The sequence below is a fragment of the Zhengella sp. genome, from assembly GCF_041397485.1.
Classification (GTDB): domain Bacteria; phylum Pseudomonadota; class Alphaproteobacteria; order Rhizobiales; family Rhizobiaceae; genus Zhengella.
The window spans coordinates 615,255-672,925 of the sequence record NZ_JAWKWO010000002.1 but is presented as its reverse complement, the minus strand read 5'-3'; the positions used below and the strand labels follow the sequence as shown (position 1 = coordinate 672,925).

Below are 57,671 nucleotides of genomic sequence, written 5' to 3'. Positions count from 1 at the left end.
CATAGGCGATATCGACCTGCGTGCCGCCCACGGTGATGCCGTTCAGGGTGGCATTCTGGCTCAGGTCGACCGTCTGGCCGCCAATGACCACCTGCTCGGCCGCGCCGTCCGCCGTGCCGGAGGCGACGATGGTGAGTTTCGTGATGTCGGATTCGCCGAGATCGGAGACCGCCGTATCGCTGTCGGCGATGGACACCGGGCCGCCATCCTCGGTGAAGGTGGAGGACGCGCCGGCGGCACGGCCGTTGACGCGGAAGCTCAACTGTTCATTGGCCGATTCATTGTCCGGGGCCTTGGTGCTGGCATAGTCCACCGAGACATTGTCGCCTTCGACGGTGACAGACCATGTGGCTGGATTGACACTGACCGCGAAAATCAACGTGTCACCGGAATGGATCGCATCGCCGTCGGCAAAATTGGAAATCTGGCCATCGGGATCAGACAGGACGGCTGAACCGCCGCCGGTCCAGGTCAGCGTGTAGGTGCCTTCGCTGGTCTCCACGCCAGCCCTGCCGGCCACGACGACGGAATCGACCAGGCTGTTGGCTTGCGCGGTCGCCTGGAAGTCGAAGCTGTAGGTATCGTTTCCGACAGCGCCGTCATTGCTGGCCTGAACGTAGATGCCGCCCGTCTCGGCCACGGCCAGGAAGCCGGGCGCATAGCCGGTCGAACCGGTCAGGGTGACCGAATAGTCCGCGCCCCAGGTGGCGCTGTCGCCCATGGTGCCGGTGGCGGTGGTGCCGTCATTGCCGGTTACCGCGATGCCAACGGGCATCCCCGTGGCGGGTGTGCTGTCATCGGCGTCGAGATCGATGACCGGCGCGTCGTTGACCGCGGCCATGGCGACGCGGAAGCGCGCCTCGTTCGACACGAGGCCATCGGCATCGGTTGCCCTGAACGTGATGTTGCGCACCGTTCCCAGCGGATTATCGCTGGTGTTTTCATAGGTGACCGTGCGTAGCAGAGCCGTCAGGTCGGCGTCCGGGATCGGCGTGGTGGCGCCGGCCGTGTTGGTGATGGTGAAGATGCTGGAGGTTGCATTGAAGGCAATGTCCACCTGGCTGCCGCCGATATCGACAGCATTGACCGTGGTGGTCGTGCCAAGGTCGAAGACATGGCCGCCGATGGAGACCTGTTCCTCCGCGCCATTCAACCGGTTGCTGACGGTGATCTGCAATTGCGTCAGGTCGTTGTCGCCCTGCGAGGAGACGATGGCATCGGCCTGGGGGCCCAGCAAGGGGGCGGCGCCCTCGGTGAAGGTTCCCGATGTGCCCGTGCCATGGCCGATGACGCGGAAGAGGATGTCCTCGCCGGTGGTTTCGGCGCCGCCGTCGGACGCGTAAGAGACCGTGACATTGTCGCCCGGCACCTCGACGGCCCAGCTCGCGGTATCGGTCGCCACGGCCAGGTGCAGCACATCGCCCGACAGGATGATGTCGCCATCGTTGAAATTGTCGATCTGGCCATCCGGATCGGACAAGATTGCATGGCCGCCGCCGGTCCAGGTGAGAGTGTAATTGCCCGGCGAACTGTTGATGCCCGACGTACCGCCGGCGATCACGGCATCGACCGCGCTGCCGGCAGCCGGCGTCGCCGTGAAATCCACGGTGTAGCTGTCGCCTCCCGCCAGATCATCCTGTGCCCGGGCAATGACGCCGACAATCGTGCCGTCATTCCTCGTGAAGGTGTCCATGGCCGGCGCGTAACCGGTGAAAGCGGTGCGGTTCAGTTCCCAATTGGCGGTCCAGCTCGTTCCGTCACCGATGAGACCCGTGGCCTGGTCGGCGGATTCCGTCACCAGGTTGATGAGCGCGAAACCGCCGGGATTGGTTGTCACATCGGCGACGTCGAGGTCGATGACCGGCGCATCATTGACCGGCGTGATGTCGGCGAATTGCAGCGTGCCCGGCGTGTTGCCGCCAATGCCGTCGGTGGCGACAAAGGTGATGGCGGGCACGGGGCCGCTATAGTTGACGTCGGGAACGAAGACATAGTTGCCATTCGCGTTGATGCGGATCGCGCCGATGCCGCTGATCGCCGCCGTCTCGCCGGGATTGTAGGTTGCCGGGTCGCCGGCAATGGTGAAGCTGCCGACCGTGACCGGATTGCCGTCGGGATCGGATGCGCCGGTCAGCACGTTGCCCGTCACGGCCGTGCCCTCGGTGACGGGCACGGACGCGCCGGCCGGCGGCAGGACCGGCGGATTGTTGGCCGTGAATGTGCGGAAGTTGAGGTCGGCTGTCAGCGGTGTGGCGTTGGAGCCATCCGGATTGAGACCGGCCACGCCGGCCAGCGCGAAAACACCCAGATCGCTGATGTTTTCGTCGTTGGCGTCGAAGCCGTCATTGGCGTCGGCGCCCTCGAAAATGTCGAACAGGCCGTCGCCGTCGGTGTCGGCCGTGCTGGTCAGGCTGGTTGCCTGGCCATCGCCGCGCTCGTTGATGTCGAGATTGCCGTCGCCGTCGCTGTCGCTGTCCAGGAAGTCCGCAAAACCGTCGCCGTCGGTGTCGACGGGAGTGAGGCCTTCGCCCGCGCCGGGCGTGCTTTCATAGGCGTCGTCGAGGCCGTTGCCATCGGAATCGACGCCCGAGGGCGCGGTGTAGTTCGCCGTGCCCTGCGCCTCGACATTGTCGGTGATGCCGTCATCGTCGGAATCGAGGTCGAGGCTGGCCGGCGTACCGTCAGCGCCGAGCACGTCGGGGAGCGAAAATGCGGCAACCCGGTCGAACGTGTTGCCGATGGTCACCAGATTCGCGCTGTCGGGATCGAGGAACAGGCCGGTCGGCTGATTATCCTGACTCCCGATGGCAAAGGAGCCAACCTTCGTCCACGGCGACCGGACATCGAAAGGTGTCGCCAGTGTGTAGGCAAAGACGGTATCTGAGGAGGTGCCGACGATATAGATGCGCGAACCATCGGCATTGAAGGTGAAACCGGAAATGTCCAGTTCGTCGGCGGTGAAAGCCGCCGATGCGCCTTCGAGCGTCACGCCGCCCGTGATGTCAAAGGCCGTCGTGAGCGCGTACTGGAAGACCATGTCTTGCCGGAAGCCCGCAACATACATCCGCATGCCGTCATTGCTGAACCGGACAGACGTGGGGCTCAGTTCTTCGGCAGCGACGCTGAACGAGCCATCAAATGTAATCGTCCCGGCCGTAAGGTCGAAGGCGTTTTCGAGCGTATACTGATGCACGGAATCCGAAGTATCTCCAATAACATACATACGGAGACCATCGCTGCTGAACGCAACGTCGGTGGCATTTGTATCCTGTGCAATTATGCTGTGACCGCCCTGGTGCGTTATTCCATCACTCGGCTTGTAGGCGGTTGTGAGGCTGTACTGATGAACCTGGTCGCTTTGGCGGCCGATCACGAACATGGTCATGCCGTCGTTCGAGAAATACAGGCCGTGCACATTGTTGTCTTGCAGTGCGACCGACGCGCTTCCGTCGAAAGTCGCCGACGAGACGCCATCGACATTCTCCACGGTGTCGAGAATGCCGTCATTGTCGTCGTCAATGTCGGTTGCGTCATCCACGCCGTCGCCGTCGGCGTCGAAGATGGCGCGCATGGTGGCGCTGGACACCTGCCCCGTGGAATCGGTGACCTGGTATTGAATGGCTTCAGCAGCGGGTGAGCCGGACGGCTTGAGAACGTCCAGCGTGCCGTCGCTCTTCAGCGTGACCCTCGTTCCGGATGCCAGCGTGACGGGCGTATCCACGGCGAGCGCGATCAGGGTGGCCGGGTCCGCGGGATCGTAAATGCCGGTAATGGCGAAGGTGTCGCCTTCGGGGTCGCTGGCGGTGGCCAGAAGGTCGACGTTGAGCGTGGTTCCTGCAACCGCCGTGACGGTCGTGGTGGGCGTCAGCACCACCGCCTGTGGCATGTCGCGGAACAGGAGATCCATCGTCATCGGAACGGCATTGGAGCCGTCAGCGGCCAGCGCGGGCGCGCCTTCCAGCGCGAAGTTGCCGGACCCGTCTATGTTTTCATCGTAGGGCAGCGGCCCGTCATTGGCGTCGGCGCCCTCGAAAATGTCATAGAGACCGTCCTGATCGGTGTCCGTCGTGTCTGTCGCGGTGGTCGGGGCGCCATCGCCGCGTTCTGCGATATCCGGCGTGCCGTCATTGTCACTGTCCGTGTCCAGAAAATCTGGCGTTCCATCGCTATCGGTGTCGACAGGCGTCAGGCCGACGGACAAAAGCGGGTCTGCCGATGTCGTGTCCTGATCATAGGCGTCGTCCAGGCCGTCCATGTCCGCATCGATGCCGGACGGCGGCACGTAGCCCGCCGTCGTCTGGATCTCGACATTGTCGGTGATGCCATCCTTGTCGGAATCGGTGTCGCGCAGATTGATGATGCCATCACCATCGGTATCGGCAGGCACCTCGACACTGCCGCCGGCTATCGCGAAGGCAGCGGTTATATAGGTCTGGTTGAATTCCGCACTGGCGTTTTGCGCGATGGAGAAGGACAATTCGGTGAGCGGTCCGTTCCATGTCAGCCGCGACACGTCATTTGACGTGGTGAATTCATTGTTCGCGCCAAGTGCATAGAGAACGCCATTGTCATAGTAGGCTGGATTCGTCTCATCATACCCGGCAGCCCAATTGTGACTGGCGCCATCGCCATCCTGGTCCAGGTTCACGCTGTCCGGCGCAATGGAGAAATTATGGACATACTCCTGATCGCGGGACATGTGAAAGAAGTCGAGCGAGAAATCGACCACCGGTTCAGTGAATGTGAAGGTAAAATGGCCTGCCCGGAAAATACCGCCATCCTGAAGCGGCAGATCAGCCGTCATATCGATCCAGGGATCGGTGAAAAGCGTGTCGCTCATGACATAGGTCAGCTTCACTTCACCCAGAGCCGATGTCCACGTGTAGGAGACGGGGTTACCCACCGTGGCGGAGTTGAAGACGGCAGCGCCATCCTGAACCGGCGACGCGGGCAAGGGATCGGGCACCGTGCCTTCATGGATATCGAGCACGCCATCGCCATCGCGATCGATGTCGGTCGCGTCATCCACGCCATCACCGTCGGTGTCGACCAGCACACCCTCAAAGGCGGTGGCGGCCAGGCTGGCGGCCTCGACCGTGCCGGACTGGCGCTCCAGCACCCAGTCGCCGCCAAGGGATGAGGCGCCGGTCAGGTCGTCGGAAGCGGCGATGTCCGCCCCCGTCGCCCTGGCCAGCGCCTCGACGGCTGACGCCCCCGTCAGGTCCGCCGCAAAATCGCACCCGTAGATCAGGATGTCGGCATCGGCCGACAAGGCCGCGCCGATGGTTGCCAGTTCGTCCGCGTGATCGCCCGCGATGCTGGCTTCGTTCAGCACCGCGTTGCCCAATGTGAGCTCACCCGGCCGGCCATGGGAGAGAATATGGATCGCATCGATGCCGGAGCGGCCCTCCAGCACCGATGCGATCGTCGCGACGCCGTCCGACGATGTATCGAGGGTGTGCACCTCGGCACCTTCCGGCAGCGCGGCCAGGAGGGCGTCCGCGCTGCCGATACCGGCGTCGACGAAATAGACTTGTGTTTGCGTCTCCTGGACCGGCGCGGCCAGCGCGGCGGCCAGTTCGGCAATATCGCCCGCATCATGCGCGGGTGCGCCATCATGGGAGACATCGCGGGCAAGATCGGCGGCCGTTTCCACCATGGCCGCATCGAGCAGGACCCGTGGCTCCAGCGCCTCGGGCATGGCAATGCCAGGGCGCGGTGTCCTGGTGCCTTCCGTCCCGCGTTGCGTCTTCGCCGGAATGCGCTTGCCCGCCATGGTAACCCTCAATGGTTGTATTGCAATCAGGATTACTATCTATGCGACTGATTGACAAAAAGTAAACGGTTGTATTCGGCATTTTCATAAATTTTTGGTTGTTTTTTCGGATCGCGACGCAAAAGTGTGCGCGCGAAGGGCGGGCCGGCTGCCTTCACGGCGTCACGATTTGCATTTCGCGAAGCTGGCATGGGCGGGTCCGACGCCCGCGAACCCAATCAGGAGAAAGGCCTGGCCCGAAATCCAAGCCTTGACGGCGCCGCCCGCAGGCGGGAAAAGAACAGCAGTTTACGAAAACGTAAGTTGGAGGGAATTCCCGGATGGCTCTGCCTGACATTCTCAAGACGAACCTGCGCATTCCCGTTGTCGGCTCGCCGCTGTTCATCATCTCGCATCCGCCGCTGGTGCTGGAGCAGTGCAAGGCGGGCATCGTCGGCTCGTTCCCGGCGCTCAATGCCCGGCCCGAGGCGCAGCTCGACGAGTGGCTGGCACAGATCACCGAGGAGCTGGCGGCCCATGACAGGGCGCACCCGGACCGGCCCGCCGCCCCCTTCGCGGTCAACCAGATCGTGCACAAGACCAATACCCGCCTTCAGCACGACCTGGAAATGTGCGTGAAATACAAGGTGCCGGTGGTCATCACCTCGCTCGGCGCGGTGCCGGAGGTGAACGAGGCCATCCATTCCTATGGCGGCATCGTGCTGCACGACATCATCCACGACCGCCATGCCCGCAAGGCCATCGAGAAGGGTGCCGACGGGCTGATCGCCGTTGCCACGGGCGCGGGCGGCCATGCCGGCACGCTGTCGCCCTTCGCGCTGGTGCAGGAAATCCGCGAATGGTTCGACGGGCCGCTGCTGCTGTCCGGCTCCATCGCCAATGGCGGCGCGGTGCTGGCCGCGCAGGCCATGGGTGCGGACATGGCCTATATCGGCTCGCCCTTCATCGCCACGCAGGAAGCACGCGCGGTGGACGCCTACAAGGAGATGATCGTCGGCTCGAATGCCGCCGACATCGTCTACTCAAACCTGTTCACCGGTGTGCATGGCAATTATCTCAAGGGCTCGATCCGCAATGCCGGCATGGACCCGGACAACCTGCCGGAGAGCGATCCCTCGAAGATGAATTTCGGCGGCGACAAGTCCAAGGCCTGGAAGGACATCTGGGGCTGCGGCCAGGGCATCGGCGCGGTCAAGGAGGTCGTTCCGGCAGGCGCGCTGGTCGACCGGCTGGCAAGCGAATATGCCGAGGCCAAGGCGCGGATCTGCGGCTGACGGTAAAGATTGTCATCGTCAGACGGCAACGGGCGCCCGCGGGCGCCCGTTTTTCATTCGACTTCTTGCGGACGGCGCTCTAGTTGCCGAGGCCGAACAGCCGGGCAAGCCAGCCGCGTTTCTTCTGCGCCGGGGCAGAGGCCGCGCCCTGGCCGGTGCCGCCGGCAACCCGGCTTACCGTCTCACGCGCCTCTTCGATGGTTTCCTCCACGGCCGCGCGCGCCGCGTCGCCGGCCTTCTGCGCCTCGTCGGCCACGGCCTCGGCCGCCCTTGTCAGTTCTCCATCGGGACGGACTTCGGCAACAGGACCGTTGCCGGCGGCGGCGACGGCGCGTTTCGCCATCACAATGACGAGGTTGGCGCGATACCCGGCATTGGCATGCATGTCGCTCATCATGGCCGATTCAGGCACGGACTTGCCTTCCAGCGCAGCGGGCGAGAAATCGTCGGCCAACGCGGCTTCCAGTTCACCGGCGCGGAAGACGCCGTCATTGCCGGCCCCCGTCACAGCCACGCGCACGCCATCGGAGCGCCGGGCCACGAAGACACCGGTCATGGCGTAGCGCGATGCCGGATTGGGAAACTTGGCGTAACCGGCGGCATCGGGTGCATCGAACCGGATTGCCGTGACGATCTCGCCATCCTCCAGCGCCGTCTCGAACAGGCCTGTGAAAAAGTCGTCGGCCGCGATCTCGCGCCTGTCGGTGACGATGGTGGCGCCGAGCCCCAGCATGGCGGCGGGATAGTCGGCAGCCGGATCGTTGTTGGCAACGGATCCGCCAATCGTCCCCATGTGGCGCACATGGGGATCGCCGATATGGCCGGCAAGCGCGCACAGGGCGGGGCAGACCGATGCCAGCTCGCCGGAGGCTGCGACTTCGGCATGGGTGGTGCCCGCGCCCACCGTGACCGTGCGGCCGGAGACAGAAATCCCCTTCAGGCCGGCGATGTGGCGCAGGTCGATCAGGTCGGATGGCGCAGCCAGCCGTGTCTTCATGGCCGGAACGAGCGTTTGCCCGCCAGAGACATATTTTGCTTCCGCGGCCCCCTGCGCCAGACGGGCGGCCTCTTCCACGGACGAGGCACGGTGATAGGTCGTGTCATACATCGGTTTTCCTCCCGCTCGGCCTTCCGCCTTTTCTTGCGGCAAAAGGTCCCTTGGGGAAGCATGGCGCGACTGGCTGCCATTGTCCAGAAAACGACGTGCCGGGCGACCGAAAGAACAAGGCCGCCGCACCCCGGCATTTTGTGTTCACGATAAGCAAAACGGGCGCTTGAAATCCGGATGCTTTGCGGCTATGACCCGCTCAGTTCCGGCGACGCGCCGAGGGCCGCTTTAGCTCAGTTGGTAGAGCAACGCATTCGTAATGCGTAGGTCGCGTGTTCGAGTCACGCAAGCGGCACCACTTCTTCAAAACCACATTCACGTCCGGGTCTCGAACCGATTTGCTCATCGGGTTCGCCTCATGGCGCCCGTGCTTTGTTGCGCCACCATCTCGAACCTGTGGTCCACATTCCTATATCAAGAGCAATGAAGACCCGTGAAAGGAGCGACAATGGATGCACGAGCCCTGCCCGCCGGCTGGCAGAACGACGTTCTGGACTTCTGGTTCGGGGAATTGACACCCAAGGACTGGTTCAACGGCAGTGACGCGCTGGACATGACGATCACGAACCGCTTCGCGACGCTGCATGAGCGCCTCGCATCGGGTGTTCCCGAAGACGTCTGGACCAGTGCCGATGCAGCACTTGCCGCCGTCATTGCGCTCGACCAGTTCCCGCGCAACATGTACCGGCGCCAGCCGCGCGCCTTCGCCACGGACACGCTGGCGGCGCAGATCACGCGCAATGCCGTGGACAAGGGGCTGGATGCGGCGCTTGACGCCGATCGCAAGCAGTTCCTCTACATGCCGCTGATGCATTCCGAACGCCTCGACGATCAGGAGCGCTGCGTATCGCTGTTCGAGGCCCTGGGACGGGAGGAGAATCTCCGGTTCGCGCGCGAGCATCGCGACGTCATCGCCCGTTTCGGCCGCTTTCCCCATCGCAACGAGGCCCTGGGCCGCCAGAGTACGGCCGACGAAATCGCCTATCTGGAAAAGGCCGAGCGCTATGGGCAGTAGCGTCGGTATTATTGACTTTTACGTCAAAGTCAGTTTGACGTAGGCAAGAGGATCACAGCACATTGCCGGCGTGGCGCAAACATGCCGCGCAGGACAGGATCGGGCTCATTTTCCCGGGAGGAAACCATGACCGCCGCCAAGACCGCAGACAAACCCTGGCTTGCCAGCTATCCGCAAGGCATTCCGGCCGATATCGGCCCGCTCGAGGCGCGCTCGCTGGGTGCCCTGCTCGAACAGGCCTGCAGGTCCTATTCGGCGCGGCCGGCATTCGCCTGCATGGGCAAGACCATCAGCTATGGCGCATTGCTCGATGCGTCCTCGGCCATCGGCGCCTATTTGCAGAAACAGGGGATCAAGCCCGGCGCCCGCGTGGCGCTGATGATGCCCAATGTCCTACAATATCCCGTTGCCATGATGGCGGTGCTGCGCGCCGGCTATATCGTGGTCAATGTCAATCCGCTTTACACGCCGCGCGAACTGGAACACCAGCTCAACGATTCAGGCGCTGAAGCCATCATCATCCTGGAGAATTTCGCCGCCACGCTGGAAGCCGTGATCGCGCGCACACAGGTCAAGACCGTGGTCGTGGCCAGCATGGGCGACATGCTGGGCGGACTGAAGGGCATGATCGTCAATTTCGTGGTGCGCCGCATCAAGAAGATGGTGCCGGCATGGTCGCTGCCCGGCCATGTCACCTTCAAGGCAGCGCTTTCCGGCGGCGGCAAGGCGCAGTTCAAGCCGGCCGACGTGGGGCCGGACGACACGGCGTTCCTGCAATATACCGGGGGGACGACCGGCGTCTCCAAGGGCGCGCAGCTTCTGCATCGCAACGTGCTGGCCAATGTGGCGCAGAATTCCGCCTGGCTGCAATCGGCCTATGCGGGACGATCCGAGCCCGACAACATGATCTATATCTGCGCGCTGCCGCTCTACCACATCTTCGCGCTGACGGTGAACGCGCTTATGGGCATGCGACAGGGGGCGCTCAACGTGCTGATCCCCAATCCGCGCGACATTCCGGCCTTCGTGAAGGAGCTGAAGAGCTACAAGTTTCACGTCTTTCCGGGGCTCAACACGCTGTTCAATGCGCTGCTCAACAATGAGGATTTCCGCAAGCTGGACTTCTCCAATCTTCTGCTGACGCTGGGCGGCGGCATGGCCGTGCAGCGCGCGGTGGCCGAACGCTGGAAGGAGGTGACGGGCAATGTCATTTCCGAAGGCTACGGCTTGTCCGAGACCGCGCCGGTGGCAACCGCGAACCGTTTCGACGCGACCGAATTCTCCGGCACGATCGGCCTGCCCATCCCGGGCACGGAAATCGCCATCCGGGACGAGGAGGGCAAGGATGTCGCGCTCGGCGATGTGGGCGAGATCTGCATTCGCGGGCCGCAGGTCATGGCCGGCTACTGGAACCGGCCCGACGAGACGGAACGCGTCTTCACGGCCGACGGGTTCTTCAAGTCCGGCGACATGGGGTTCATGGACGAAGCCGGCTACGTGAAGATCGTCGACCGCAAGAAGGACATGATCCTTGTTTCCGGGTTCAACGTCTACCCGACCGAGATCGAGGACGTCATGGCCAAGCATCCGGGGGTGATGGAGGTCGCGGCCATCGGCGTGCCGGACGAACACTCCGGCGAGGTGCCGAAGATCTTCGTCGTGCGGAAAGATCCCTCCCTCACCAAGGAGGCCCTGATGGCCTTCGCGAAGGAAAACCTGACCGGCTACAAGCGGCCCAGGCATGTGGAGTTCCGCGACGAATTGCCGAAATCGAATGTCGGCAAGATCCTGCGGCGCGAATTGCGCGACTGAAGCGGAAAAGACCTGTGACATCCCGAAGGCGGCGCATGCCGCCTTCGTCATGCCTTCTGCAGCGTGGCCAGCCAGGCAGGCAGGTCGGCGACGCTGTCGAGCACCACATCGGCGAGCGACGCGAGATCGCCATGGCCTGACGTGCCGCTGAGCACGCCGATGGCCAGCCCGGCCCCTGCCCTTCGCGCGGCCTCCAGATCGTGAAGATTGTCGCCCACCATGGCCACGGCGCCTGGCGCGACCGCGGCGTGGCCGGCAAAGGCATGGATCATGTCGGGCCAGGGCTTGGCGCGCGGCACGGAATCATAGCCCAGTATGGCGGTGAACAGGGCATCAAGTTCCAGCCGCACCATGGTCTCGCGGGCACCGCGCTCGGAATCGTTGGTGGCGATGCCAAGCGCCCGGCCCGATGCCTGAAGGCTGCGCAGCGCCTGCGGAATGCCGGCCAGGGCGACGGCGTGATCGCGGGCATGGGTGGCGGCCAGATCGTCCAGCGTGCCGATCCGGTCCTGCAACGCCTGCCCTTCCGCGTCGGGCCAAAGCACCGCGGCAACATCGGCACCAGACCCGGCGGCCAGGACCGAACCGGGGCGGAACCGGCCCGTTGCCGCATCGAGGCCGAGCGCTTCCAGCAGATGCAACGCTCGATCCGGGTCGCGTCCGGCCGCCTCCAGTGCGGCCTGACGGGCAAAGCCGGCCCATGTGGCGTGGAAGTCGATCAGCGTTCCATCCTTGTCGAACAGGATCGCGCGGATCTCCATCGCTCAGGCACCGCGCAGCCGGGCCAGGGCTTCGACAAGCCCGGCGGTGGAGGAATCGCGCCCTTCTGCATCCGCCTCGCCCTTGACGACGGGCAGAAGCGCCGTCGCCAGTTCCTTGCCCAGTTCGACGCCCCATTGGTCATAGGCATTGATGCCGAAAAGCGCAGCCTCCACGAAAACGCGGTGCTCATAGAGTGCGATCAGGCGGCCGAGGGCGAAGGGCGTCAACTGCCTGTGCAGGATTGTAACCGACGGCCGGTTGCCCGCAAATGTGCGATGGCGGGCGAGGAATTCGGCCGCCTCGCCTTCAAGTCCCTTCCCCCTCGCCTGCGCCAGAGCTTCCTCGAAAGTGCGGCCACGCATCAGCGCTTCGGCCTGCGCAAGGCAATTTGCCATGAGAAGCGGGTGATGTTCGCCGCTGGCGGTTTCATGCGGCATGGCGGCGAGAATGAATTCGACCGGGATGACATCGGTGCCCTGGTGGATGAGCTGGAAGAAGGCATGCTGGCCATTCGTGCCCGGCTCGCCCCAGACCACCGGTCCGGTGGCGCCGGAAACCGGCTCGCCGTCGCGGGTGACGCCCTTGCCGTTCGATTCCATGTCAAGCTGCTGGAGATAGGCCGGCAGCCGGTCGAGCCGCTGGTCATAGGGGATGACAGCGCGGGTGGGCCAGCCGCACAGGCGGCGGTTCCAGTAGCCGATCAGCCCGAGAATGACGGGCAGGTTGGTTTCAAGCGGCTCGGAACGGAAGTGGACATCCATTGCCCGTGCGCCTGCCAGAAATGCGCGAAAGTTCTCCGGACCGATGGCAATCATCACCGGCAGGCCGATGGCCGACCAGACCGAATAGCGGCCGCCGACCCAATCCCAGAAGCCGAAGACGCGGGCTTCGTCGATCCCGAATGCGGCGACCTTGTCGAGCGCGGTCGAAACCGCGGCGAAATGCCGGCCGACCGCGCTTTCTCCCAGGGCGGCCGCGATCCATACGCGAGCCGATGCCGCATTGGTCATGGTTTCGACGGTCGTGAAGGTCTTGGAAGCAACGATGAAAAGGGTGGTCGCGGGGTCCAGTCCCTTCAACGTATCCGCCAGATGCGCGCCATCCACGTTGGAGACGTAATGAAGGCGCGGGCCGTCATGCCAGGGCGCCAGCGCGCGCGTGACCATGACAGGGCCCAGATCGGACCCGCCAATCCCGATATTGACGACATCGGTGAAGCGCTTGCCGGTGGCGCCGGTCATTTCGCCCTTGCGCAGCGCCTCGGCAAAGCGCGCCATGGCGTCCAGGACGGCGTGGACTTCGCCCATCACATCGCGGCCATCGACTGCGAACCCGTCCCCCGGCGCGGCGCGCAGGGCGACATGAAGCACCGCCCGGTTCTCCGTGTTGTTGATGGGCTGGCCGGCAAACATGGCGTCGCGCAGGCCTTCCACGCCGGCAGCGCGGGCGGCCTCGAACAGCGCGGCCATGGCCGCGTCGTCGATCCGGCTTTTCGACCAGTCGAGGAAAAGGTCGCCGAAGGCCAGGCTGAACCGGGAAAAGCGCTCAGGGTCGGCGGCGAAGGCATCGCGCATGGACATGCCTGTCAGACGCCCTGCGTGGCTGGCAAGCGCCGCACTGGCTTCGGCAAAACGGGTTTCGTCCACGGCTGGTGTCTCCTGATCATCGGTGAATTCGGCGCCGGCGCGGCGGACGCACCTTATCATCTTCCTAAACCGATTGAAGGCCGAAGATACAACCAAAGACAGGGGGCGGACTTTGGTGCCATGGACAAGCGCCACGGCATGCCTTAGCTCCAAGCCAGCTTGTCTCGAACGGGAGGGAATTTGCCATGGCCGTGGAACTGGAAGGACAGGAGCGCATCGCAGCGCCGGTGCAGACCGTGTGGGAAGCGCTGAACGATCCGGAAATCCTGCGCGCATGCATTCCGGGCTGCGAATCGCTGGAAAAGAAGTCGGACACGGAAATGGAAGCCGTGGTCGCTCTGAAGATCGGGCCGATCAAGGCGCGGTTCAACGGCGATGTCGAACTCGTCAATCTCGAACCGCCGCATTCCTATACCATACAGGGTGAAGGCAAGGGCGGCATTGCCGGGTTCGCCAAGGGCGGCGCGGATGTCAAACTTGCAGAAGATGGCGAAGGCGGCACGCTGCTGTCCTATGTCGCCAAGGCCGACGTGGGCGGCAAGATCGCCCAGCTTGGCAGCCGCCTGATCGTGTCGACGTCAAAGAAGCTGGCCGGCCAGTTCTTCTCCAATCTCAACGAAAAGATCACGGCGGGCTGACGCCCGCCGCTCCGGACCGGAATGCGGATCAGCGGCCGGCGAAATTCGCCGGGCGCTTTTCCATGAAGGCTGCCACGCCCTCGCGGTAGTCGCCGGCATGGCCGGCCTCGCGCTGCAGTTCGCGCTCAAGGTCAAGCTGCTCGTCCAGCGTATTGGTCGCCGCCGCCTGTATCGCCTGCTTGGTGAGTGCCAGCGCGCGTGTCGGTCCCCGGGCAAGGCTGGCGCAAAGGCCATGGGCTTCGTCCATCAGCACGGCGTCGTCCACGGCTTTCCAGATCAGGCCCCAATCGGCGGCCTTTTCCGCCGGCAAGGGCTCGGCGGTCAGCGCTAGTGCCTTGGCGCGGGCTTCGCCGAGAAACCGGGTCAGCCAGAAGGTGCCGCCGGAATCGGGAACCAGTGCGATCCTGGCGAAGGCCTGGATGAAACGCGCTGTCTTCGCCGCCAGCACGATGTCGCAGGCAAGGGCTATGTTGGCGCCGGCGCCGGCAGCCACACCATTGACGGCGCAGATGACCGGCATTTCCAGCGCGCGAATCTGGCGAACCAGCGGATTGTAGAAGGTTTCGATCGTCTCCCCGAGATCGGGGCTAGCGCCATCCATGCCGGCATCCCTGTCTGCGAGATCCTGCCCGGCGCAGAAGCCGCGCCCCGCGCCGGTCAACAGAACCGCGCGGCATCCGGGATCGCCGGCGCATTCGCCGAGTGCCGCCCTGAGTTGTTCATGCTGTTCCACGTTGAATGCATTGAGCTTGTCCGGCCGGTTCAGCGTGATGACCGTGTAGCCGTCCCTGCGCTCGCTGAGCACGCATTGCTCCGCCATTGTTTCCTCCCGCGTGATGGTTCTGGCGTTGCGCCCGCCAAACGTTACAAGACCGGCGCCTGATGCGCCGATCTCGTCACACGAGGTCCATCAGGTCAAGTCAGAACTTGCCGACGGCGTTGATGAACGCACCCTGGTCATCCAGCGTGAGGTCGCGCAGATCATCGGTGAAGCGTCCGAAATTGTAGCCTGCACCGAGCTTGAAATTGTCGCCGACATGCCGGTAGGCGGCGGCCAGGAACCCGTAATCCGTGGTTTTCGAATCGGGCAGATGCAGGGCCCGCGCTTCAAACAGGAGATCCCATTTCTTCACGACATGGACATCGGCGCGAAGGATGCCGAGATGCGCATCCGCGTTCGACCAGAGACCGGTCAACCGGTCCTGGCTGCGCCCCAGCCGCATGCCGTACTTGGCGCCGACGGTGAGCCATCGGTTGATGTCGTAATTGCCATCGGCCGAAAGGATATGGCTCTGCTGGCCCGGACCTGCCAGATCGCCGGCCGCGTTGACCTGCGCGGATCCCGGCAGATCGTGCAGGAAGGTGTATTTGAACAGCATGTTGAACCGGTCATTGTCGACCGGGCGATAGGCTGCCGCGATCGAGGCCTCGGCGTATTCCCCGTCGCGGATTGTCGATCCTTTTGCCCTGGAAAAAAGGAGATCGGCGCTTGCCTGAAGGGTGAGCGCTTCATCCGGCTTCCATGCGACTTTCGTGCCCGCGCCCCAGGTGTCGGCATCCCGGCTGCCGTCGTCGGAGCGTTCACGGCGGAACTCGCCGCGCATGCGCGCGGTCAGGCCATCGTCGTCATTGCGGTAGGTTGCCGCCGCGGAGACCGCAAACCGATCGAAATCCGACGCCTTGACGCCATTGACAATGCGGTCGTCGCGGATCTGTCCGCTTTCGAAACCGCCGGTCAGGGTCCAGGCCGTGGTCGGCTGGTAGGTCACGCCATAGGTCTGACCGAGCGAACGGTTGCGCCCGAACAGGTCGAGACTGGATTCGGTGAAGACGGAAAGCTCGTCGGACAATTTGCGGCGCATGCCCGCGACGATATTGCCCCGGTCAGTGCCTTGAAGGACCGAGCCGCTTTCGCTCCATGCCCTGTCCGGATCAAGCCGGTAGCCGACATAATAGCTGGTATCGGCATCCGGGTCGTAGCCGATCCTGCCGAGCGCGCCCCAGCCGGTCGTGCCATAGGAGACCTCACCCGACAGCGAGACCTGTTCGGTCAGACGCCATGTCGCGCCGACACCGGCCCGGTCATTGGCGCGAATGGCGCCGCGGCGCAGGACCGTGGCCTGCCCGAAACCGTAGACCGTGAGATCATCGCTGAAGGCGCGCTCGATGCGCAGTCCCGCCACCATCCTCTCACCATTGTAGCCATAGGTGGTGACCGTCGGATTGACCATCTGCGTGTAGGCAAGGCCCAGGGCCACTTTCCAGCCCTCCGAGGGCTTGATCTCGATGCTGGCCTGCCCCTCGCGCTCGCGCCGTCCATCGGCATCGCTGCGTTCGTCATAGCGAAGCCCGGCCGACAGGCGATCCGTCACGTCGATGTCGGCATGGGCGCCCCAAACGCGTTCATCCACACTGGTATTGTGGCTCAGCGTCTGAAAACCGCCCTCGCGGTCCTCGACATAGCCGCCGATCGTGCCGCGCAAGCGCCCGCCTGTGACCTCTTCAAGGTCCGCCTGCCCCTTCAGACGCCAGGCCAGGGCCGTGACATTGCGGTTTCCGGCCGACGTGCCATCCGACGACGTCAGGCCGCCATCGGTGGACATCGTGGAGGCAAAACCGGGTCCGCGCGACGTGGCCACTTCCGCTTCCAGCCATGTCTTTTCGGACTTGCGCAGAAGGACATCGGCGCCGGCCGCCTGCTGGTCGGCCGTACCGGTTGTCTCGCTCATACCGGTGGCACCGATACGAACATGCTCGCCCAGCCAGCGCTCGGCGCGCCCGCCATAGGCATAGCCATCAAGATCGGCGGCGGCCGGTGTATATTCGTAATTCACGACCAGCCAGACATTGTCGCCGCCATTGGCCGACGAACGCACCGGCGAGGACGTGCCGGTGATCGAGGCCAGGGGACGGCGCAGGATCAGCACGCCCTGGATATAGTCGATGTCATAGTCGCGCCCCTCAACGAGGCGAACCCTTTCGCGCACCACACCCGTCACCGGGTCGCGTACTTCCGCCGTGACGGTGTCCGAACCGGTCGTGATATCCTGGCGCTTCAGGAAGAAAGACGAGCCGCCGGTGGCGCGCAATTCCTCGCGTTGCGGCATCGTGCCGGGCTGTGCCGCATAGACCATGATATCGGTCTTGCGCTCGCCAAACTCCGTGGTTTCGGGCGAGCGATAGTGCGCCTGCGCACCATAGAGCGCACGGCTGCTGGCAAGAAACGTGGTGTTTGCGATGGAGGTGCGGTAATTGCCCCACATGACATGGCTGTCGCCGCGTTCGAGACGGACATAGAACTTGCCCTGGGTCGGCGCATCCTCGGTCATGGTCGAACCGTCACCATAGACCGGATAGTAGTCGTCGGGATCGAGCCGGCGCAGAACGGAACGTGCGTCCTTTTCGTCCAGCCCCTTGAACAGGGTGGACAAGTCGCCCTCCCGCGTATCGGCGGCAGCCGTGAGCAGGTATTCGCCCTTGATCTTTCCCTTCAGGTAGAAAGCAAGCCGCCCACGGGTATAAATCTTGTCGAATTCGCCGCTGCGAACGGTTTCGATGCCCTTGTCGCCGAACCGTCGGCCGACCGTCAGGTCCGCGAGGCCGACATAGAACCAGTCGTTTTGCGGAATGTTGACATCGCGATCGATAAATACGGATTTTCCGTCCTGGCGCGGAACTTCGACCGTCACGGTGTGTTCGCCGGCGGGTACGATTCGCTGCACCACGAAGCGCCCATCGCGATCGACGGGCACGGTCTCGCCCATGACAGCGACGGCGCCTTGCGGTTCGGCATGGGCGCCGGAAACCGTGATTGCCCCGCCGTGGACCCTGATATTGCGCCTCGCGGTCCGGTCCGCGCCTTCCGCGGGCGCGACGGCGTCGCGCGCGTCGCCAGACGATGTCTTTTCGCTGCGATTCAATTCAAGCGGCGCGGTTTAATCAAACCGGCCGGACGCGTCATAGACCCGGTAGACATAGGCATAGCGTGCAGGACCAGCAACGGGAATTTGCCACGTGGCCAGCCCGTTGGCGGGCGCCGGAATTGTCGCGACGCGTTCGCGGCGGCCATTCCCGTCAATGCCGGTGACGATGATCTCGCCACGCGTGATGAAGTCCGGATAGTTGAGCGCGGTCCTGAATTGGACGGCTTCGCCGGCCCGGTAGGTTGTCGAGACCGGGTCTGTGGAAACATTCAGACGCGGCTGAACATCGAGCCCGTCAAATGTCACCTTCACATCCACCGAACGCGCTGATGCAGCCGATTGGCGGCTATTGCTCTCCACCACCTGGCCATCGCCACCAACGGTAATAACGAATGGATCGTCCTCCGCCCGCGCGGGCGAAGCTATTGTCAACGCTATGAGGCTTGCCGCCGGCCAAAGGCACAGCGTCCGCCGGAGGAGCCCCCGCCCCCGAACATAATCATCCATCTTCCGACCCGCACACTGGTCATTTTTAACAATCCTAAACCGATGAGGTTAATTTGCGGTTAAGGACAGCCGTTCCGGCTTTTATGCCGTATCAATTCTGCTCCCGGCGGATATCGATCTCCAGCTCGTAAGGCGCTCCGGCCTGACGCCACCGATTGTGGATATCCTCCTTGAATGCCTTCATCCGCGCGCTCGCAAGCGCACTGGACTGCCCCGTGCGATAAACCACCGTCAGGTAGGAATATTCGCGTTCAAGAATTGCGATCAGGCGATCCAGCCCCGCACCCCAACGCGGCGCAAGCCCGACAGCCCCTTCAATGAAGGCTTCGTCCTTCAGGTCGAGGCGGATCTCGCGTCCGGCGGCCGCACCGAAATTCATTTCAACCATCTTGCCAGGCGTGAGACGGACCACACGCGGGTTCTCGGTCGTCAACCGGAAGCCTGTCGGCAGGGTGCGCTCATCGAGCTTGAGGATGAAGTTCGAACCCGTTCCCTGTTCGGGCATGTCCGCGCACGGGACATTGAAGCGACCATTGCGGTCGGTCGTGATGAGTTCACCCCTCACCGTAGCCAGACGGACACCCGCGAGGCCTTTCTCTCCGGCATCCTGGTATCCGTTGCCATTGGCATCCTGGAAAACCTTGCCGATGACATCGGAACAATCGAAGACCGGTTCTGCGACGAGTTCGACAACTGCGGTTGCCGTCGGCGCCAGCGAAGCGCCGTTCTCGTCGCTCACGTCTGCGCGGTTCACGTATTCACCGGGACCCGCAGAGGCGAGCGACTGGAGTGTCAGAACAATCTCGACCTTCTGATTGGCCGCCAATGGCACCAGACCGAAATCGATCTGCGCAGCTGTTACCTGCGGATCAAACGCCGTGCCATTGATGCTTGCCGATCCCTCGACATAGGCAAAGCCAGGCGGAGTCCGGTCGACAATGCGCACCTTACCGGCGTCGTCGGAAGACCGGTTCGCGACGTTGATCGTATAGCTGACGCGCTCACCGCGCCGGATCGTCTGCTGCCCGGCAACCTTTGTGATCGTGATGTTGCTGGTTGCCGAAAACGGATCGAGCGGAATGTGATTGTGGATCACATTCGGATCGCCGGGTTCGAGCAGGAACGCCAGGACATAAGGCAGCGTTGCAGGTCCTGAAGGCGGAACGGCTTCGCTTGCCGGCTCACAGGTTCCGCCGGGATTGGCGTCGAAAACGCAAGCGGTCACATCGAGCGGGCCCTGCAACGGCGGATGGGTGGAAGACGGGGCCGAGGCATAGCCGGCGGGCGCGCGGACAGTGATCCGGAATTCCGTCTCGGAGGTCGGACAAAGCGCATCCTTGCCCGGGAAGACGTCAAACCGGTAGCCACCATCCGTGCTCGTCACCTGGTCCTGCTGCGCACCATCAACGAAACAGACCGGCGGCAGCGGTGTTCCGGCCGCATTGGTCATGGTGACGAGGGCACCTGCAACCGGCTGGCCGGTGACGGAGTCATAGACGACGCCGGACGGGTCGATCGGCATGTCCTGGTCGATCGTTGTCTCTCCCGGCGCCAGGGTCATGTTGGCAATTCCGCCGATCACCTTGCCTTCCGTATTCCGGAAGATCACCGAATAGCCCTTGGCCGGCAGCACATTCTCAAATTGGTAGGAGCCGTCGTCTTGCGTCGTGACGGTCATCACGACATCGCCTTCGGAATTGACGAGTTCTACCGCATAGCCTGCGAAGACCTGGTCTGTCCCAGGGTCGAACAGGCCGTTGCCGTTCCGGTCCAGGAAGACACGGCCGGCAACCGTGGCGGTGCTGATTGAAATCTCTGCTGAATCGGTCACAGGACCGACGCTCGCGCCGGTCGGCGTGGTCGCCGTCACCGATACGCTATCGGCCACCTTGCCCGTGCGCATGTGGTCTTCCGTGACAACATGTGTCGCCGTGCATGTTTCGCTGGCACCCGGCGCGAGAGCAGGAACCGGAAGACCTGACGGACAGACGAGCGACTGCGCCAGTTCGTCCAGCGGTGTCACGGCATTCAGGGTCACGTTGCCGGTATTGGCAATCCGGATGGAAAATTCCACCGTGTCGCCCGCCGCGTTGTACTCGGCCGTGCTGCCGGTTTTCTCGACAGTCATTGCAGCGCTGCTGGCAATTTCCATGATGGTCGGATCATTGCCCGGATCGTTGTCGCCGTTTGAATCGGTGGCGCCATTATCGTCGTCCGACAAGGCCGTCAGCGGATCGGTACGGCCATCGATGCGGGCTGTTGCCGTGGCCTGATTCGGCACGTTGCCGCGGTCGATATCGCCCTGGGTGAGTTCGTAGGTTGCCGAGATCGAAGTGTTGGTCTGGCCCGGCGCCAGCGTTGCAACCGGATTGCCCACGATCGTCACACCTTCGAGCGGATCGGAAATCGCGATGTCCTGAAGCGTGATGTTTCCGATGTTGCGCAGGGTGAACGTGTAGGTGACCACGTCGCCCGCGTCGGCACGGCCGTCCCCGCCATCGTTCAGGCTTGCCGTCTTTTCCAATGTCATGGCTGGGCGTGCGCCCACGATGACAACATCGACGGTACCGGTTTCGCTATCAAACCGTGTACCGTCCGGCAGCGTTCCGGTGGCCCGGGCCGTGTTCGACATGGCCGCATGGGCGGGATTCGCGGCTGCCGGCCCGAAAGCCACCAGGCATCCAAGGACGAGACGGAAAAATCCGCCTCCAAATGCTCCGATCTTCTTCCGCATTGTTGCCGCCACGCCAGGTGCCATGAGTTCAGTCATTCCGTTGGGTTGCCGGAGCGGCGCGGTGCCGCTCCGGCCTTTGCTTTTTCAGACGTCAATCGGATCAGTTGTCGTTGAGGACATCCGATTCGGTGACGTCATAGGTGCCGGAGCAGGTTTCCGTTTCACCCGGTGCCAGCGAGGCTATGCGGTTCAGGTTGGGATCGGATCCGGACGGACAGGAAATCGAAACGGGCGTGCCACCTTCGAACGCCGTTTCTGTCACGTCGATATTCGTGACGGTGACGTTACCGGTGTTTGTGACCGTGAATTCATAGGTGATCGTCTCGCCGACCGCGTAGGGCGTGGTGCTACCGTCATCCGACACGCTGTCGCCGCGCGTCGCAATCTTGGCAAACGTGAGGGCCGGTTCGAGCGCAATGGTCCCGGATGCCTGGAGAACGGAATCCACGCCCTGCGTTGCCGGATTGCCATTGGCATCCTCGGCGGAGACCGAGGCGGTATTCTGGACCGCATCGGTAATGCCCGCGGCCGCATCCACATCCTGCTGTGTCAGCGTGTAGGTGAACTGATAGGTCCAGAACTCGCCAGGCTCGAAGACGCCGTCTGACGTGTTCGTCTCGGCAGTGGGCGTGCTCGGAACGGTCGGCGCTGTGCCGGCGAGCGTGCTTCCATTGAACGTCGGTCCGGGATCGGAGACCGTAACATTCGTCAACGTGACGTTACCGGTGTTCTTGACGACGACCTTGTAGGTGATGACATCGCCACCATCCACGCTGTTCGTATCATCTCCTTGGTCCGTGGAGATTCCGACCAACTCCTTTGTTACAACGAAACTCGGCGCAGCGCCTTCGACATTGACCTTCACGGTGGAAAACGGCTCATTGCCTGTCGTGTAGGCCGGATCTCCGTTCGGCAGGGTGCCGTTCACGGTCGCCGTGTTGTCCAGCGTTGCCCATGCCGGTGTTGCTGCCGTGGTGGCAAGGAGAAGCGCCGCAGCTATCCGCCCCGTCTTGCGCAATGGTTTGGTGTTTTCCGCCTTCATGATCGATTTCCCTTTCTCAGGACCGGTTACAACCGGTTTCGCACACATCGTTTTCATAGCCACTCCATCGCCCCCCTAGTTCTGAAGCGTTTCGATATCCTGCACCTGCACGGTATAATCGGCAGTGAAGGTAATGGTGTCGCCGGGCGCCAGCACATCCCAGACAGGGCCGGCATTGTCCGCGTCGGTGGAATCGCCCGTGGCAGCGCCGGCATCGTTCGTGAGTGAGACATTCACCGGGCTGCCCGGATTGCTGCCGCCCAGGAAGGCCTGGTCGGCGCCATTTGTCGCGTCGGTGACCTGAACGCTGTCGATGGCGATGTTGCCTGAATTCGTTACCGCATAGGAATAACGGATCACATCGCCGAGTCCGGCCTTGCCGTCGCCATTGACGTCGGTGACGAAGGCGAAGGTCTTGACGAGCGAGAGGCCGGGTTGCTGCGCCAGTGTCGCGTCGACTTGAGCGTCATCGGAGCGGATCGTGTTCAGGCCGGTGTTGCCCTGCGCATAGGCGATATTGGTCACGGAGCCGGCTTCGATGTCCGCCTGTGCCAGCGTGTAGCTTGCGGTCACCACCCATGTCTCGCCTGGGTCAAGCTCGCCATTGCCATTCGTGTCGCCACTGTCCGGCGAAGCGACCGGGATCGTGCCAATCCTGTCGTCGACGATCTGCACCGATGTGAGCGGCCTGTCATTGCCGGCCGGGTTGGCGATGGTGAACTGGTAGGCGATGGTATCGCCGGCGCTGTCGTTGCCGGAGCCATCGACATCAGTGCGCGCCCCTTCGGCCTTGGCCAGGGTCACGTAAGTCTGGCAGATCTCCACGCCGTCGAGGAGATTGCCGCTGCCCAGATTTCCGCTCGCCGTTGATACACCGGAAAAACTGGCCGACAGGGTGGTGGCCGACGGCCCGGCGACATGGGTTGCCGTGTAGGTTGACCACGACGTGCGGGCGGACGTGAAGTTGCCAAAATCGGTCTGCCCGCCCGCATCGTCGCTCAACAGCAGGCTGGCCGTGTCATCGCCCACACGGCCGCGATGAGCCCAATTCACCCGGACTTCCGCCCGCGGATGCACGGCGTGCGGCCCCTGCACCATGTTGTTGCCCATTTCGGCGAACTGGGAGCCGGTGTAGGCGGGGAAACCGTTGAACCCGGTTTGCCAGACCTCGAAGCCACCTGAAGACTGGGTCCAGCCGGGAAGCGTGGCGGTGTTGTGGTTGACCGGCGGTTCGTCGGTGTAGAGCGGGTCTTCCATACCGCCATTGGTGGCGAGATTGGTTCCCGTACAGGCGGCGACACCGGTCACGGCCGGCATGGACAAGACGATCGTCGCCGTGGCCGTCGAGCATTCGTCCGGGGCGGCAACGCGGCAGATCTGGTAGTCGACATTGTAGGTTCGCGCGGTCCGCAAGGGCGGAACGGCGATCGTGCCGTCGGCATTGATCGTGGCGCCCCCCAAACCGTCGAGATCGGTGATCGTTGCCGTCACATCGGCCGGATCGAAGGCAACGCCGCCGAAGGTGTCGTTGTCGAAGATCGAGGCCGTGGTCCCGCCGGTTTCCGACGCGATGGGCGTGGCTGTGAAGTCGTCATCCGCGGCGACGAGAACGTCAATGGTAACCGTGACCGTGTCGTCATCGGAGCGGATCGTGTTGAGCCCGGTCCCGCCAGCCGCATAGGCGATGTTTGTGACCGACCTGGCATCGATATCAGCCTGCAACAGGGTGTAATCCGCCGTCACGATCCACGTCTCGCCGGGGTCGAGCAAACCGTTCCCGTTCGTATCGCCGCTATCCGGCGATGCCACAGGCACCGTGCCGACCTTGTCATCGACGACCTGCACGGAGGACAAGGCGGCCTCGTTGCCCGCCGGGTTGGCGATCGTGTAGCGGTAGGTGATCTTGTCTCCGGCGGAGTCGCCGCCAGAACCATCGACATCGGTGTGCGGGCCTTCCGCCACGGCAAGCGTCACATAGGTCTGGCAGACCTCGACACCGTCGAGGAAATTGCCCGATCCGCCGGCGGGAGCGACGGTTGAAAACGTCAAGGTTGCGCCGGTAGCCGATGGCGTGACGACATGTCCGGTGTTGCGGACTATCCATTGCGCTGTTCCGGTCGTGAAATTTCCGAATACCGTGCTGCCACCGCCATCATCGGAGATTGTCAGGCTGGCCGTATCGTCGCCATTACGCCCGCGATGCGCCCAGTAGACCCGCAATTCCGCGCGCGGCCGGACGCCGCTCAGCGTATTCGTCAGGACCGAGGGGCCGTTGCCCATCATCTCCAGGAACTGGTTGCCGATATAGGCGGGCGCGCCATTGTATCCGTCGACCCAGTACTCAAGAATGCCCTCGCTGCTGGTCCAGTCCGGTACGGCCGTATCGGCATACTTGATGTTGTTGACGACCATCACCGGGCTCTCGAACGACCCGTTTGCCGAGAGGTTCGTGCCGCTACAGTAAGGCGTTCCGGACGCCGTCAGGCTTTCCACGACAATCGCCTCACTCAGATCGTCGCCAGTCGTGCCCGGGTCGGTCTCACCGCCTGCGGCAGCCGACGTCGTGTTGGTGATCGACCGGCCTTCCTGCCCGGTATCGACCGTGGCGGAGATGTCCAGCGTGACGGGTGTGCCCTCGGCGACATCGCCGATGGTCCAGACGCCAGTGGTCTGGTCATAGGTGCCCGCACTTGCCGTGTGGGACACATAGGTCAGGCCGGACGGCAGTTGGTCGGTCAGCGAAACACCGGTCGCCGTGGTTCCCGCCGTGGCGTTCGTCACCGTGATGCGGAAGGTGACCGTGTCGCCCACCGCCGGGGTGGTATCGGCCGATTGCAGAGTCTTGACGGTGACGAGATCGATCGTCGTCAGATTGTCACGATAGTCGAAATCAGTTGCCAGGGGCGCGGCATTCGAGCCATTGGCGGTCATGTCACCATCGAGGTCGGCAAGGTTGAAAACCGCGCCATCATGCGCCAGCCCGTTCACATCGGCATAGGTGTCGGCGGCTTCCGCACCGGAATCGAGGCCGTTTGCACCGTAGACGCCGGACAGGGTAAATCCGCTTTCGGCGGCATCCGATGTGCCGTCATTGTCGCTGTCGGCATCGAGATAGTCCCTGGTACCGTCACCGTCCGTATCCACCGCGGAAAGCCCGGCAGACGTTGCAGGATCCACCGACCCCGTGTCAGCGTCATACACATCGGCCAGCCCATCGCCATCCACGTCAGTGCCTGACGGCGCGATGTAGCTGGCCGTTGCCTGCGCCTCCACATTGTCCGGAATGCCGTCATTATCGGAATCGAGATCGAGATAGTCGGCAACACCGTCGCCGTCGCTGTCCAGAGGCAGATCCGATACGAAAACCCTGAAATCGTCGAAGCCCAGATAGGTCTCTGTCCCCGCGGTTCCTTCCGCATAAATGTAGAGATGGCTGATGTCGGCTACGGGCGTGACATTGAGCACGATCTCAACCCAGCCCTCGGCACTGCCGGAGACAACCTGGCTGGCACCGACAAGCTGGTCCGTAGCGCCCCAAGTGGCGCCGCCATAGATCCATGCCCGGCCGGGATTATCCCAGTTCCGGGTACCAGCATCCGCGACAGCCAGCCTGAAACGAAGCTGGGCCGGCTGCCCGGCAGGCAGTGGCTGATCAAGCTGAATAGCCCAGGTCTCACGCTGTGTACCGTCGGTATTGGAATGGAATCCGACATATCTCGAACCCTCGAAGGCTGACAGCGCAATTCCGAAATCACCTCTCGGACCGACATCGGCATCAAAGACAAGACTGCGAACCGTACCCGTTAACGGCAGCGAGCCGTTCGGCAGGGCCTCAACGGCGCTGTCGACGGTCGAGGTCTGCTCCACATAATTGGGCAGATATTCGATCAGTCCGTCATTGTCGGGATCGATGTCGACCGCGTCATCGTAGCCATCGCCATCGGTATCGGCGGCATGGGCGGGCGCAAGCGTTGCCAGACCTGCCGCAAGGCAGATCATGAGAACAGCGACAAAACGCATGATTTCTTGCCACCGGCCAAAAAGCCGGCTGACAGACATAGCCGCCATGGAAACGCCCCCTGTTTCACAGCGAATCAAAATTGCACACGAATCACTCATAGCACAGGATCGCCGTTTGCGAATCCCCTCCAGCGGTTCGTGGTTTTCAATTCCTGAGCTCCTGTATGGTTTTGCGTGTATTTTGCATATATTACAACCTTAAATGTCTCGCGCTTTCCCGGCAATTTCCCCAAGGTACCGGAAGATTGCCCTGTAGAGCCGATCCTGTCTAATATGCATCTGGATCGGAGTGTCCGGGCGTGCGGGAACCGGATGGCAAGAGGGGATTGGCAGGGGCCATGGAGAATGGCGAAAACCGGCTGGAACCGGCGCTTTTTGCCACGCTTTTCAAGGGCGCGCAGCGCGACCGGTTGCCGGCCGGGCAGGTCATCTTCCAGCAGGACGACCAGGCCAACCGGCTCTACTGCCTTGTATCGGGCACCATCGAGATCAGCATTTTCTCGGTTTCAGGCCGCAAGCTGGTGGTCAATCTCCAGACATCGGGGCTGATCGGCGAGATCGCGACGCTTGATGGCGGCAGGCGCACGGCGGCTGCGGCCTGCCTGAGCGCGTGCGAGGTTCTCTCCATATCGCGGGCGACGCTTTTTTCCCGGATGGAGCAGCACCCGCCGGTCGCCATGTTCATGATCCGCCTTCTTTGCGACCGTCTGCGCCGGATGAGCGCGGATGTGGGGGACCTGGCGCTGCTCAACATCGAAGCCCGCCTGGCCAAGCGGCTGATCATGCTCGGGCAGAACCTTGCAGACCATGAAGGCTGGATCCGCTTGTCGCAATCCGATCTTGCCGAGCTTCTCGGCGCGACGCGGGAGACGATCAACAAGACGCTGAAGGACTGGACGCGAGACGGGCTGGTTCACCTGCGCCGCGGTGCGGTGCGCGTCGCTGCGCCCGACCTGCTTTCCCGGCTTGCCGTGAAGCAGGTTCACAACCGCGAGACCATCCAGGCCAGCGCGCTGCGCGACGGCATGAAGAAGTAGCCGCCGCCGAGAACCGTGACGAAGGTGGGAAGCGGAGGCAGGACAATGCCACCGCCGCCGTCAGGTATCGTGAACCGCGCGTTTGCGTCCTGCCGGCCGATCACCGGGTCCTTCTCGCCGATCAGGCCATGGAAGAGCGGGGCGGAAATCCAGGTCTGCTGCACGAATTCGAACTGGCGCTCGATATCGGCGTTCAGGCACATGAAGAACAGTCCCTGCTCCGTGCCGCCATCGGGCCTCAGACGGCGCCAGTTGCGCCCGACCCGCAGGAGGCGATGGCGCTGGCCGGCGGCGGTCATGGCCGCGCGGTCGGGGCCGAGCGAATCGCGCGGGTTGGACCGCCGGACATGACTGCCAAGCGGACAATGGAGGCCTTGCGGATCCTCGCTGGCGAAGCGGAAGTCATTGTCAGGCTGCCGGCCGCCATCGGCCGGCGCGTGCGGGTGGCGCACGAGTGACGAGCCATTGTGCCAGCGTCCCATCATCTTCGCGCCAATCCATTGCGGCGTGACACCGGGCCCGGCTGATGCGGCGCGAACCGCCTCGGCCGCCTGTCTGCAATAGTCCTGAAACCCGTCCACATCCTGTGCGAGATGGCGGACGACGAGATAGCTGCCATTGCGGCCGAAATCACGCGGCAGGTCCGGTCCGGCGCCGCCCTCCCCGGCCCGCTCACGGGCAACCGGCAGAAGGCAATCGGGATCCCGCGCCGCCGGGATCGCCAGCGCGGGCGGTACGAAGCCGCGCTGGTCGCGGTAACCCAGGATGAACTCACCGGCCGCCACCAGGTCTGGCGACCCTGCCTTGCCACGCGCCTTCGGCGTTCCCTCCACGAGCGGTTGCGAAATGCCGTCAGCGAAGCCAAAAGGCTCCACGGCCTGCCCGTTACGCCGTTCGATCGTCAATGCCACGTCGCATGTGCAAGCGAGATGCGCGGCAGCGGCGGCGGCGGCGAACTGGCGGCAAAGGGCCTCCAGGCCGGCGGAGGTTTCGGCATAGAGCAGCAGCAGGACATCGGCACGGGCACCCTCGCGGCCCCATTCCCAATGACCGGGCGCGCCCTCTCCGGCATCATCGAGGATGCGCGCACGTGAGGGATGCGCCATGGTCTGGCGAAAGGCGGGCGGGAATGGGGCCAGCGCCTCCTCGCCAGTGCCGGCTTCCAGACCGAATAGCTGCAGCCCGACCGGGCCGAACGCACAGGTTACCGCCTCGCCCTCGGGCTTGCGGTCGCCAAACCGGGTTTGCTCCAGCAGGCGTTGGAGAAAGGCCTTTCGCCCGGCACGCGGCGCATCGTCACCAACCGCGAAAGCCAGCGCGCGGCCATGGGAAAGGCGGCCCATCGGCCCGAATATCAGCGACTGGATTTCGCCGGTCTCCAGAATGCCATCGGGCTTGGGAATGGAGCCGAAAAGGGCAAGCCAGTCACGCGCCTCCTGGCCGGTATCGGCCCTGGCAAGGCCCTGGCGGATGGCGGAATTGATGCGGATGCGCCGCGTATCCAGAGCCGGATAGGCCGCGTACCAGAACAGCGTCGGGATTTGCTGGTCGCGCGCCCAGCGCTTGAACCGGTCGCCGTCGCTGGCACCGTCGAGGAACAGATGGCGGCTGCGCGGAAAGCCGAGCGTATTGCTCCACACACCGGTCAACCCGTAGCGGGCCTTGGTGATGAATTCTTCCAGATAGCTTTCCCAGGAGCCGCCGTAGTTGGAAAAGAAGACCAGTTTGCCGGTACCGGGGAGCAGGACCCAGCGGGCGAAGTGGATGGTTCCGATTCCGCCCAGAAATCCTGGGCGAAAGACATAGACAGCGGCGAAGCGGATGACGAAGAAGGCGAGGCGCAGGGCCAGCCGGCGCAGCCAGCCCGCCTTCATCACCGAAAGACCGGTCAGGTGGTTTTGCGCGCCAGCGCGGTTTTCGCGGTCCACCACCGCTTCATAGCGGGCGAAAGGCGGCGGGCGCGAGGATGGCGTGTCGCGCGCCTCGGCGCGGTTCAGGGCCATGATCAGCGCAAGCGCCGCCATCGCCAGAAGGATGACAAGGCCCACGACAGCCACCACCGCGGCGGCAACCAGCGCGGAGACCAGAACAAGCAGGGCGGCAGGCGATGCCATCGCGCCGGGCGCGTCGAACACGAGGGTGTAGTTCAGCCCGGTGCCGATGGCCGCCAGAAGCAGAAAGGCCATCAGGGCGCGGCGCGGTTCGGCGGCGCCGAGCAAGGCCCTTGACCAGGTGCCGGGCGCTTCCTGCTCCAGAAGCGAATCCGCCGGTCGAAGGGCCCAGCCGAATCCGTCGAGCCCGGCAAGCTTCCCGCGCACCTCGCGCAGGACATGCAGGGCGTTCCCGGAGCGCCTGCCGGAGACGGCGCGGACCAGTCCCTCCACCGTCTCCTGCAAGCGCGCCTCATCGCGGATCCGGCGAACCGAATGGCCCGGCGTTCCCGAGAAGGACAGCCCGGCGGCCGTGCCCGGAAACGGGCCGGTTGCAACATGGTGGCGCTTCAGGAACGCCTGGAAATCCTCATCGTCGGCCAGCGCGCCCGCCTGCGCGAAGACCGGCCGGAGAAAAGGTTCGGCGGCCACCGCGAGCTTTTCCAGCACCCGGTCCAGCGGTCCATCGGCGGACAGTTCCAGCACGATATGGACCGGATCATCCGCCCGCTCTTCGCCATGGTCCGCCTTGCCGATAACGGCCAGGCTCATGAAATGAATGATGCCTGAAGCGTCCAGCGCTGCCTTCACGTCGGCACGGGCCGGATTGCCGAGTCCGCCGGCCATGGCACGCAGGCCGGCGGCATCGCCATGTGGCGCGAGCGGCACGACGATGGTGGCCATGGTGTGGCTGGTCAGGCGGTCGGCGGCGGGGCGGTCGAAGGTGACGTGCAACGCGGCAGGAAAGGCACCGCGCCGTTTCAGCCGGCCCGCGCGGCCTGGCACGCGGCGAAGATTGTTGCGCGCGAAAAGGGCCTTGAAACACTCGGCGATCTGCACACGTGCGATGCGCGAACCGATGCACCAGTGAATGCCGTGGCCGAAGACAAGATAGGCGTTCTCCGGCCGGCCCGGCCGGAAGGATTCCGGATCGGCCACCACATCGGGATCGAACATGGCAGAGAACGTCGCCGGCATCACGATCGAACCGGCCGCGATCCGTCTTTCGCGCGGTGTGCCCGGCGCGATCACGGTATCGTTCGGGCAATGGCGTAGCGGGCCGATATTGATCGGCTTGAAACGCATAGCTTCAAGGATCGCCGCATCGATCAGGGCGTCGTCGCCGGCAGCGACCGCTTCCTCCAATGCCGCCTGCGCATCGCGCCGCGACAGGATCACATCCAGGCAATTGCCCCCGGCCAGCAGATCCGTCGGCACGAAGCCCGACACCATGCCCATCATGATGGCATGGATGGCCTCTTGCGACAGGCGATCGGGATTGCTCTCATGCATGGCCACAAGGCGGGCGAGCGGCGTGTCGCGCCGGTCGCGGTCGTTGCGGATTGCCTCCACCGAGGCGGCGATGGTCCGGTTCATGCCGTCAGCAGCCACCACCGCCAGTTCGCGGATCACGGGGCTGGCGAACCAATCGGCGAAGAAGAGCGACGACAGGGCGATGGACCAGTCGGCAAACCGCTCCTCGTCTTCGATGACGAGGCCGAAATAGTCCCGGCAGATGCGCACGGGCACGATCTTGAGCAGGTCGTGGACCGGATTGAAGCCCGGCTCTGCGCGCTGCATCACCCCGGCGGCCAGGCGCGCGCAAAGCGGCCGGACCACCTGCTCGACCTCCGCGGGCGGAAATGCCGTCAGGCAGGCCGCCTTCATCTGCCGGTATTGCGGTCCATCCTGCATGCCGAGGATGAAATTGCAGCCGAGCGCCATTTCCGTCATTTCCGGGCCGAATGGCGTCTGAAAGGCGTCCTGGCGCTCAAGAACATCGATCACGTCGTCATGGCGCGTGACCACGGTGAGCCGACCGATCCGCGCAACGGGACGAAAACGGCGCATCAAACGCAGCAGCCAGCGCGGATTTTCGAGAAAGCGGGAGGCCAGCCTGCCTGAAAGGCCGCGGGTTTCCAGCCGCGCAGGGTCGAAGGCCGGCAGTTCGGCGGCAGGTTTCTGGCAGCGCTGTGCCTGGCGGATCGCTTCGAAATATTTCATGGCCGCAACTCCCGTCATGGGTGTCACTCCCAAGCACCCGCCTCAAGGGCTAGTGCGCCGGGCCCGCCGCTGTCTGTGAACAAACGCACACGGACGCAAAAAGCGCCCTCAGGCAGAAAGCGCCCAGGCGTCGGCCATGGCCGTGTTGACGGCGCGATCGGCGAAAGGCAGCCATTCGGCCTTTGCCGGGGTGAACCCCGGATAGCGGTCAAAAAGGATGGCGCGGTGTTCGCGGGCCTCGTCGAGGCGGTCCAGACGCCCCAGCGCACCGACCAGCAGCATGCGCGCATACCAGTAACCCGGCGACAGGCTGAGCGAGCGCTGTGCCTGTTCGACAACATCGCCATATTCCCCCAATGCGAAATGCGCCGCCGCGACTTCGCCGAGGTTGTGGAACTGGTAGATGTCGAAAGGGCTGAGCCGCTCCGCCTTGTACAGCCATTCCAGCCCGGCGCGGTGTTCGCCCAGAAGCGAGAGCGTGCTGCCATAGCCGGAGGCCGCGAAGGCGAAACTGGGATTGATGTGCATGGCGGTGGCAAGGTGGTTGCGGGCCTTTTCCGGGCGGCGCAGCATGATGTCCGTGGCGCCGAGAAAGGCATGCGGACGCGCGTCCTGGCTGTCCATGAAAAGGGCCTGCTGGCAAAGGTCGATCACCTTGTCGAAATGCTCCTGCTTCAGGCTCACGAAGCCTTGCCAGAAGTGCCACCAAGCCAGTTCGCTGAGCACGTTGGAAGACGCCGGCTCCAGCTCATGGGCGCGCAGGAAATAGTCATGCGCGCGCCTGGTGTCGGCGCTGGTGCGGCGGCCCATGTGAAACCGCCCGCGGGCGACCAGTTGCCAGGTTGCCAGGTCTTCCCAGGGGAGCTGGAAGGTGCGCCGCTGCTCTGCCCGGTCCAGTTCTCCCGACAGGATGGAGACCAGTTCGGTACCTGCCGCATCCTGCAATTCGCGCACAAGGTCGGCGGATCGCTCGAAGCGGCGCGAAAGAAGAAGACGCCGCGTCTGCGCATCCTCGAGCTGAACCATCAGACGGAGGGTGCCGGCGGCCCGCGTCAGCTTGCCGGAGACGACGTAGCGGGCCCCGAGCGACAGGGCCGCGTCATGCGGGCTGACATCGTCGGCATCGAACTGCTGGCTGGACGCGTGTGAGATCACGGGAAGCCAGCGCAGGTTGGACAGACCGAAGATGAGGTCCTCGGCAAGCGCATCGCCCAGATAGTCGAGATCGTCATCGTCGGTCATGTTGCGGAACGGCAGGACGGTCGCTGCCGGCGGTCCGTCGGAACCGGGGGATGGCCGGGTGACGGCGGCGACAATGCTGCCGGACAGATTGCCACCCGGCCTTGCCACCGCGTAGGCCGGAACGGCCTCGCGTATGTTCTTGAGGGTCTGGCTGCCAAGGGACGCCATCTCGAAGCCGGTCTTGCCCGCGACCTGGATGAAGGTCGTCTGCGAGATCACGACGCCATTTTCCGGCGCCCGCTCCTGCAAGCGCGCGGCGATATTGACATCGTGTCCGAAAAGAAGCTCGCCATCGACGATGACATCGCCGGTGTTGATACCGACGCGAAACGCCATCCGGCGGGCATCGGCGGCGGCGGCATTGAGGTCTTCCAGACGCCCCTGGAAGTCGATGGCGGCACGAACCGCGTCGACGGGATTGCCGAACTCGGCCATCAGGCTGTCGCCCGCATTGCCGAACATGCGCCCGCCATGGTGTTCGCAGGTTTCGGTTATGAGCGCGGCCCGTTCGCGAAACACCTCCAGCGCATTTTCATCGTCTTCCGCCATCAGCCGGGAATAGGCAACCGCATCTATGGAAAGCACCGTCGCCATCTGCCGGGTATACTGGCGGTCGCCCATCGTTAGCCCTTGCCGGTGTCGATCCTTGTCAATGGGTTCATGCCGGCGCTCATTGCAAAGGCGCCGCCGCGGACCGCGCTGCTGTCCGTTCGTCACTTCCCCTTCTTCATTGATCCCGCTCATTTATCAATGTCAAGCACATGGCGTTTCATCGGCGGCCAGGGGAAGCGAAATGCCATGCCGGAGAACGCCCGCTCCCGCCGTCACCGGCTCCCGCGGGCCGTGCCGGCGACTGGACAAGGCGCAACCGCCGTGAAAAAGACAATCCGGACGAACAAGGGAGCATGAGCGGCATGGGCGAAGCGCTTTCAAGCTGGATCGGGCGCAGCGAGACGCGCACGGACATCATGTCGGCGGACGTGCTGACCCGTCTGGCGGCCACGCTGGACCATGATCGCGCCCGCGTGCAGGATGGCGATATCGCTGTGCCGCTTGCACACTGGCTGCATTTCCTGCCCGACACGCGCCAAAGCGGCCTCGGAGCGGACGGTCACCCGGAACGGGGCGGCTTCCTGCCTCCGGTTCATCACCTGCCACGGCGCATGTGGGCGGGAAGCAGGCTGACCTTTCCAGGTGACATCCGGGCCGGGATGACCGTGGAGCGGGTTTCGACGATCACGAATGTGAAGGAGAAGACGGGCAGTGCGGGCGATCTCGTCTTCGTGACCGTCCGCCATGCGTTCAGCGAGCCAGGCGGGCCGGTACTCGTCACCGACGAGCACGACATCGTCTATCGTTCGATGGCCGGGCCGGCCGTCACACCGGCGCCATCCGCGCCGCCACCCGGCACGTGGTCGCGCAGCCTCGTGCCCGACGCGGTTCTGCTTTTCCGCTATTCGGCGCTGACCTTCAACGGCCACCGCATCCATTACGACAGGGACTATGTCACCCGCGAGGAAGGCTATCCGGGGCTGGTGGTGCATGGACCGCTGACAGCCACGCTGCTGATCGATCTCGTCGGCCGTGAATTACCCGGCGCCCGCATTTCAGCCTTTTCCTTCCGTGCCCGCTCGCCGCTGTTCGACGGGAACCGCATGGTGCTGAACGGCGAACCGCCGGACGCGGAGGGGCGCATCCGGCTCTGGGCGACCAACCATGAAGGCGGGTTGGCCATGGAAGCCGAAGCAACCGTTTCCGGCTGACGGCGTCACGCACCCGTTGCGCGACGGTGAAACCCGCCAGGGCCGCGCACGGCTTCGCATCAATCCGGCTTCACCGACCGGCAATCAAATTTCCGGTGCCGGCAATTGATCCGGACCCGTCCGCCACGGCATAGATAGCCGTTCGGCAAACCGGTGCGCCCCGCGTCCGGCCTGCCCCCAGTCCCGGAGGAAAATGCCATTCCGATCAATCCCCTGACACCGGTCGTGATCAGCGGCGCGGCCAAACCCTTGCAGAACGGCCGCGGCATCCTGCTTATGGCGCTGGGTTTCTTCATGTTTTCCGCCGTCGACATGCAGGCCAAACTGCTGGCGCAGGATTTCCACCCGATCCAGGTGGTCTGGGTGCGGCAACTGGGCCTGTTGGCCGGCATGTTCGTGCTTCTCGGCTGGCACGGCTTCACGGTTCTCAAGACTGCTCGTCCGGCCATGCAGGTCACCCGTGGAGCGCTGGCCGTCATCTCGGCCACGATCTTCATTTTCGGTGTCCGCTACGTACCGCTGGCCGATGCCGTTGCCGTGAGCTTCGTGGCGCCGTTCTTCGTCACTATCCTCGGCGCACTGATCCTGCGCGAGAAGGTCGGGATCCGGCGGCTGATGGCGGTGGCCATCGGGTTCGCCGCCACCCTCATCATCATACGCCCCGGCATGGGCATCCTGCATCCGGCCATCCTGCTGATCGTCATTGCCGCGGTCATGTTCGCCTTCAGGCAGATCATTTCGCGCGTGCTGGCAGGCGAAGACCGGACGGCGACAACCGTCGCCTACACGGCCCTGACCGGAAGCTTTCTCCTGACCCTGCCGCTGCCCTTCGTCTGGACATGGCCGACGGAAATGAACCACTGGCTGATCTTCATCAGCATCGCGGTCATGGCCGGCGTGGCCGAGTTGATGATCATCAAGGCGCTGGAGATCGCCGAGGCGGTCGCCGTTGCCCCCATGCAATACACGATGATCATCTGGGGCACGTTCTATGGCTGGGCGGTCTTCGGGCAATTGCCCGATGGCTGGACGCTGACCGGCGCGGCCATCATCATCGCCACAGGCATCTATGTCATCAACCGGGAGCGGATCGCCGCGCGCGAGGGACGGCTCGCCGCCGGGCGCGCGAAAAGCTGACGCCGGAAAAGGAAACGGCCGGTGCGCTTTCCACGCACCGGCCGCTTCGCTCCCCTCGGGCGGTTTGTCAGCCCTTGTAGATGTCGATGATCTTGCCCAGCAGGTCGACCGCATCGTCATGCGAACGCTGGAAGGAGTTGCGGCCGACGATGGAGCCGAAACCGCCGCCGGCATTGATCTCGCCGATTTCCTTGAGCAGGCTGTCGGCATCCTTGGCGTCGCCGCCGGAGAAGACGACGATGCGCTTGCCGGCATAGGCGCATTGCATGACGTGGGCGATGCGCTCGGCCAATGTGTCCTGCTTGACGGTCTCATAGGCCTTTTCGGCGGCCTTCAGGTCAACGCCGGCCTTGGGCGGCTTGACCTTGATGATGGTCGCGCCCATCAGCGCGGCCATGTGCGCGGCATAGGCAACGATGTCGAGCGCGGTCTCGCCTGACTTGGTGACAGCGCCGCCGCGCGGATAGGACCAGACAACCGTCATCAGGCCCTTGGCCTTGGCCTCGCGCGTCATCTCGCGCAGTTCTTCCTGCATGGCAAAGCACTGGTCGGAGCCGGGATACATGGTGAAGCCGATGCCCACGCAGCCAAGGCGCAGCGCATCATCCACCGAAGCCGTCACCGCCTGGTCCGGGACGCCGGTGGCAAGGGAATTGGCCGAATTCACCTTCAGGATGAGCGGCACTTCGCCGGCAAAGCTGTCAGCGCCCTGCTCCAGCGATCCCAGCGGCGCGGCATAGGCCGAAAGGCCCGCATCGATGGCAAGCTGATAGAGGTAGTGCGGATCATAGGCCGCGGGGTTGGGCTGGAACGAGCGGGCCGGCCCGTGCTCATAGCCCTGATCGACCGGCAGGATGACCAGTTTGCCGGTTCCGCCCAGCTTACCGTGCATCAGCAGGCGGGCGAGATTGGTCTTCACACCGGGGTTCTCACCCTCATACCAAGACAGGATTTCCTTGACGCGCGGCGAAACATTCATGATCGAGCCCTCTCTCCGGCAACCGTGTTCGCACGCCTTATAGCCACGCTCGAATGCGGTTTCCATACCCGCGAAGGCACCTGAACCGATCTAATGGGAATTTCGGTAAACAATTGTGATTTCAATCGTTTTAAGAATTCCCGGGCCTGCGAGCATGGCTGCGCGCGCAACGGCAATCAGCCTGCGGGGACATGCGGAAATGACCGGACGGCCGCGCGAAACCGGTCAATAGTCCTTTTCATAGAAGATACCGAGCGAACTTTCGTCGGTGCCCAGCGCACCGCGCGCCTTGAGATCGCCGGTGATGTCGAGATCGATGGTCACCTTGCCGGAACCGGCCGAACCGGCCTCCACACCGAGATAGGCATTGTCGGAAATGTAGCGTCCGGCGCGCGCGGCCGTGTTGCCCTCCTCGTCGGTGACGACATCGAGATCGTCGAGGCCGGTCGCCTCGCGCACGCTGTCCATGATGGACGGCCCGCCGCCGGCCAGTTCGGAGGCCGCGGCAGCCAGGCGCGCCACCTGGAGCGGTGACAGCGAGGAAATGCCCTTGCCGAAGATCAGGCGCGCCAGCACCTCGTCCTGCGGCAGTTCGGGCTGCGACGTGAAGCGGATGGACAGGTCGGACACGCGTCCGGTGACACGGATGGTCACGGTGATGTCCGTGCCCGGTGTGGTGGCGGTGAAATCGACATAGGGATCGAGGTCGCCGATCAGCGTGACGCGGCCGCTGTCGAAGGTGATGCGCTGGCCCAGGATGGAAAGGCGCCCGCGAATGATCTCGAAGCCGCCCGAGGGCGAGACGCTTGTCACCGGCCCGGTGAGGCGCACCGAGCCCCCCAGTTCCGTATCCAGCCCGCGGCCGCGCACGAAGATACGGGCCGGGGCATTGATGCGCACGTCCACACGCGGCACGGATGGCCGGGCGGTGGGCACGGGTGCGCCCTTGTCAGGAAGCGCCTTTTCGATGGTGCGGGCCACATCCCGAGGCGTATTGCGGTGGGTGACATCGGCCACGTCACCGGCTGCGGCGAGGTTTTCCGGGATGGTCAGTTCCGCGCGGTTGACGGTGACGGTGCCCGCGATGAGAGGGTCGCGCAGAAGCGGACCGTTCACGGTCAGGCTGCCGGCAAGGCTTGCGGTCACCAGTTCACCGTCAGCATAGCGTGCATCGTTGAGGTTGATCGACAGGTCGGCGGGCAGGTTGCCGGTCAGATCCACCGTGCCTGACACGGAGACGCTGCCGCCCGTGGCCAGCGCCGCATTCAGCGTGCCAAGACGAAGCGTGTTGTCGCGAATGTCCGCCGACAGGTCGATGTCGTTGAGACGGACGCGCGATTGCGGATCGACGAAGCCGGCACCCTGTGCCGACAGGCTTGCCGTCAGGACCGGGGCGGAAAGCGAACCGGAAGCGCGGCCCTGGATGCGCAACAGTCCGGTGGCGCGGGCGCCACGGTCCACCAGAAAGCGGTTGGCCAGGGAAAGCGGCAGCGATCCGTTGAAATCGACGCCCAACCCGTTGCCGGAGACCGGCAGCCGGCCCGAGGCGGACAGCGACAGGCCATCGGCACCGGATGCGCTTGCCTGCTCCAGTTGCACGATGTCATTGGCATAGGCGCCGCGAACAGACAAGGACACGGGCGAAATGCCGCTGGCTGCAAGCGCGGAAGCGGTCACCCCCTGGCCATCGATGGAAAAGGCGATGGAGGGCCGTGCTGCCGTTCCCGTCACCGTCGCCGAGCCGGAAAGCCGGCCGCCAAGGCCCGAGCCGGGCGCGGCGGCATTGAGAATGGCAAGTGGAAAGGCGCGCAGGGCGACATCGAGATCAAGCCGGCCGTCGGCCGATTGCGGCGCGGTGCCGGTCATGCGCACATCCATGCCCTGGCTGTTCGTGATGCCCGCGTCAACGGCGATGCGACGGCCCTGCGTGCGGCCTTCCAGATCGAGCGCAAGCGGCGCGACACCGGCGCGGGCGAGCTGCCCCACCGTGATGCCCTGCCCGCGCAGCAGGAAATCGGCGTCGGGGCGCTCACGCGGTCCCTGGATGTTGACAACGCCACCAATCGTACCGGCCGCGCCGAGATCCGGGCGAACCAGATTGGCCAATGACAGCGGAACGCGGTTCAGCGTCAATTGAAGGGCATAGGCTTGCGCGGCCGTTCCCGTTGCCGCGATCTCGCCATCGCCGGCGGCGAAGCGAAGGCCATCCAGCCGGATCGTCTCGCCTTCGACGGTGACCGTTGCCGGCGCCTTCAGTTCGAGCCCACGACCGCCCTTCAGCAATGACGCCTGCCGCAGCCCGATGGTGAAGCCCTCGTCCTGCGGTTCAAGCGTGCCGGAAAGCCGCGCCGCCGCGCCATCGGCCAGGCGAGAGGCCAGCACGAAATCCGTTGTGTCACCGGAACCTTCGGCCGTTGCTTCCAGCGACTGCATTTCGATACCCGCCAGCACGAGCGAACGTGCGTTCAGATCGGCGCGAATCGCCGGAACCGCGAAGAGGTCGGCCAGCTCGGCTTCAAGGTTGAGGCGCGCGGCGGTCAGCGCGGGCTCCGCCAATTGCAGGTCCGACACATCCGCCTGCACCCGGGCGGACTGGCTTTCGCCGTCATGGCCCAGTTCGATGGTGGCGCGCGCTGCTCCGGTGGCCTGGCGCAGCGCCAGCGCGGCAAGGCGCGAAATGTCCGTTGCATCGAGGTTCAGCGACCCGTTGAGGAAACCGTTTTCGTTGCGGGCGATGTCGCCGGTGAGTTTCGCCCCGCGCGTGGTCAGTGACAGGCCGTCAATTCGCAGATCGCCCTCCCCATAGGCGAGGTCCGAACGCAGCACGGTCGGCGCACCGTCGAGCACGAGTTCACCGGCCACGACACCGCGGAAACCGGTTTCGCGGAATGCGCCTTCGAGGCGGAGGTTTGCGCCGGATACCGGGCGGCCTGCCAGTTCGCCCTGCGGCAGCGCAAGCGCGAGATCGGTTCCGATAATGCCGTTTTCGCCGCTCGCCCGGCCGGTCACGGTCAGCGAACCTGCCAGACCATCGCTCAGCGCAGCCAGATCGGCAATGCGCGCATCGAGATCGAAATCGGCGCTTTCGGAAGAGAAGGCGCCGTCGGCCGTCAGCCGCGCCTGATCATTGCCAAGCGTGAAGGCATTGGCGCGAAATCCGCTTTCATCGCGCGCCAGCCGGCCGGAAATCGTGGTTTCGCCCTCGAACAGGCGGTCGGTGCGCGCGTCGCCCGTCGAAACGCCGCGTGCCGTGCCGGACAGGGCCAGGTCGAAGCCGCCGGTCAGCGCGTTGATCGTGCCATCGGCGGCAATATCGGCGGAGCCGGTGAGCGGGCGTCCCGCAAGCGCGGAGAACGGAGCGAGGCTGTCGGAGCGCAGTGCAAGCTGTCCGTCGAACACGCCCTCTTGCACTTCGCCGCGCGCGGTGGCGGACAAGGCATTTCCCGTCAGGGCGAAACGGTCGAGCACAAGGGGCTCGCCGGCGCGGTAGGCGCCGAAAAGCGCCAGCTTCACGAAACTGCCCAGCGCCTCGGCAATGGCCGGATCGTCCGAGCGCACAGCCTCGGCCTGGCCATCGGCATCGAAGGTCACGGCGCGGTTGGACGGATCGTCCAGCGCCGTCACCAAGCCACCCATGGAAAGCCGGAAACCGCCGATGGTGAAGTCCGGCGCCGCGATGGAGCGGGCGGTCATTTCGCCGGACCATTCGCCCTCGGCGGATTCGCCATAGGCAATCGTCAGGCGCGCGCTGCCGATGCTCGTCTCATTGCCGGCCGAGGGCAGGATGACACGCTCGCCCTCCACCGGCGCGATGGCGGCGGCAAGATCAAGCCGGCGCAGGAAGCCATCCGGCAGGACCCGCGCACTGGCCTCCAGCGACAAGGCACCGCCTTGCGTCGTCAGCCGGTCGAGGACGAGGCCGCCGCCCGCCGGCACGCTTCCCTGAAGCGAGAGGCTTGTCCTGTCGCCGAGAAAGCCACGCAGTTCAGGCGGCGCGAGCACCGCGATGCGCCCATCCAGACCGGCTGTGAAACCGGTGGATTGCCCCGACTCGTTCACCGCCACACGGCCTTGCAGAATACCCTCGCCATTGGCGGCAAGCGCGATGTCGGCGGCGAAATCCGAGAGCGGTCCCTCGCCCTTGACGGAAAGATCGACGGCAGGCCGACCCTCGAGGTTCAGGAGGTTGGCGAGCACGCCATCGGATGGTTCACTCGCCGTCAGATCGACCGCCAGGATGCGGCTGTCGTTGGCAAAGGACGCAGCCAGCGACAGCGTGCCGCCGGGACCGTCCAAACGGTTCACGTTCAGAGCCGCGTCCAGCGATCCGTCGGCCAGTTCAACGGCACCGTTGAGTGACAGCGTCGCCGCCTCGCCGAAAACCTGTTCCGCGAAAACCGCCTCGGCCACCGACAGGTTGCCGATACGGATCGACACGGGCAGGTCCGGCAGGGTGAACGGGCTTGCCTCGGGCGAGGGCAGGCTGCGGTCGGGCTCGGGCATGCGCGTCATTGTTATGCTGGCCGCCGAAAGCCGGTCTATGGAAAGCCGGCCCGTCAGCAAGGCGGAGCGCGTCCAGTTGATCGTCGCATCCGAGATCGTCAGCCAGACGCCTTTCCGGTCGGCCACGGTGATCGAGGCGATGGAAGCATCCGAGGACAGCACACCATCGATGCCGGTGATGGAAATGCGCCGGTTGTCACTGGAGATCGTGTCCTCGACATAGCGCAGGAAGAAAGACTTCTCCTCTTCCGGCGATTGCTGGGAAAGAGCAACAGCGCCAAGCGCAAGGACAGCAAGGATGGCAAGAAAGAGCGCGCGCATCAGAAGGCCTGTCCAATTCCCGCATAAACGGCAAAACTGCTGTCACCCGGCCGGCGGTTCAACGGCACCGCGGCATCAAGGCGGATCGGCCCGAGGCCGGTCAGGTAGCGCAATCCAAGCCCCGCGCCGAAACGCATTTCGGAGAAATCCGGCGTGACGTCGGCGCCGACCGTACCGCCATCGGCAAAGGCGACGATGCCAATCGTGTCGGTCGCCTTGAAGCGGAGTTCCGCGGAGGTTTCAAAAAGCGACCGGCCGCCGACAAGGCCAAGCGGCGTATCGACGCCGATGGACTTGTAGCCGTAGCCGCGCACGGAGCCGCCGCCGCCAGCGAAAAAGAGCTTGTCTGGCGGGGTTTCGGCGATGGGAACACCCGACAGCATGCCCGCCTTGACCCGGCCAGCCAGGACGAGCCGGCCAGAATCGCCAGGCGCGACATAGGCGCGGGCCTCGCCGACGGCCTTCACCACGGTGTTGGAATAGGTGAATTCCTGGAACGGCTCCACCTCCCCGGAAAGGTAGAAGCCGCTGGTCGCGTTGGCGGCATCGTCGCGCGTGTCCCAGGTCAGACCGGCGCGAACACCGGCAGTTGTGAAATCGCGGGTGCCAAAGGCATCGTTGTAACGGGCGTATTCGCCGAAAACCGCGCCGAAGCCGCTCAGCTTTTCGGAGAAGAGGTGGGACAGCCGCACTTCGCCGCCGCCGGCGGTGCGCTTGTAGGCCGGCAGGACTTCGCGTTCACCTTCCGCCGTGACGGAAAGATCGGTGTCGGGCGTGATGATGCCTGGCCTGGTGAAGGTCGCTGCAAGGCGGTAATCGAAATCGTTGGGGTCGGACGTGCGGCCGATGCCGGCAACCTTGCCCTCGATGCGGAAGCGCTCGGCCCGTCCGAAGAGGTTGCGGTGAAGCCAATAACCCTCCAGCCCCAGACCATCGGTGGTGGAATAGGTGGCGCCGACGCCGATGCGGCGCGGCTTGCGCTCCTGCACGACCAGCGAGACCGGCAGGATGCCGTCGTCGCCGATGGCATCCGCCTCGACGAAGCGCTGCGACGTGAAAACATCGAGGCGGGCCAGCCGTCTGGAGGCGCGCGCCAGGTCATCAGGGTCATATTCCCGGCCCGGTTCGAGCCCCGCCATCCAGGCCACGAAACCGGGATCCATGCGGCCGGTGCCTTCCACCGCCAGCATGCCGTAATAGGCTTTAGGGCCGGGCTCGACGGTCAGCGCCGCATCGACCGTGTTCGTGTCATGGTCGGCGACGATGTCCGTGCCGGCAATGCGCGCCTTGGCGTGGCCCTGCTGGCGCCATGCCTCGACAGACAGGCGCGCGGCATCCTTGACGGCGGTCGACCGGGCCACCTCGCCCGGCAGATAGCCGGCGCTGGCGGGCGGCTCAACCGCGTCGCCCTCCTCCGCCGGGGGCGGAGCGGCATTGATCACGCCGGCGCCTGCAAACGTGAAGACGGGGCCGGGCGTCACACGAACGGCAACGGCCGCCGGATCGGGAAAGACGGCGTCGGGTTCCAGGGCAGCAGCGTCGCGCCCGTCTATGGTGATGGTGATGACCCCACCATAGCGCCCCTGCCGGTAAAGCGCGCCCAGCAGCGCACGGTAGTCGCCGCGCGCCTTGGCGATCAGGCCGGCTTCCCCGGAGGCGGGCTCATCCCGGCCGCGCCACAGGCCAGAGGCGTTCTTCAACGCCTGCTCCACATCCCCGTCATCACCGTCCACCACGAAATCGACGGTAAAGGCGTGCGGTTCGCCAATGACGGCCTGCTCGTCGCGGTCGGCCTGCGATTCGAAGATGGTCACGCCGAACAGTTCCAGCGCGCCGGCCGGTGCAGGCAGCGCGAGAACGAGGGCCGACGCCATCAGGGCGGCCGTGCGGGACGTGAAGACACTCATGGCATACACACTTACAACGCTTGTCCTTCAAGGATAGGCCCGGAAAATAAACTTTTCAGTAACGCCGTCAAAATTCCTGGAAAAAGCGGGGCACCGCCTTCATCCCGCACATGAAGCCGCAAGGAAAATCGCACACCTCAACTTAATGGCGAGGAATGCGGGCCATTTCGTGGCGAAACTGTGGCAATCGCGTTCAGTTGAACGAACGGATCATGGAGCCGACGAGAAGGTTCCAGCCATCGATCAGGACGAAGAACAGGATCTTGAAGGGCAGCGCCAGCACGGTGGGCGGCAGCATCATCATGCCCATGGCCATGGTGATGGTTGCCACGACGAGATCGATCACCAGAAAGGGCAGGATGACGAGAAAGCCGATCTCGAAACCGCGCCGGAGTTCGGAAACCATGAAGGCGGGCACCAGGACGCGCCAACCAGGCCGCTCGCCGGGCTCGTAAGCCGGGTCGCGCTCACGCGCCAGATCCACGAAAAGGGCGAGGTCCTGGTCGCGCACGTTCTGGAGCATGAAATCGTAGAACGGCGTGCTGATGCGCTCCATCGCCTCCTGCTGGGAGATCTCGTTGCTCATCATCGGCTGGATACCCTCGTTCCAGGCGCGGTCGGCGGCCGGCTGCATGACGTAGAAGGTCATGAACATGGCCAGGCTGATGAGAATGAGGTTGGCCGGCGTGGTCTGAAGGCCGAGACCCGCGCGCAGGATCGAGAAGACGATGATGAAGCGGGTGAAACTGGTGACCGTGATCAGGATGCCGGGTGCCACGGCAAGCACCGTCAGCAGGCCGAAAAGCTGGATGATCTGACCGGCGGTCTGACCCTCGATGCCGCCCGGTTGCGCCAGGTTATTCAGCGCATCGCCCAGCCCGCCGTCCTGGGCAAGGGCGGCAGGCGCCAGCAAGGCGGCCGCGACCAATCCGAGAGCCAGGATCAGCGCCGGTCTCATTCAAACAGCATCGTCTTGATCAGAACCTGCTCTATCTTGCCCGGCCCGGCCCGCAGGCGCGCCCGGTCCAGCAGGTCGTTGCGGAATTGCAGATAACCTGTCGGCGTGTCGACATAGTCGAGCGCAGCGTGCGGGCGAAGGCCAGCAGGTCCTGGTGAATGTAGTCGGCCACATGCGGCTCCAGCGTCTCGTTCAGCACCAGCGAGAGTTCAAGGCGCATCCATGTGGCGGACGGGACGGCTATGTTGGTGACGATGGGATCCAGCGCCGTGACCTGCGGGCCGGCCGCCGGGGCATCGTGTTTCGCCTCTGCGCCGGCTTTTTCGCCGCCATGGGCGGCTGCACCGGCATCCGCCTGCGCGGTCGCAGCCGGCGATGCGATTTTAGGCGCAAGGATGAAGGCGCCCAGACCCCAGCCCGCGCCGGCGCCGAAAAGGACGACGACGGCGAGCGGCACGATCAGCCCCTTGACGAGAGAGGGTTTGGGCTCTTCCCCGGTTTCGTCGTCCATGTCCGCGTCCTCAGAACGGCAAGATCAGGTCGGTGACCTGCTGGCCCCAGGATGGTTGTTGCACCTCGGTGAGCCGGCCGCGGCCGCCATAGGTGACGCGCGCCTCGGCTATGCGTTCGTAGCGGATCGTGTTGTCCGGGCCGATGTCGTCCGGCCGCACGATGCCCGCAATGGTCAGGATGCGCAGTTCGTGGTTGACGCGCACTTCCTGGCTGCCCTGAATGATGAGATTTCCGTTTGCCAGCACCCGGGTGACCAGCGCGGCAACCGACAGGTTCAGGTTTTCCGAACGCACGGTGCTGCCGTCGCCGGCGAAATCCGAACCGCCGTTCAGGGTGCCGGAACCGGAGGCTGCTCCACCAACGCCATTGATGTCATAGACCCCGGTCAGGCCGATATCGCGCGAATTGGTCCGCGAGCGGGCCGATTTGTTCTGGAACTTGGCATTGTCGTTGATCGAGATGAGCACGGTCAGGACGTCGCCGTCCTTGAGCGCCCGGCTGGACTTGTAGAGGTTGTGCGCGCGGTCGTCCCAGAGCGAATAGCGCGACGGGCTCGCCGGCGGCCGTTCGGGATAGCTCTTGTAGGCGAGCATGCCTTCATCGACGCCGGATCCGATGGGCGACATTTCCGGGGCGCGCCCGATTTCCCGGACCCTCTGGCTGCATCCCGATGAGATGAGCACGGCGGCGGCGAGACCGGCGAGAAGTGAAAGGCGCTTTGTCATGTTCCGTCGTCCTTGCGCGCGGCAGCCGCCAGGATCATCGTGACGGCAGCTGCGCGCTTCGGCTCCATCTCGTTGAGGATGACACCTGCCTTGGCAGGCGGAAGCGCAAGAAGGATGGACGAGGCCAGTTGCGGCGAGATCTGTTCAAGCCGCGCGGCGGCGGCATCCGGGCGCATCTTCTGATAGATGTCGACAAGGGCTTCGGTGGCACGGCTGGCAAAACCGTCGCGAAGGCCAACCCATTGTTCCAGTTCCTTGCGCTTCTGCTCCAGTTCCGCCAGCTTCGCCTCCACGTCGGATTGCAACTGGCGCAGCTTCTCTTCCTTGATCTTGTAGCGCAGCTCCTGCATCTCCTGGGAGATGTTGGTGCAATAACGTTCCGCATCGCCCGGTCCCGGCGCCGCATCCACGGAGACATTGCGCATGTCCTGTGCCTGCGCGGACGCGGCCCATACGGCAAGGCCGGCGGCCAGCATGGCGATTAGAGGCCGTGTTCGGGCGCAGCGGCGGATCATTGCAGGACAAGCTCCGCCTGAAGCGCGCCGACGGACTTGATCGCCTGAAGGATGGCGATCGTGTCGGTTGGCTTGACGCCGAGCTGGTTCAGGCCGCTGGCAATGGCCCGCAAGCTGACGCCATCGACAATGGCGACCACCGAATCGGGCTGGTTGGCGGTGACCAGGGTGGAGGGCTGAACCGCCGTCTCGCCATCGGAGAACGGGTTCGGCTGAACGATTTCCGGCGTTTCCGTCACGGTTACCGTGAGCGTGCCATGACTGACGGCCACCTGCGATATCTTCACGTCCTGGCCGATGACGATCGTGCCGGTGCGTTCGTCGATGACCACGCGGGCCGGCGCATCGGGCGTGACGCGAATGTTTTCGATCTCGGCGATAAAGCGGGCGGCGGAGGCCTTTTTCGGCTTGGTGAGCGCGATGGTGCGGGAATCGACCTCGCGGGCGACCTTCATGCCGAAGCGCCGCGTCGCATAGGCGTTGATCGCATCGGTCATGGCCACGGCCGTGGAAAAGTCCGGATTGCGCAACATGAGGTCGAGATTCCTCTCGTCCTCGAAGCGGGCCGGGATTTCACGCTCGACGATGGCGCCATTGGGAATGCGCCCGGAGGTCGGCACGCCCTGTGTGACCTGCTCGGCAACGCCCTGCGCGTTGAACCCGGAAATGATGAGCGGGCCCTGCGCAGCGGCGTAGATGTCGCCATCGGCGCCGCGCAACGGGGTCATCACCAGCGATCCGCCGGCCAGCGAGGACGCATCCCCCAGCGAAGAAACCGTGACGTCGATGCGCGAGCCGGAGCGCACGAAGGGCGGCAGATTGGCCGTGACGATCACGGCGGCGACATTCTTGGCGCGGGTTGCGCCGGTTTCCGTGGCGATGCCGAGATTGTTCAGCATGGAGCGCATCGACTGCTCGGTGAAGGGCGCGCTGCGCATGCTGTCACCGGTACCCTGGAGTCCGACAACGAGTCCGTAGCCGATAAGCTGGTTGTCGCGCGCGCTGTGCAGCGATGCAATGTCCTTGACGCGGGCCGCGCCAGCCGGGGCAAGCCCGGCCATCCCGGCCAGAAGCATGACGAGGAGAACCCGGAAAGCCCTCATTGCCCGCTCACCAGAACGGTTCCGTCGGGCTGCACAGTGCCGGAAAACTGGCGGCCGCTTTCGCGATTGCGCAGACGGACCGTCTCACCCAGCGCCGCATTTGCCAGGGGAACCCCGACCAGCGATATTTCCAGCGCACCGGAGCGGAAGATGGCCTTGACGGGGACGCCGGCCTGCACGAGATCGGCAGCTCGCAGGTCTTCCGGGTAGATCAGCCGGTCGGGCAGGATGGTTTTGGCCGCAACCTTTCCGGTCGCCTCGTCCGGGTTCTTGAGGAAGGCGCGATCCGAAAGGACATTGCCTTTCACCTGGATGCGGCCGACCAGATCCGCAGTGATCTCCTGGCCGGGATAGATGATTCGCCGCGCCACCAGCACGGTCTCGGCGGCGGCCGGGACAGCCATGCCCAGGGCGAGCAGAACGGCAAGGGCAGCGCCCGACCTCATCGCCTTACCTCAGGTTCTTCGAAACGGTTGCGGCCATGTCGTCGGCGGCCTGGATCACCTTGGAGTTCATCTCGTAGCCGCGCTGTGCGGCGATCAGCGAGGTGATCTCGCGCACGGGATCAACATTGGACGATTCCAGATAGCCCTGGCGCAAGGTGCCGAAGCCGGGATCGCCGGGCACGCCCAGCACGGCGGCGCCCGACGCCGCACTTTCGGCGAACAGGTTCTCGCCCAGCGGCAGCAGGCCCACCTCGTTGGCGAAATTGGCAAGTGTTAGCTGTCCGAGCTCCTGCAATTCCACCTGGTCCTGGAAGCGGGCGAAGACCTGGCCGGAATCGTTGATGACCACCTGGACCGTCTCGGCCGGCACGGTGATCGCCGGCTCCACCGGATAGCCGCCCGTGGTGACAAGCTGGCCGGCGGCATTGGTGTTGAAAGCGCCGGCACGGCTGTAGAGGGTTTCGCCGTTCGGGCCCTGGACCTGGAACCAGCCCTGGCCGGAAATGGCGACATCGAGCGCATTGCCGGTGGCATCGAGCGCACCCTGGAGGTTGATGTTGCGAATGGCGGCGGTGCGCACGCCAAGGCCGATATAGGCACCTTCGGGCACAATGTTCTGGTTGGCCTGCGAGGGCGCGCCCTTCAGCGTCTCGGCCTCGTAGAGCAGATCGGTGAACTCCGCCCGGGCGCGCTTGAAGGCCGTGGTGTTGATGTTGGCGATGTTGTTGGCGATCACATCGAGATTGGTCTGCTGGGCGCTCATGCCGGTTGCGGCGATGGACAGGGCTCTCATGGCGTCTTCCTCAAATGCTCATCCGGCTGATTTCGAGATAGGCCGAAACGATCTTGTCGCGCACGGCGACGGCGGCCTGCAGCGTCTGTTCCGCCGTCATCACCGCTTCGACCACCTCGCGCGGGCCGGAATTGCCGGTAATGCCGCGCAGGGCCATCCGGTCGCCCTCGTGCATCGTGTTGACGAAATGCGTACCGGCTTGCTCCAGGGCGGCGCCAAAGGTGGCGGCGGCCCTTTCCGCCTCGGCCGCGGCAGGCCTGGATGCGGCTGCGGCCGGAGCGGGCAGCGACAGCGCGGAAAGGGCGGAAACCGGATCAGCCATCAGTTCTGCCCCAGAAGCCCGATGGTCATGGAGACCAGTTCACGCACCTGGCGCATGACCTGGATATTGGCCTCGTAGGAGCGGTTGGCCTCGCGCATGTCCGCCATCTCCACCAGCACGTTGACATTGGGAAGCTTGACATAGCCATTGGCGTCGGCAGCCGCGTTGCCGGGATCGAGTTCCTTGGGGTAGTCCGAACCGTCCAGGCCGATCTGCGACACGCGGACCCTGGACACGGGCATGTCGCGCGAAACCTCCTCGGCGAAGGAAACGGTCTTGCGCGTGTAGGGATCGCCGCCCGCCTGCAACGATGTCGACGAGGCATTGGCGATGTTCTCGGAAACGACGCGCAGCCGCGTGGACTGGGCATGCATGCCCGACGACGCCACCCTGAGCGATGCTGACAAAGGATCCATGGTTTACCCCCTGGCCACGGACATGAACATGCGGTGAAAGGCCTTCACGATGGCCGTGTTGAGTTCGTACTGGTTGCGCAAATCCGTCTGGTTGAGCAGTTCGGTTTCCAGCACGACGGGCCTGGCCGTCTCGTAGACAGCGTAGTCGGCGCCCCGCCCCGCCTGGCCGCTGGACGCCATCTCGCCCGATGCCAGCAGATGACTGGGCTGCGTGACGGAAAGCCGGCCGGCCGAATTGTCCAGATAGGCCTCGAAGGGCGTGACGTCGCGCGCCTGGTAATCCGGTGTGTTGGCATTGGCGATGTTGGCCGCAACCGCCGACTGCCGGGCCGAGAGCCAGGAGGCCTGCTGGTGCGCCATGTCGAGCAAGGGCAGGATCTGCATCGTTCCACCTTTCTTCGAAAGATGGCTACACGATTCGACTTGCGCGGAGCTTGCAGCCGGCCGGTTCAGCGCACCGCTTCAAGCACTTCGCCGGTGCTGGTGACAAGCTGCCCGCCCGCTTCCGTCGTCCGGATCGCCTCGACCCGCGCACCGTTGGAAAGCTGGGAACCGACCCGCACCAACTGCACGACAGCACCATCGACGACGAGGGCCGAATTCTGCGAGATCGACAGAAGCCTGAGCGCGGCGGCATCGCCCGGGAAGGGCTGGCGAAGGGCGGCAGCGGGCCGTTCCTGCTGCTGCGCGGTGCCGGTTGCCACGCGGTCGATCACCGTGACCTGGCCGGAGGGACCAAGCCGCTCGAAGCGTGCCGCGCGGTTCTCCTCTTCCGCCACCTCGGCGACGACACCGGTATAGTCCATGGTCGGCGGGGAGAATTTCTCCTGGTTGAAATGGATGTAGAAGGGCAAGGCGCCGCAGACGGCGGAAAGAACCGCGCCGGCGGCTTTCCAGCCGAGATCCTGGAAGAGGAGGCTCATGTCACTTCTCCTGTTGCATCGGGCGCGCACCGGGCTGTGCGCCTTCCGGCACATCCATCTTGCGCTGCCGTTCCTTGAGGTTGCGCGCCAGCTCGATGAACGGATCGAGGCTCGGCGGATCGAGCGGCCCCTGTTTCATGGCCTCGTAGATCATCGGCACCAGTTCAACCGCCTGGTCGAGCACCGGATCGGCGCCGCGTATCCACCCGCCAAGCATGCGGATTTCCCGCGTTTCCTCGTAGCGGGCGACAAGCCCGCGCAACTCGGTCACGAACAGCCGCTGTTCCTCGGTCCACACGCGAAGCGCAAGGCGCGACAGGGACGCCAGGATGTCGACGGCAGGGAAGCGGCCCTGGTCGGCGATGTGGCGGTCCAGCACGAGATGGCCGTCCAGGATGCCACGCATCGTGTCGGCGACCGGATCGTTGTGATCGTCGCCATCGACGAGGACGGTGGCAATCGCGGTGACGGAGCCCGAGCCCTCGCGCCCGGGCCCGGCCCGCTCCATCAATTGCGGGAGGGCGGCGAAGACGGATGGCGGATAGCCGCGCGCGATGGGCGGTTCGCCAAGCGCGATGCCGACCTCGCGCAGGGCGTGGGCGTAGCGCGTCACCGAATCGATCATCACCAGGACCCGCATGCCGCGATCGCGGAAATATTCCGCCGCCTCCAGGGCCATGACCGGCGCGGAGCAGCGCATCATGGCGCTTTCGTCGCTGGTGGCGACGACCGTCACGGTGCGCGACACGTCCTCCGGCCCGATCGTGTCCTCCAGGAATTCGCGCACCTCGCGCGACCGCTCGCCGACAAGGGCGATCACCGCAACGTCGAAGGCATCGGAGCGGGCGAACATGGACAGCAGCGTCGACTTGCCGACGCCGGACCCGGCGAAAATGCCGATGCGCTGGCCATAGCAAAGCGGCGTGAAGACATCCGCCACTTTCACGCCGGTGCGGAACGGGGCATCGACACGCGCGCGATGAAGCGGCGGCACCGTCCGCGCAGCGCCGCGGCGCTCGGGCAGGACCGGGATCGGCCCTCCCCCGTCCACCGGTTCGCCCAGCGCGTCGATCACCCGGCCGAGCCATGCCATGTTCGGGCGCGGCGCATGGACGGCACCCGCCGCCAGGACGACATCGCCGCGCCGCAGCGCACGCGTGCTGCGATAGGGCGCGACGACGACGGCGTCGGGATCGATACGGATCACCTTGCCCCAATGGCGCTGGCCGCCGCTTTCGGCCCATACGGCATCGTTGAGCGTGACATGGGGTTCCAGCCCGCGCACGCGGTAGAAGCCGGCCGATACGGAATCGACATAGCCGCCATGCAGCACGCTGCCGGCGAGCGAATGGGTCAATGCCTCCAGATGGTCAAGCGTGGCGGCCATCGCGTCACTTGCCACCCAGGAGCTGGACGGCGCTGTTGAGCGAACTGTCGGCATCCTTGATCATGGTGGCGACGCTGTCGAACGTGCGCTGAAGCATGATCAGGCGCGTCATTTCGCGCACGGGATCCACGTTGGATTCCTCGATGAAGCCCTGCACCGCGCCGATGTCCGGACGATCGACAACGGGAACGGGAGGCGTGGCGGGAATGATGCCGGACGCGCCGTAGCGGTTCACGTCGCCGCCGGGCTCGAAGGTATAGAGACCGAGCGATCCGACAAGCTGGCCGTTCTGATAGAGGAAGCCGTCCTTGCCGGCCGTGATCCCGCCGCCCGCCGGATTGAGCTGGATGGCCGCGCCGCCCGGATCGAGCACGGGGTCGCCATCGATATTGACCAGCACGCCCTCGGGGTTCAACGAAAAGCGCCCGTCCCGTGTCAGCACCATGCCGGCATCGGTCTGCACCGCGAACCAGCCATTGCCGCGCACGGCGAAATCAAGCGGATTGCCCGTCTGCGTCAGGCCGCCGGACCGTTCGTCGATATAGGTCTTGCCCTCCGTCACGAAGGCAGTTGCGTCCTGCCCCGTCCCCTGCAACGCCTCATGGAACTGGATGCGCGTCGCCCGGAAACCCACCGTGCCGGAATTTGCAACGTTGTCGGCCAGCGTATCAAGCCGGCGCTCGATGGCGATCTGCGAGGACAGGCCGACATAGGTTCCCACCTGCATGGCGCGTTATCTCCTGAGGGTCTGGATGGCCATCATCAGATCGGGCGAGATGCCGGCACTGGAGTTGGAAAAAAGCAGGCCGATATTGTTCGCGGTCGTCTGGTCCGGGTTGTTGGCATCCCAGAGCGCGGAAAAACGCTCGATCTGCTTGGCAACGGCTTCGGGATCGGAAAATTCCTCCAGGTCGACGCGATCCTTGAAGATCTCGATCTGCCGGTCGATGTCGAGCATCGAGAAGCTCTCGGGCAGGCCGAGATTGGTGCGCACGACCGTGAACAGGGCCTGGTCGGCGAGAATCTCCGTGACGCTCTTGATCTCCGGCGCCTTGCGCTCGAAATAGAGCGCCAGGCGCACCGCCGTGTTGGTCTCGCCGGCATTCTCCTCCAGCGTCTGGCGCACATACTTCTCCGCCACGCCGGTCGTCGCCCGGCTGAACGTGGTGGCCGTGGCGCCGTAGCGGTTGAAATCGAAGGTCTTGGCAAACTCGATATAGCGCTTGTCGGCCAACTGGTTGACAAAGGCCTCGTCGTCATCGTGGCCTTCCTCGAGCACCTTGGTCATGAAGGCCTTCGCATAGGACATGTCCGACAGGCCATGCGCCTTCATGGCGTAGTTGAACAGGCGCGTATCGGCCATGAAATCATCGACCGTGTCGATATTGCCGATATTGGCCAGGTAATACTCGGTCTCGCGGCTGACGACGGGATCGCGATTGATGGCTTCGACCGAGCGATCCATGTTCGCGGCAATGAGATTGTATTGCACATAGGTGCTCAACATGGGCGCGCCTCCTGCATGGACTCAGGAATATTGCGTCTGCCTTGCGCCAGGCTAACGCGGCTGGCGGCGCGGCAAATCAGGCTCACGCAAGAAAGCCCGGGTAATCGTTTCGGACACGGTTATGCAAAGGGATTCGGCGTGGGCATCATCGTTGGACTGATCGTGACGCTCGGGTGCGTGCTTGGTGGCTTCATGGCCATGGGCGGCCATATCGAGGTGCTCGCACAGCCCTGGGAATTCGTCATCATCGGCGGTGCGGCCTTCGGCACGTTCCTCGTCGCCAATCCGCTCTACGTGGTCAAGGATTCCGGCAAGGGCGTGATGGAAGCGCTGAAGAACGCCGTGCCCGACGAGGAGAAATACCTGGAAATCCTGGGGCTTCTCTACAGCCTGCTGCGCACCATGAAGGACAAGCCGAAGAGCGAGATCGAGAAGCATATCGACGCGCCGGAGGAATCGAGCATCTTCCAGGCCTATCCCTCGGCCCTGGAAGACGAGGACTTCGTCAGCTTCACCTGCGACTATTGCCGCCTCATCACGGTCGGCAATGCCCGTCCCCACGAGATCGAGGCGCTGATGGAAGAAGAGATCGCGACCATCCGGCACGACCGGCTGAAATCCTATCACGCCCTCCAGGCCGTGGCCGACGGCCTGCCGGCACTGGGCATCGTCGCCGCGGTCCTGGGCGTGGTGAAGGCGATGGGCAAGATCAACAGTTCGCCGGAAGTGCTGGGCGGCCTGATCGGCGCGGCGCTGGTGGGCACGTTTGTCGGCATCTTCCTGTCCTATGCCGTGGTCGGGCCGGTCGCGACGAAAATCAAGATCGTTCGCGAGAAGGGCTTGCGCAAGTTCTTCGTCGCCAAGCAGACGCTGATCGCGCACATGAACGGCTCGGTTCCGCAGGTGGCACTGGAATTCGGCCGCAAGGCCATTGCCGCGCATGACCGGCCCTCCATCGACGCCGTCGAGGAATCGACGACGACAAGCCCGGCGGTGTCGTGATGGCGGCCCCCCAGAGCGGGCGCCTGCCCGGCGCCGACGACCTGCTGCTCAAATGCCTGCACGAAAACGCCAGCGCGGGCGAAGTCAATGACGCGGCCGCCATCCTCAAGAAGCTCGGCAAGGATCTCGCCGCCCGCATGGCCGATGAACTCGAACACGAGATCGGCGGGAACCTTGCGCTTGAACATGGCGCGCATGAGAACGGCACGATCAACGCGCTTCATTCGCGGCTGGGCCAGGCATCGGCCGTCGCGGTCTATGCCGACGAGGCGGACCCGGAGCGCACCTGCGTGCTGTGGATGGACATGACGCTGGTTTCCAGCCTCTCCACGGTCTTCATGGGCGGCGACCCGCTTACCGCCGAGGAAACGCGCGAAAGCCTGACAGGCGTGGAAATGTCGTTTTTCCGTGTGCTGGCCGAGAACCTGGCCACGGCCCTCTCGGCGGTTTCCGGCCGCGAGATCCCGATGCCCCAGATCGGACTCGGTCCCATGGTCGACATGACCATCCTGACCGGCATCCACGCAGACCTGTTCCGCCTCAACGGCCGCTGCGGAAAGGCCGTCCGGCCCGTCTATGTGGCACTCACCGGCATTTCGCTGGACGGCCTTGCCGTGACGAGCGAGGAACAGCGCCGCAATGTCGACCGGCTCAAACGGCTTGGCGTACGGGCCGAGTTCCTGGTCAACCTGAACGACATGACGCTCAGGGACATCGGCCGGCTGACGCCGGGAACCGTCATTCCCATCCCTGCGACGAGCCTGCGCGATTGCGAGATCAGCGTGGGCGGACGCAGGATCCTTGCAGGACAGTGCGGGCAGGCCGGCGGCCTGCTCAGCGTGCGGATCAACGGCGAACAGCGAACCGCCGGCGTGAAGACAGACAATACCGGAGCATTTCGATGAGCCCGCTTGAGAAATCGGAACAGGATCTCGACCAGGCGATCCGCGAACTCAAGGGCGAGATCCAGGAAGCGCCCGATGGATCACGCGGCCGCGACGAGGCCGGCCCCCAGGGTTCCGGATCGCTGATGAACATTCCGCTGAAGGTGCAGGTCGCCATCGGCGCGGTGGAGATGACGGTGGGCGACTTGTCCAATCTCGGACCCGGCCAGACGGTTTCGCTCAACAAGCTGGTCGGCGATCCTGTGGACATCATCGTCAACGGCACGCGGATCGGTACCGGTTTCCTGGTCGCCATACCCGGCCACACCCCCACTTTCGGGCTGAAGATCCACAGCCTGAACGACTGACGGCGCCAACGCGGATGCGTATTCCATGACCCTGACCAAATCCCAGAAGGCCGTTGCCATTCTCGTCGCCATCGGAACGCCGAAGGCACCGGAACTGCTCAAGCACTTCAAGAAGAACGAGATGAAGGCGCTGCTGGAGATCGCGCGGGGCTTCCGCAACGTGGAACCGGAGGTTCTCGACGAGATCATCCGCGAATTCGAAGGCGATTTCGCGCAGGGCGCGGGCATTGTCGATTCAGCGGAAATCATGAACCAGATGCTGATGACCAGCCTTGGCGAGGATGAGTACGCCGAACTGACGGACAGCAAGAAGCGCCTGCCGGAGACGCGCCAGGAAGATGTCTGGAGCATTCTCGCCCAGGCCGACGTGGATCGCATTGTCGCCCATGTCACGGCCGAGAACGAACAGGCGGCGTCCTTCATCCTGTCGCGCCTGCCGGAATCGCTCACGGCCCAGGTGCTGGAGAAGATCGACAAGGCGCGCCGCGCCAGCCTTGTGGCCCGCATGCTGACCGCCAAGGACCTGCGCCCGGAGGCGGCGCAGCTCATCGAGCAAAGTGTGCGGCAGGTGTTTGGCGGCACGGCGAGCGCGGGGCCGGTCAACGAACCGGGCCGGCTGGCGAGCGTCCTCAACGAACTGGACCGCGGCCTGCTCGACGACCTGCTCGTCGACCTGGAGACGCGGGTGGAACCGCGCCAGCTCGCCTCGATCACCTCGCGCCTGTTCCGGTTCGACGACATTGTCCGGCTGGACCAGGGCGCCCGCGCAAGCGTTCTCGACGCCATGGAAGCCCAGGTGCTCACCGATGCGCTGCGCGGGGCGGACGACGATATCCGCGAGGCCATGCTCTCGGCCATCGGCCAGCGCAGCCGCCGCATGATCGAGGCCGATCTGGCTTCGGGCGCGAAAGGCAATCCGCAGGTCGTCGCCGGTGCCCGCCGGGCCATCGTGGCCGCCGTGCTCGACAAGATCGACAAGGGCGAGATCACGCTGGGCGAGCCGGACGAAATGGCAGCGTGACGGCCTGAACCACGATGTCGGAACAGCCGGACAAGGAAAGCAAGACAGAGGCGCCGACGGAGAAGAAGATCCGCGACGCACTGGAGAAGGGCCAGACCGCCTTCTCGCGCGAGGCGCCGCTCTTCGCCTCCCTGCTGGCGACAGCCGGTTTCATGGCGCTTTTCGCCAATCCCTCCTCGATGATGATCACCGAGCGGCTGTCGCATTTCATGGGCCATGCGCACGAGATCAGCCTCAACACCGGCCTGGATGCCACCAATGCGCTGGCCGCCATATTCGGTCCCGTGCTGACAACGCTGCTGCCGCTGTTCGCGGTGCTGATCGTCGCCGGCATCGCGGCTTCGGCGGCACAGAACACGCCACGCATGGTGCGTGAGCGAATCCTGCCGAAATGGTCAAACGTTTCCCCGGCCAGCGGCTGGACGCGCATTTTCGGCAAGCGCGGCTTCATCGAGTTCACCAAGTCGATCGTGAAGATCGGGTTTGCCTTCGCCGTGGTGATCTTCTTCATGCGCGGGCGCATGGAAGCGCTGATCGGCTATGTGAACCTGCATCCGATGGCGATGCTGCATGTGCTGGAACAGAACATCGTCTACCTGCTGGCGCTGGTCTGCGCCTTCATGGCCGTGGTGACAGCGATCGACATCCTGTCCTCGCGCCACCTCTGGTACGAGGATCTGCGCATGACGCGCCAGGAGGTGAAGGACGAGCACAAGCAGGCGGAAGGCGATCCGCTGGTGAAGGCACGTATCCGCGCGATCGCCCGCTCGCGGGCGCGCAGCCGCATGATGAGCGCGGTGCCCACGGCCACGCTGGTGATTGCCAACCCCACCCACTATGCCATCGCGCTGCGCTACGAGCCGCAGCGGGACGCGGCGCCGGTGGTGGTGGCCAAGGGGACCGACGATCTCGCCTTGCGCATCAGGGCGCTTGCCGAGGCCAGCGGCGTTCCCGTCTTCGAGCGGGTGGAACTGGCCCGCAGCCTCTACAAGGTGGTCAAGGTCGACCAGATCATTCCGCAGGCCTTCTACAAGGCGGTGGCCGAACTGGTTCGCTATGTCTACAGCAGAAAGTGATCAGGGATGAAAGCAGACGATCTGAAGACGACCCGCGAACGGCTGATCACCCGGGGGATCCGCGACTTCCTGACCGAATTGCAGATGATCAACCCGGAATATTTCATCGCCTTCATCACCGTTGGCATGCATGCCTCGCTGGAGGATCTGGTCAATTCCTGCGCCGAACTCTATTTCGAGCCCGGCTTCATCCGGCTTGGCCAGGGCAGCAGCGTGGCCGTGTCCTGGACCACACCGCCCGGCGTCACGCTGGATATCGAACTGGAGAGCCGTGACATGCGGGCCTATCTCCAGGTGGAACTGGCGGGCAACCGGACCACGGTCAAGCTGAACTATATCCAGTTCTCGACCGGCCATGACAGCCCGCAATGCAATACCGAACATCTGGCCATGACGATGCAGCGGCACAGCC

41 protein-coding genes, 1 tRNA gene and 1 pseudogene (2 of these 43 cut by a window edge) are annotated in these 57,671 nt (G+C 64.4%); 14 read left to right on the top strand and 29 right to left on the bottom strand.

Features of this window, described 5'->3' with window-relative positions; translation table 11 throughout:
- Positions 1 to 5,776 carry the 5' end (the start) of a DUF4347 domain-containing protein gene (locus R3D65_RS09305; RefSeq protein WP_371274935.1) on the bottom strand. Its footprint begins 6,779 nt before the window's first position, so the window shows 5,776 of its 12,555 coding nt (coding positions 1–5,776); the start codon lies at positions 5,774 to 5,776; the stop codon falls past the left edge of the window.
- 320 nt (positions 5,777 to 6,096) lie between these two features.
- Between R3D65_RS09305 and R3D65_RS09300 the strand changes: the two genes are divergently transcribed.
- A complete protein-coding gene (locus R3D65_RS09300) occupies positions 6,097 to 7,050 on the top strand; it encodes an NAD(P)H-dependent flavin oxidoreductase (RefSeq protein ID WP_371274934.1) in 954 nt (317 codons plus the stop codon).
- 316 nt (positions 7,051 to 7,366) lie between these two features.
- On the opposite strand, the pseudogene R3D65_RS09295 reads toward R3D65_RS09300, so the two are convergent.
- Positions 7,367 to 8,158, bottom strand: a pseudogene (locus R3D65_RS09295) (xanthine dehydrogenase family protein subunit M); the annotation flags it as partial.
- Between the two features lie 222 nt (positions 8,159 to 8,380).
- On the opposite strand from R3D65_RS09295, the gene R3D65_RS09290 reads away from it, so the two are divergent.
- From R3D65_RS09290 to R3D65_RS09280, 3 genes are all read left to right on the top strand, one after another.
- Positions 8,381 to 8,456 (top strand) — tRNA-Thr (locus R3D65_RS09290).
- Between the two features lie 150 nt (positions 8,457 to 8,606).
- Entirely contained in the window at positions 8,607 to 9,173 is a 567-nt protein-coding gene (locus R3D65_RS09285; protein ID WP_371274933.1) for a DUF924 family protein, read from the top strand.
- A 126-nt stretch (positions 9,174 to 9,299) separates the two neighbouring features.
- Positions 9,300 to 10,985, top strand: a complete 1,686-nt coding sequence (locus R3D65_RS09280; RefSeq protein WP_371274932.1) for a long-chain-fatty-acid--CoA ligase — start codon at positions 9,300 to 9,302, stop codon at positions 10,983 to 10,985.
- A 47-nt stretch (positions 10,986 to 11,032) separates the two neighbouring features.
- On the opposite strand, the gene R3D65_RS09275 is transcribed toward R3D65_RS09280, so the two are convergent.
- Entirely contained in the window at positions 11,033 to 11,746 is a 714-nt protein-coding gene (locus R3D65_RS09275) for an HAD family hydrolase (protein ID WP_371274931.1), read from the bottom strand.
- Between the two features lie 3 nt (positions 11,747 to 11,749).
- Entirely contained in the window at positions 11,750 to 13,453 is a 1,704-nt protein-coding gene (pgi, locus tag R3D65_RS09270) for a glucose-6-phosphate isomerase (protein ID WP_371274930.1), read from the bottom strand.
- 125 nt (positions 13,454 to 13,578) lie between these two features.
- On the opposite strand from pgi, the gene R3D65_RS09265 reads away from it, so the two are divergent.
- Entirely contained in the window at positions 13,579 to 14,031 is a 453-nt protein-coding gene (locus tag R3D65_RS09265; RefSeq protein WP_371274929.1) for a CoxG family protein, read from the top strand.
- A gap of 28 nt (positions 14,032 to 14,059) precedes the next feature.
- Here the strand turns inward: R3D65_RS09265 and paaG are convergent, their stop codons facing one another.
- From paaG to R3D65_RS09235, 6 genes are all read right to left on the bottom strand, one after another.
- Positions 14,060 to 14,851 carry a 2-(1,2-epoxy-1,2-dihydrophenyl)acetyl-CoA isomerase PaaG gene (gene paaG / locus R3D65_RS09260; protein ID WP_371274928.1) on the bottom strand — a complete coding sequence of 264 codons (792 nt, stop codon included), beginning with the start codon at positions 14,849 to 14,851 and terminating at the stop codon, positions 14,060 to 14,062.
- 100 nt (positions 14,852 to 14,951) lie between these two features.
- Positions 14,952 to 17,951 carry a TonB-dependent receptor gene (locus R3D65_RS09255; protein WP_371274927.1) on the bottom strand — a complete coding sequence of 1,000 codons (3,000 nt, stop codon included), beginning with the start codon at positions 17,949 to 17,951 and terminating at the stop codon, positions 14,952 to 14,954.
- 15 nt (positions 17,952 to 17,966) lie between these two features.
- Positions 17,967 to 18,317 carry a hypothetical protein gene (locus R3D65_RS09250; RefSeq protein WP_371274926.1) on the bottom strand — a complete coding sequence of 117 codons (351 nt, stop codon included), beginning with the start codon at positions 18,315 to 18,317 and terminating at the stop codon, positions 17,967 to 17,969.
- Between the two features lie 235 nt (positions 18,318 to 18,552).
- A complete protein-coding gene (locus R3D65_RS09245; RefSeq protein ID WP_371274925.1) occupies positions 18,553 to 21,135 on the bottom strand; it encodes an SdrD B-like domain-containing protein in 2,583 nt (860 codons plus the stop codon).
- Positions 21,136 to 21,295: 160 nt separating this feature from the next.
- Positions 21,296 to 22,237, bottom strand: coding sequence for a hypothetical protein (locus R3D65_RS09240; protein WP_371274924.1), 942 nt, complete (start codon positions 22,235 to 22,237; stop codon positions 21,296 to 21,298).
- A 75-nt stretch (positions 22,238 to 22,312) separates the two neighbouring features.
- Positions 22,313 to 26,257, bottom strand: a complete 3,945-nt coding sequence (locus R3D65_RS09235) for an isopeptide-forming domain-containing fimbrial protein (protein WP_371274923.1) — start codon at positions 26,255 to 26,257, stop codon at positions 22,313 to 22,315.
- 299 nt (positions 26,258 to 26,556) lie between these two features.
- Between R3D65_RS09235 and R3D65_RS09230 the strand changes: the two genes are divergently transcribed.
- Positions 26,557 to 27,294 carry a Crp/Fnr family transcriptional regulator gene (locus R3D65_RS09230; protein WP_371274922.1) on the top strand — a complete coding sequence of 246 codons (738 nt, stop codon included), beginning with the start codon at positions 26,557 to 26,559 and terminating at the stop codon, positions 27,292 to 27,294.
- Here the strand turns inward: R3D65_RS09230 and R3D65_RS09225 are convergent.
- Together R3D65_RS09225 and R3D65_RS09220 are read right to left on the bottom strand one after the other, a co-directional pair.
- Positions 27,240 to 31,466: a cytochrome P450 gene (locus R3D65_RS09225; protein ID WP_371274921.1), complete on the bottom strand. Its 4,227-nt coding sequence runs from the start codon at positions 31,464 to 31,466 to the stop codon at positions 27,240 to 27,242. The two genes, R3D65_RS09230 and R3D65_RS09225, sit on opposite strands and share 55 nt — an antisense overlap.
- 90 nt (positions 31,467 to 31,556) lie before the next feature.
- Entirely contained in the window at positions 31,557 to 33,311 is a 1,755-nt protein-coding gene (locus R3D65_RS09220) for an adenylate/guanylate cyclase domain-containing protein (protein WP_371274920.1), read from the bottom strand.
- Positions 33,312 to 33,595: 284 nt separating this feature from the next.
- Between R3D65_RS09220 and R3D65_RS09215 the strand changes: the two genes are divergently transcribed.
- The gene (locus R3D65_RS09215; protein WP_371274919.1) at positions 33,596 to 34,453 is read left to right on the top strand and encodes a MaoC family dehydratase N-terminal domain-containing protein; all 858 of its coding nucleotides are present in this window, start codon (positions 33,596 to 33,598) and stop codon (positions 34,451 to 34,453) included.
- A gap of 153 nt (positions 34,454 to 34,606) precedes the next feature.
- The gene (locus R3D65_RS09210; RefSeq protein ID WP_371274918.1) at positions 34,607 to 35,590 is read left to right on the top strand and encodes a DMT family transporter; all 984 of its coding nucleotides are present in this window, start codon (positions 34,607 to 34,609) and stop codon (positions 35,588 to 35,590) included.
- A gap of 67 nt (positions 35,591 to 35,657) precedes the next feature.
- Here R3D65_RS09210 and R3D65_RS09205 read toward each other — a convergent pair whose 3' ends face one another.
- The 17 genes from R3D65_RS09205 to R3D65_RS09125 all read right to left on the bottom strand — a co-directional run bounded on the left by R3D65_RS09205 (position 35,658) and on the right by R3D65_RS09125 (position 52,908).
- Positions 35,658 to 36,569 carry a class I fructose-bisphosphate aldolase gene (locus R3D65_RS09205; protein WP_371274917.1) on the bottom strand — a complete coding sequence of 304 codons (912 nt, stop codon included), beginning with the start codon at positions 36,567 to 36,569 and terminating at the stop codon, positions 35,658 to 35,660.
- A gap of 225 nt (positions 36,570 to 36,794) precedes the next feature.
- The gene (locus R3D65_RS09200; protein WP_371274916.1) at positions 36,795 to 41,393 is read right to left on the bottom strand and encodes a translocation/assembly module TamB domain-containing protein; all 4,599 of its coding nucleotides are present in this window, start codon (positions 41,391 to 41,393) and stop codon (positions 36,795 to 36,797) included.
- Positions 41,393 to 43,300 carry an autotransporter assembly complex family protein gene (locus R3D65_RS09195; RefSeq protein WP_371274915.1) on the bottom strand — a complete coding sequence of 636 codons (1,908 nt, stop codon included), beginning with the start codon at positions 43,298 to 43,300 and terminating at the stop codon, positions 41,393 to 41,395. Before R3D65_RS09195 ends, R3D65_RS09200 begins: the two co-directional genes overlap by 1 nt.
- Before the next feature lie 193 nt (positions 43,301 to 43,493).
- Entirely contained in the window at positions 43,494 to 44,258 is a 765-nt protein-coding gene (fliP, locus tag R3D65_RS09190) for a flagellar type III secretion system pore protein FliP (protein ID WP_371274914.1), read from the bottom strand.
- 31 nt (positions 44,259 to 44,289) lie between these two features.
- Complete coding sequence (locus tag R3D65_RS09185) at positions 44,290 to 44,769, bottom strand: flagellar basal body protein FliL (protein ID WP_371274913.1); 480 nt, start codon at positions 44,767 to 44,769, stop codon at positions 44,290 to 44,292.
- Between the two features lie 10 nt (positions 44,770 to 44,779).
- Positions 44,780 to 45,496 (bottom strand): flagellar basal body L-ring protein FlgH, encoded by a 717-nt coding sequence (gene flgH / locus R3D65_RS09180; RefSeq protein ID WP_371274912.1) that lies wholly within the window; start codon positions 45,494 to 45,496, stop codon positions 44,780 to 44,782.
- Positions 45,493 to 46,011 (bottom strand): MotE family protein, encoded by a 519-nt coding sequence (locus tag R3D65_RS09175; protein WP_371274911.1) that lies wholly within the window; start codon positions 46,009 to 46,011, stop codon positions 45,493 to 45,495. Before R3D65_RS09175 ends, flgH begins: the two co-directional genes overlap by 4 nt.
- On the bottom strand, positions 46,008 to 47,114 hold the full coding sequence (locus R3D65_RS09170) for a flagellar basal body P-ring protein FlgI (RefSeq protein WP_371274910.1): 1,107 nt from the start codon (positions 47,112 to 47,114) through the stop codon (positions 46,008 to 46,010). The genes R3D65_RS09175 and R3D65_RS09170 overlap by 4 nt, the downstream gene beginning before the upstream one ends.
- On the bottom strand, positions 47,111 to 47,560 hold the full coding sequence (gene flgA, locus R3D65_RS09165; RefSeq protein ID WP_371274909.1) for a flagellar basal body P-ring formation chaperone FlgA: 450 nt from the start codon (positions 47,558 to 47,560) through the stop codon (positions 47,111 to 47,113). Before flgA ends, R3D65_RS09170 begins: the two co-directional genes overlap by 4 nt.
- 4 nt (positions 47,561 to 47,564) lie before the next feature.
- Positions 47,565 to 48,353 carry a flagellar basal-body rod protein FlgG gene (flgG, locus tag R3D65_RS09160; RefSeq protein ID WP_371274908.1) on the bottom strand — a complete coding sequence of 263 codons (789 nt, stop codon included), beginning with the start codon at positions 48,351 to 48,353 and terminating at the stop codon, positions 47,565 to 47,567.
- A gap of 10 nt (positions 48,354 to 48,363) precedes the next feature.
- Positions 48,364 to 48,675 carry a flagellar hook-basal body complex protein FliE gene (locus R3D65_RS09155; protein WP_371274907.1) on the bottom strand — a complete coding sequence of 104 codons (312 nt, stop codon included), beginning with the start codon at positions 48,673 to 48,675 and terminating at the stop codon, positions 48,364 to 48,366.
- Entirely contained in the window at positions 48,675 to 49,091 is a 417-nt protein-coding gene (flgC, locus tag R3D65_RS09150) for a flagellar basal body rod protein FlgC (RefSeq protein WP_371274906.1), read from the bottom strand. Before flgC ends, R3D65_RS09155 begins: the two co-directional genes overlap by 1 nt.
- Before the next feature lie 3 nt (positions 49,092 to 49,094).
- Complete coding sequence (locus R3D65_RS09145; protein ID WP_371274905.1) at positions 49,095 to 49,475, bottom strand: flagellar basal body protein; 381 nt, start codon at positions 49,473 to 49,475, stop codon at positions 49,095 to 49,097.
- Positions 49,476 to 49,540: 65 nt separating this feature from the next.
- Positions 49,541 to 50,014: a hypothetical protein gene (locus tag R3D65_RS09140; RefSeq protein WP_371274904.1), complete on the bottom strand. Its 474-nt coding sequence runs from the start codon at positions 50,012 to 50,014 to the stop codon at positions 49,541 to 49,543.
- 1 nt (position 50,015) lies between these two features.
- Entirely contained in the window at positions 50,016 to 51,401 is a 1,386-nt protein-coding gene (locus R3D65_RS09135) for a FliI/YscN family ATPase (protein ID WP_371274903.1), read from the bottom strand.
- A gap of 4 nt (positions 51,402 to 51,405) precedes the next feature.
- Positions 51,406 to 52,128 (bottom strand): flagellar basal-body rod protein FlgF, encoded by a 723-nt coding sequence (gene flgF / locus R3D65_RS09130; RefSeq protein ID WP_371274902.1) that lies wholly within the window; start codon positions 52,126 to 52,128, stop codon positions 51,406 to 51,408.
- A 6-nt stretch (positions 52,129 to 52,134) separates the two neighbouring features.
- Positions 52,135 to 52,908: a DUF1217 domain-containing protein gene (locus R3D65_RS09125; RefSeq protein ID WP_371274901.1), complete on the bottom strand. Its 774-nt coding sequence runs from the start codon at positions 52,906 to 52,908 to the stop codon at positions 52,135 to 52,137.
- Positions 52,909 to 53,046: 138 nt separating this feature from the next.
- On the opposite strand from R3D65_RS09125, the gene motA reads away from it, so the two are divergent.
- The 6 genes in view from motA to R3D65_RS09095 are tightly spaced (at most 25 nt apart) and all read left to right on the top strand, a layout consistent with a single transcriptional unit that may run on beyond the window.
- Entirely contained in the window at positions 53,047 to 53,910 is an 864-nt protein-coding gene (motA, locus tag R3D65_RS09120) for a flagellar motor stator protein MotA (protein ID WP_371274900.1), read from the top strand.
- A complete protein-coding gene (locus tag R3D65_RS09115; RefSeq protein ID WP_371274899.1) occupies positions 53,910 to 54,815 on the top strand; it encodes a FliM/FliN family flagellar motor switch protein in 906 nt (301 codons plus the stop codon). The genes motA and R3D65_RS09115 overlap by 1 nt, the downstream gene beginning before the upstream one ends.
- The gene (locus R3D65_RS09110) at positions 54,812 to 55,162 is read left to right on the top strand and encodes a FliM/FliN family flagellar motor switch protein (RefSeq protein WP_371274898.1); all 351 of its coding nucleotides are present in this window, start codon (positions 54,812 to 54,814) and stop codon (positions 55,160 to 55,162) included. Before R3D65_RS09115 ends, R3D65_RS09110 begins: the two co-directional genes overlap by 4 nt.
- Before the next feature lie 25 nt (positions 55,163 to 55,187).
- Positions 55,188 to 56,183, top strand: coding sequence for a FliG C-terminal domain-containing protein (locus R3D65_RS09105; protein WP_371274897.1), 996 nt, complete (start codon positions 55,188 to 55,190; stop codon positions 56,181 to 56,183).
- Between the two features lie 14 nt (positions 56,184 to 56,197).
- Positions 56,198 to 57,259: a flagellar biosynthesis protein FlhB gene (gene flhB, locus R3D65_RS09100; RefSeq protein WP_371274896.1), complete on the top strand. Its 1,062-nt coding sequence runs from the start codon at positions 56,198 to 56,200 to the stop codon at positions 57,257 to 57,259.
- 6 nt (positions 57,260 to 57,265) lie between these two features.
- Positions 57,266 to 57,671, top strand: partial view of a hypothetical protein gene (locus tag R3D65_RS09095; RefSeq protein ID WP_371274895.1) — the 5' portion only. Its footprint extends 29 nt past the window's final position; 406 of the gene's 435 nt are visible here — the first part of the coding sequence; it begins with the start codon at positions 57,266 to 57,268; its stop codon lies off the right edge, out of view.

Bases quoted from the DNA above. Each gene is read 5' to 3' on its own strand.
- R3D65_RS09300 (WP_371274934.1), top strand. From the start codon at position 6,097: ATGGCTCTGCCTGACATTCTCAAGACGAACCTGCGCATTCCCGTTGTC.
- R3D65_RS09285 (WP_371274933.1), top strand. From the start codon at position 8,607: ATGGATGCACGAGCCCTGCCCGCCGGCTGGCAGAACGACGTTCTGGAC.
- R3D65_RS09280 (WP_371274932.1), top strand. From the start codon at position 9,300: ATGACCGCCGCCAAGACCGCAGACAAACCCTGGCTTGCCAGCTATCCG.
- R3D65_RS09275 (WP_371274931.1), bottom strand. From the start codon at position 11,746: ATGGAGATCCGCGCGATCCTGTTCGACAAGGATGGAACGCTGATCGAC.
- pgi (WP_371274930.1), bottom strand. From the start codon at position 13,453: ATGATAAGGTGCGTCCGCCGCGCCGGCGCCGAATTCACCGATGATCAG.
- R3D65_RS09265 (WP_371274929.1), top strand. From the start codon at position 13,579: ATGGCCGTGGAACTGGAAGGACAGGAGCGCATCGCAGCGCCGGTGCAG.
- paaG (WP_371274928.1), bottom strand. From the start codon at position 14,851: ATGGCGGAGCAATGCGTGCTCAGCGAGCGCAGGGACGGCTACACGGTC.
- R3D65_RS09240 (WP_371274924.1), bottom strand. From the start codon at position 22,237: ATGAAGGCGGAAAACACCAAACCATTGCGCAAGACGGGGCGGATAGCT.
- R3D65_RS09235 (WP_371274923.1), bottom strand. From the start codon at position 26,257: ATGCGTTTTGTCGCTGTTCTCATGATCTGCCTTGCGGCAGGTCTGGCA.
- R3D65_RS09225 (WP_371274921.1), bottom strand. From the start codon at position 31,466: ATGACGGGAGTTGCGGCCATGAAATATTTCGAAGCGATCCGCCAGGCA.
- R3D65_RS09220 (WP_371274920.1), bottom strand. From the start codon at position 33,311: ATGGGCGACCGCCAGTATACCCGGCAGATGGCGACGGTGCTTTCCATA.
- R3D65_RS09215 (WP_371274919.1), top strand. From the start codon at position 33,596: ATGAGCGGCATGGGCGAAGCGCTTTCAAGCTGGATCGGGCGCAGCGAG.
- R3D65_RS09205 (WP_371274917.1), bottom strand. From the start codon at position 36,569: ATGAATGTTTCGCCGCGCGTCAAGGAAATCCTGTCTTGGTATGAGGGT.
- R3D65_RS09200 (WP_371274916.1), bottom strand. From the start codon at position 41,393: ATGCGCGCGCTCTTTCTTGCCATCCTTGCTGTCCTTGCGCTTGGCGCT.
- R3D65_RS09195 (WP_371274915.1), bottom strand. From the start codon at position 43,300: ATGAGTGTCTTCACGTCCCGCACGGCCGCCCTGATGGCGTCGGCCCTC.
- fliP (WP_371274914.1), bottom strand. From the start codon at position 44,258: ATGAGACCGGCGCTGATCCTGGCTCTCGGATTGGTCGCGGCCGCCTTG.
- R3D65_RS09185 (WP_371274913.1), bottom strand. From the start codon at position 44,769: ATGGACGACGAAACCGGGGAAGAGCCCAAACCCTCTCTCGTCAAGGGG.
- flgH (WP_371274912.1), bottom strand. From the start codon at position 45,496: ATGACAAAGCGCCTTTCACTTCTCGCCGGTCTCGCCGCCGCCGTGCTC.
- R3D65_RS09175 (WP_371274911.1), bottom strand. From the start codon at position 46,011: ATGATCCGCCGCTGCGCCCGAACACGGCCTCTAATCGCCATGCTGGCC.
- R3D65_RS09170 (WP_371274910.1), bottom strand. From the start codon at position 47,114: ATGAGGGCTTTCCGGGTTCTCCTCGTCATGCTTCTGGCCGGGATGGCC.
- flgA (WP_371274909.1), bottom strand. From the start codon at position 47,560: ATGAGGTCGGGCGCTGCCCTTGCCGTTCTGCTCGCCCTGGGCATGGCT.
- flgG (WP_371274908.1), bottom strand. From the start codon at position 48,353: ATGAGAGCCCTGTCCATCGCCGCAACCGGCATGAGCGCCCAGCAGACC.
- R3D65_RS09155 (WP_371274907.1), bottom strand. From the start codon at position 48,675: ATGGCTGATCCGGTTTCCGCCCTTTCCGCGCTGTCGCTGCCCGCTCCG.
- flgC (WP_371274906.1), bottom strand. From the start codon at position 49,091: ATGGATCCTTTGTCAGCATCGCTCAGGGTGGCGTCGTCGGGCATGCAT.
- R3D65_RS09145 (WP_371274905.1), bottom strand. From the start codon at position 49,475: ATGCAGATCCTGCCCTTGCTCGACATGGCGCACCAGCAGGCCTCCTGG.
- R3D65_RS09140 (WP_371274904.1), bottom strand. From the start codon at position 50,014: ATGAGCCTCCTCTTCCAGGATCTCGGCTGGAAAGCCGCCGGCGCGGTT.
- R3D65_RS09135 (WP_371274903.1), bottom strand. From the start codon at position 51,401: ATGGCCGCCACGCTTGACCATCTGGAGGCATTGACCCATTCGCTCGCC.
- flgF (WP_371274902.1), bottom strand. From the start codon at position 52,128: ATGCAGGTGGGAACCTATGTCGGCCTGTCCTCGCAGATCGCCATCGAG.
- R3D65_RS09125 (WP_371274901.1), bottom strand. From the start codon at position 52,908: ATGTTGAGCACCTATGTGCAATACAATCTCATTGCCGCGAACATGGAT.
- R3D65_RS09115 (WP_371274899.1), top strand. From the start codon at position 53,910: ATGGCGGCCCCCCAGAGCGGGCGCCTGCCCGGCGCCGACGACCTGCTG.
- R3D65_RS09110 (WP_371274898.1), top strand. From the start codon at position 54,812: ATGAGCCCGCTTGAGAAATCGGAACAGGATCTCGACCAGGCGATCCGC.
- R3D65_RS09105 (WP_371274897.1), top strand. From the start codon at position 55,188: ATGACCCTGACCAAATCCCAGAAGGCCGTTGCCATTCTCGTCGCCATC.
- flhB (WP_371274896.1), top strand. From the start codon at position 56,198: ATGTCGGAACAGCCGGACAAGGAAAGCAAGACAGAGGCGCCGACGGAG.